Origin of the sequence: Streptomyces regalis, from assembly GCF_001509475.1 — a bacterium.
Classification (GTDB): domain Bacteria; phylum Actinomycetota; class Actinomycetes; order Streptomycetales; family Streptomycetaceae; genus Streptomyces; species Streptomyces regalis.
On sequence record NZ_LLZG01000397.1, the window covers coordinates 1 to 43,507 of the forward strand.

Annotated in this window: 44 protein-coding genes and 1 pseudogene; 26 read left to right on the forward strand and 19 right to left on the reverse strand. The window is 70.0% G+C overall.

Going from position 1 to position 43,507, the window contains the following annotated elements:
• From ADL12_RS42170 to ADL12_RS42195, 7 genes are all read left to right on the forward strand, one after another.
• A partial coding sequence (locus ADL12_RS42170; protein WP_167364472.1) for an MFS transporter occupies positions 1-404 on the forward strand: 404 nt, incomplete at its 5' end.
• Complete coding sequence (locus ADL12_RS42175; RefSeq protein WP_062713413.1) at positions 355-1,527, forward strand: acetoin utilization protein AcuC; 1,173 nt, start codon at positions 355-357, stop codon at positions 1,525-1,527. The genes ADL12_RS42170 and ADL12_RS42175, both read left to right, overlap by 50 nt.
• Positions 1,528-1,826: 299 nt before the next feature.
• Complete coding sequence (locus ADL12_RS42180) at positions 1,827-2,642, forward strand: phosphatase (RefSeq protein WP_062713416.1); 816 nt, start codon at positions 1,827-1,829, stop codon at positions 2,640-2,642.
• Between the two features lie 129 nt (positions 2,643-2,771).
• Positions 2,772-2,984 (forward strand): helix-turn-helix domain-containing protein, encoded by a 213-nt coding sequence (locus ADL12_RS42185; RefSeq protein ID WP_004984898.1) that lies wholly within the window; start codon positions 2,772-2,774, stop codon positions 2,982-2,984.
• A 157-nt stretch (positions 2,985-3,141) separates the two neighbouring features.
• The gene (locus ADL12_RS51920) at positions 3,142-3,240 is read left to right on the forward strand and encodes a 30S ribosomal protein bS22 (RefSeq protein ID WP_003948845.1); all 99 of its coding nucleotides are present in this window, start codon (positions 3,142-3,144) and stop codon (positions 3,238-3,240) included.
• A 259-nt stretch (positions 3,241-3,499) separates the two neighbouring features.
• The gene (locus tag ADL12_RS42190; protein WP_062713418.1) at positions 3,500-4,561 is read left to right on the forward strand and encodes an NAD-dependent epimerase/dehydratase family protein; all 1,062 of its coding nucleotides are present in this window, start codon (positions 3,500-3,502) and stop codon (positions 4,559-4,561) included.
• 14 nt (positions 4,562-4,575) lie between these two features.
• Positions 4,576-5,628: a lysophospholipid acyltransferase family protein gene (locus tag ADL12_RS42195; protein WP_062713419.1), complete on the forward strand. Its 1,053-nt coding sequence runs from the start codon at positions 4,576-4,578 to the stop codon at positions 5,626-5,628.
• Between the two features lie 230 nt (positions 5,629-5,858).
• Here ADL12_RS42195 and ADL12_RS42200 read toward each other — a convergent pair whose 3' ends face one another.
• From ADL12_RS42200 to ADL12_RS42210, 3 genes are all read right to left on the reverse strand, one after another.
• Complete coding sequence (locus ADL12_RS42200) at positions 5,859-7,106, reverse strand: DUF5667 domain-containing protein (RefSeq protein WP_062713421.1); 1,248 nt, start codon at positions 7,104-7,106, stop codon at positions 5,859-5,861.
• A gap of 251 nt (positions 7,107-7,357) precedes the next feature.
• Entirely contained in the window at positions 7,358-8,131 is a 774-nt protein-coding gene (locus ADL12_RS42205; protein ID WP_079052576.1) for an ECF subfamily RNA polymerase sigma factor, BldN family, read from the reverse strand.
• Between the two features lie 816 nt (positions 8,132-8,947).
• Complete coding sequence (locus ADL12_RS42210; protein WP_079052578.1) at positions 8,948-9,868, reverse strand: HAD family hydrolase; 921 nt, start codon at positions 9,866-9,868, stop codon at positions 8,948-8,950.
• Between ADL12_RS42210 and ADL12_RS54620 the strand changes: the two genes are divergently transcribed.
• From ADL12_RS54620 to ADL12_RS42235, 6 genes are all read left to right on the forward strand, one after another.
• A complete protein-coding gene (locus ADL12_RS54620) occupies positions 9,867-10,007 on the forward strand; it encodes a hypothetical protein (protein ID WP_159053469.1) in 141 nt (46 codons plus the stop codon). The two genes, ADL12_RS42210 and ADL12_RS54620, sit on opposite strands and share 2 nt — an antisense overlap.
• Positions 10,000-10,287 (forward strand): glutaredoxin family protein, encoded by a 288-nt coding sequence (locus tag ADL12_RS42215; protein ID WP_062713425.1) that lies wholly within the window; start codon positions 10,000-10,002, stop codon positions 10,285-10,287. Before ADL12_RS54620 ends, ADL12_RS42215 begins: the two co-directional genes overlap by 8 nt.
• A gap of 281 nt (positions 10,288-10,568) precedes the next feature.
• Positions 10,569-11,339 (forward strand): redox-sensing transcriptional repressor Rex, encoded by a 771-nt coding sequence (locus ADL12_RS42220; RefSeq protein ID WP_062713427.1) that lies wholly within the window; start codon positions 10,569-10,571, stop codon positions 11,337-11,339.
• A complete protein-coding gene (locus ADL12_RS42225) occupies positions 11,336-13,081 on the forward strand; it encodes a glutamyl-tRNA reductase (RefSeq protein WP_062713429.1) in 1,746 nt (581 codons plus the stop codon). Before ADL12_RS42220 ends, ADL12_RS42225 begins: the two co-directional genes overlap by 4 nt.
• Positions 13,078-14,037: a hydroxymethylbilane synthase gene (gene hemC / locus ADL12_RS42230; protein WP_062713431.1), complete on the forward strand. Its 960-nt coding sequence runs from the start codon at positions 13,078-13,080 to the stop codon at positions 14,035-14,037. Before ADL12_RS42225 ends, hemC begins: the two co-directional genes overlap by 4 nt.
• Positions 14,034-15,740 carry a bifunctional uroporphyrinogen-III C-methyltransferase/uroporphyrinogen-III synthase gene (locus tag ADL12_RS42235; protein WP_062713433.1) on the forward strand — a complete coding sequence of 569 codons (1,707 nt, stop codon included), beginning with the start codon at positions 14,034-14,036 and terminating at the stop codon, positions 15,738-15,740. The genes hemC and ADL12_RS42235 overlap by 4 nt, the downstream gene beginning before the upstream one ends.
• Positions 15,741-15,894: 154 nt before the next feature.
• Here the strand turns inward: ADL12_RS42235 and ADL12_RS42240 are convergent, their stop codons facing one another.
• Positions 15,895-17,298, reverse strand: a complete 1,404-nt coding sequence (locus ADL12_RS42240) for an FAD-binding oxidoreductase (RefSeq protein ID WP_062713435.1) — start codon at positions 17,296-17,298, stop codon at positions 15,895-15,897.
• 298 nt (positions 17,299-17,596) lie between these two features.
• Between ADL12_RS42240 and hemB the strand changes: the two genes are divergently transcribed.
• Entirely contained in the window at positions 17,597-18,595 is a 999-nt protein-coding gene (gene hemB / locus ADL12_RS42245; RefSeq protein ID WP_062713437.1) for a porphobilinogen synthase, read from the forward strand.
• A gap of 106 nt (positions 18,596-18,701) precedes the next feature.
• On the opposite strand, the gene ADL12_RS42250 is transcribed toward hemB, so the two are convergent.
• Positions 18,702-18,896 (reverse strand): hypothetical protein, encoded by a 195-nt coding sequence (locus tag ADL12_RS42250; protein WP_062713439.1) that lies wholly within the window; start codon positions 18,894-18,896, stop codon positions 18,702-18,704.
• A gap of 367 nt (positions 18,897-19,263) precedes the next feature.
• Between ADL12_RS42250 and ADL12_RS42255 the strand changes: the two genes are divergently transcribed.
• Positions 19,264-20,472 carry an aminotransferase-like domain-containing protein gene (locus tag ADL12_RS42255; protein ID WP_062713441.1) on the forward strand — a complete coding sequence of 403 codons (1,209 nt, stop codon included), beginning with the start codon at positions 19,264-19,266 and terminating at the stop codon, positions 20,470-20,472.
• Positions 20,473-20,862: 390 nt separating this feature from the next.
• Here the strand turns inward: ADL12_RS42255 and ADL12_RS42260 are convergent, their stop codons facing one another.
• The 3 genes from ADL12_RS42260 to ADL12_RS42270 are packed head-to-tail and all read right to left on the reverse strand — an operon-like array spanning position 20,863 to position 23,463.
• Entirely contained in the window at positions 20,863-21,660 is a 798-nt protein-coding gene (locus ADL12_RS42260) for a DUF4253 domain-containing protein (protein WP_062713443.1), read from the reverse strand.
• A gap of 43 nt (positions 21,661-21,703) precedes the next feature.
• A complete protein-coding gene (locus ADL12_RS42265; RefSeq protein ID WP_062713445.1) occupies positions 21,704-22,636 on the reverse strand; it encodes a helix-turn-helix domain-containing protein in 933 nt (310 codons plus the stop codon).
• Entirely contained in the window at positions 22,633-23,463 is an 831-nt protein-coding gene (locus ADL12_RS42270) for a peptidoglycan-binding protein (RefSeq protein WP_062713481.1), read from the reverse strand. Before ADL12_RS42270 ends, ADL12_RS42265 begins: the two co-directional genes overlap by 4 nt.
• A gap of 319 nt (positions 23,464-23,782) precedes the next feature.
• Between ADL12_RS42270 and ADL12_RS42275 the strand changes: the two genes are divergently transcribed.
• Positions 23,783-24,250, forward strand: a complete 468-nt coding sequence (locus tag ADL12_RS42275) for a peptidoglycan-binding domain-containing protein (RefSeq protein WP_062713446.1) — start codon at positions 23,783-23,785, stop codon at positions 24,248-24,250.
• A gap of 89 nt (positions 24,251-24,339) precedes the next feature.
• Here ADL12_RS42275 and argS read toward each other — a convergent pair whose 3' ends face one another.
• Positions 24,340-26,097 carry an arginine--tRNA ligase gene (gene argS / locus ADL12_RS42280; protein ID WP_062713448.1) on the reverse strand — a complete coding sequence of 586 codons (1,758 nt, stop codon included), beginning with the start codon at positions 26,095-26,097 and terminating at the stop codon, positions 24,340-24,342.
• Positions 26,098-26,302: 205 nt separating this feature from the next.
• Between argS and lysS the strand changes: the two genes are divergently transcribed.
• Positions 26,303-28,045 carry a lysine--tRNA ligase gene (lysS, locus tag ADL12_RS42285; protein WP_062713450.1) on the forward strand — a complete coding sequence of 581 codons (1,743 nt, stop codon included), beginning with the start codon at positions 26,303-26,305 and terminating at the stop codon, positions 28,043-28,045.
• Between the two features lie 102 nt (positions 28,046-28,147).
• On the opposite strand, the gene ADL12_RS42290 is transcribed toward lysS, so the two are convergent.
• From ADL12_RS42290 to ADL12_RS42300, 3 genes are all read right to left on the reverse strand, one after another.
• Entirely contained in the window at positions 28,148-29,467 is a 1,320-nt protein-coding gene (locus tag ADL12_RS42290) for a DUF2637 domain-containing protein (protein WP_062713452.1), read from the reverse strand.
• A 194-nt stretch (positions 29,468-29,661) separates the two neighbouring features.
• The gene (locus tag ADL12_RS42295) at positions 29,662-30,576 is read right to left on the reverse strand and encodes a DUF3558 family protein (RefSeq protein WP_062713454.1); all 915 of its coding nucleotides are present in this window, start codon (positions 30,574-30,576) and stop codon (positions 29,662-29,664) included.
• A gap of 122 nt (positions 30,577-30,698) precedes the next feature.
• The gene (locus ADL12_RS42300; RefSeq protein WP_062713456.1) at positions 30,699-31,586 is read right to left on the reverse strand and encodes a hypothetical protein; all 888 of its coding nucleotides are present in this window, start codon (positions 31,584-31,586) and stop codon (positions 30,699-30,701) included.
• A 215-nt stretch (positions 31,587-31,801) separates the two neighbouring features.
• Here ADL12_RS42300 and ADL12_RS42305 point away from each other — a divergent pair, with 215 nt between their 5' ends.
• Positions 31,802-32,995, forward strand: a complete 1,194-nt coding sequence (locus tag ADL12_RS42305) for an RtcB family protein (RefSeq protein WP_062713458.1) — start codon at positions 31,802-31,804, stop codon at positions 32,993-32,995.
• 42 nt (positions 32,996-33,037) lie between these two features.
• Here the strand turns inward: ADL12_RS42305 and ADL12_RS42310 are convergent, their stop codons facing one another.
• The 4 genes from ADL12_RS42310 to ADL12_RS42320 form a co-directional block, all read right to left on the reverse strand.
• Entirely contained in the window at positions 33,038-33,871 is an 834-nt protein-coding gene (locus ADL12_RS42310; RefSeq protein WP_062713460.1) for an LAGLIDADG family homing endonuclease, read from the reverse strand.
• Positions 33,872-34,014: 143 nt separating this feature from the next.
• A complete protein-coding gene (locus ADL12_RS42315) occupies positions 34,015-34,770 on the reverse strand; it encodes a tyrosine-protein phosphatase (RefSeq protein WP_062713462.1) in 756 nt (251 codons plus the stop codon).
• Positions 34,771-34,813: 43 nt separating this feature from the next.
• Positions 34,814-34,975 (reverse strand): hypothetical protein, encoded by a 162-nt coding sequence (locus ADL12_RS55280; protein WP_167364473.1) that lies wholly within the window; start codon positions 34,973-34,975, stop codon positions 34,814-34,816.
• Positions 34,975-35,751, reverse strand: coding sequence for an SDR family NAD(P)-dependent oxidoreductase (locus tag ADL12_RS42320; protein ID WP_062713465.1), 777 nt, complete (start codon positions 35,749-35,751; stop codon positions 34,975-34,977). The genes ADL12_RS55280 and ADL12_RS42320 overlap by 1 nt, the downstream gene beginning before the upstream one ends.
• 129 nt (positions 35,752-35,880) lie before the next feature.
• Here ADL12_RS42320 and ADL12_RS42325 point away from each other — a divergent pair, with 129 nt between their 5' ends.
• Positions 35,881-36,216, forward strand: coding sequence for a nuclear transport factor 2 family protein (locus tag ADL12_RS42325; protein ID WP_062713467.1), 336 nt, complete (start codon positions 35,881-35,883; stop codon positions 36,214-36,216).
• A gap of 24 nt (positions 36,217-36,240) precedes the next feature.
• Here the strand turns inward: ADL12_RS42325 and ADL12_RS42330 are convergent, their stop codons facing one another.
• Positions 36,241-36,576 (reverse strand): YnfA family protein, encoded by a 336-nt coding sequence (locus ADL12_RS42330; RefSeq protein ID WP_062713473.1) that lies wholly within the window; start codon positions 36,574-36,576, stop codon positions 36,241-36,243.
• 116 nt (positions 36,577-36,692) lie between these two features.
• On the opposite strand from ADL12_RS42330, the gene ADL12_RS42335 reads away from it, so the two are divergent.
• Positions 36,693-37,166: a hypothetical protein gene (locus ADL12_RS42335; RefSeq protein WP_062713474.1), complete on the forward strand. Its 474-nt coding sequence runs from the start codon at positions 36,693-36,695 to the stop codon at positions 37,164-37,166.
• A 44-nt stretch (positions 37,167-37,210) separates the two neighbouring features.
• Here the strand turns inward: ADL12_RS42335 and ADL12_RS53515 are convergent.
• A pseudogene (locus ADL12_RS53515) lies at positions 37,211-37,330 on the reverse strand (winged helix-turn-helix transcriptional regulator); the annotation flags it as partial.
• A gap of 88 nt (positions 37,331-37,418) precedes the next feature.
• Complete coding sequence (locus ADL12_RS42340) at positions 37,419-38,249, reverse strand: helix-turn-helix domain-containing protein (RefSeq protein ID WP_062713483.1); 831 nt, start codon at positions 38,247-38,249, stop codon at positions 37,419-37,421.
• 79 nt (positions 38,250-38,328) lie between these two features.
• On the opposite strand from ADL12_RS42340, the gene ADL12_RS42345 reads away from it, so the two are divergent.
• The 6 genes from ADL12_RS42345 to ADL12_RS42370 form a co-directional block, all read left to right on the forward strand.
• Positions 38,329-38,919, forward strand: coding sequence for a TIGR03086 family metal-binding protein (locus tag ADL12_RS42345; RefSeq protein ID WP_062713475.1), 591 nt, complete (start codon positions 38,329-38,331; stop codon positions 38,917-38,919).
• A gap of 64 nt (positions 38,920-38,983) precedes the next feature.
• On the forward strand, positions 38,984-40,069 hold the full coding sequence (locus ADL12_RS42350; protein ID WP_062713476.1) for an LLM class flavin-dependent oxidoreductase: 1,086 nt from the start codon (positions 38,984-38,986) through the stop codon (positions 40,067-40,069).
• Entirely contained in the window at positions 40,066-40,677 is a 612-nt protein-coding gene (locus tag ADL12_RS42355; RefSeq protein WP_062713477.1) for an FMN reductase, read from the forward strand. The genes ADL12_RS42350 and ADL12_RS42355 overlap by 4 nt, the downstream gene beginning before the upstream one ends.
• A gap of 73 nt (positions 40,678-40,750) precedes the next feature.
• Positions 40,751-41,479 carry a response regulator transcription factor gene (locus ADL12_RS42360; protein WP_208614729.1) on the forward strand — a complete coding sequence of 243 codons (729 nt, stop codon included), beginning with the start codon at positions 40,751-40,753 and terminating at the stop codon, positions 41,477-41,479.
• A gap of 75 nt (positions 41,480-41,554) precedes the next feature.
• Positions 41,555-42,901, forward strand: coding sequence for a HAMP domain-containing sensor histidine kinase (locus tag ADL12_RS42365; RefSeq protein ID WP_062713487.1), 1,347 nt, complete (start codon positions 41,555-41,557; stop codon positions 42,899-42,901).
• Positions 42,902-43,012: 111 nt separating this feature from the next.
• On the forward strand, positions 43,013-43,507 hold a 495-nt coding region (locus tag ADL12_RS42370), incomplete at its 3' end, for a M20/M25/M40 family metallo-hydrolase (RefSeq protein WP_159053470.1).

The window sequence follows — 43,507 nt, forward strand, 5'->3', positions numbered from 1 at the left end:
GGGTTCGCGTAGCGCCTTGGGTTGCGTTGTGGGTCGGGGGGGCGCCGGGGGCGTGGGTCGGGATGGTGGGGTTCACGCTGCTCGGGCTGGGGTTGTGTGTGCTGGTGCCGCAGACGTTCGGGGCGGCCGGGCGGCTTGCTTCTGAGAAGTACGGGCCGGGGGCCTCGGATGCGGCCATTGCGCGGCTCAATGTGTTCAATTACGTGGGGTTTTTGATCGGTTCGCCCTTGGTGGGTGCGCTGGGTGATGCCTGGAACTATCGCGGGGCCATGCTTGTGCCGATGGTGTTGGTGCTGGTGACGCTTGTGTACGCCCGGTCGTTCGCCGCTCAACCGGACCGATACGGTGACGGGCATGAGCGGCCGCGCACAGCTGATGTGGGACGAGGCAGTAACGGGCTATGACTTCGGCCGGGACCATCCGATGGACCCGGTCCGGCTCGCCCTGACCAGGAGACTCGTCGATGCCTTCGGGCTGGACAAGGACGTGGACGTCGTTGCGGCGCAGCCGGCCGGGGAGTCGACGTTGCGCCTGGTCCACAGGCAGGACTACATCGAGGCCGTGAAGGCGGCCTCGGTGGATCCGGGGGCGGCTGATCAGTCGTATGGGATTGGGACGCTGGATGATCCTGCGTTCCTGGGGATGCACGAGGTCTCTGCGCTCATCGCGGGGCAGTCGGTGGGGGCTGCGGAGGCCGTGTGGCGGGGGGAGGCGCTGCATGCGGTGAACTTCGCGGGTGGGCTGCACCATGCGATGCCGGGGGGCGCGTCGGGGTTCTGTATCTACAACGACGCCTCACTGGCCATTGCGCGGCTGCTGGAGCTGGGGGCCGAGCGGGTCGCGTACATCGATGTCGATGTGCATCACGGGGACGGGGTGCAGGCGGCGTTCTGGGAAGACCCGCGGGTGCTGACGGTTTCGCTGCACGAGCATCCGCGTACGTTGTTCCCGCAGACCGGGTGGCCGGAGGAGACCGGGGCCGGGTCCGCGGAGGGGACGGCTGTGAATGTGGCGTTGCCGGCCGGGACCGGGGACGCGGGGTGGTTGCGGGCGTTCCATGCCGTGGTGCCGGAGGTGATTGCTGACTTCCGGCCGCAGGTGTTGGTGACGCAGCATGGGGCCGATACGCACTTCGAGGATCCGCTGGCGCATCTTGCCGTTTCGCTGGATGCGCAGCGGGCTGTGCAGGTGGCTTGTCATGATCTGGCGCATGAGTACGCCGATGGGAAGTGGGTCGCCCTGGGTGGGGGCGGGTACGCCGTGGTGGAGGTTGTGCCGCGGTCGTGGACGCATTTGGTGGGGATTGCTGCGGGGCGGGCGATTGAGCCCGAGGCGGTGATTCCTGAGGGGTGGCGGCAGGAAGTTTTTGCGCGGACTCGGCAGTTGGGGCCGGCGCGGATGACTGATGGGCGGTGGCCTGTGTCGTGGGCCGGTTGGGAGGCGGGGTACGACCCTGCGGATCGGCTGGATCAGGCGGTGCTGGCTACTCGTAAGGCGGTGTTTCCGTTGCGGGGGATGTTGGCGTAGGCGGGGTGCGGGCCGGGAGTTTTCTCGCCCCCGCCGCCCCTACCCGTCCCATCCTGAAGGGGCTCTGCCCCTTCGACCCCGGCTCCTGGGGGCCTGCGGCCCCCAGACCCCCGCTTCGGCCCTGAACGGGCCTCGTCCTCAAACGCCGGACGGGCTGAGAGCACGGACCGGCGTTGCGACGCTCGTCCTTGGACCCGTGCTGCTCAGACGAAGCCCGGGCTCCGGTCTCATTAGCCCAACTGTGCGGTGTTTTCCCGTTCCCACGCCTCCGTGGCCTCCCGTCCGTCACCATCGCTCTCGTGTTGAGTAGCAGAGCCCTTCGCGCCCATCTTCTGGCCGCTCGGCTTGCCGGGAGTGTGGCCACCTCTCGGGAGGAGAGCCTGAGGAGTTATCGGCTTTTTGCTGCTCGTGATCCTCGTGTGCTCATCGGGCTCGATCCGGAAGGGACTTGGCGGCAGCGGGATTTGATCGAGTTGATGGCGGAGAAGTGTGGGGTTTCGGCCGATCCAGGGTGTGTCTCCGGCCGGGATGTGATCGATCCAGAGCTGACTTTGACCGCTCTGGATGCCTTCGCCAACCGGGTCGCTGCTGCCGCCCAGCGCAGCGAGCCTGTGCTGCTCGGTACCGGGCATCCGCATCGGCTGCTCGGTTTCTACGCCGCCTTGGCGGACGCGTTGTCGGCGGCGGGGTGTGCCGTCCTCACCCCCGCGCATGGTCGCTGTGTCGACATAACGACCCGGTTCGGCCTACGCACGTACAACCTTGACTACGTACGAGGAGTCGCGTTGGTGCGGGAAGCCGGCGTTCCGAGCACCGGGCGTGAGACCGGCGCACACACGCATTCGCCGCTCCCGGTTCGTACCGTGCTGGCTGCCGCGGCGGAGGCCGGCGGGCCGTTGCCGGAGCTGGTGATCGGGGACCACGGTTGGGTCTGCGGGGCAGGTCAGCTGGGGTTTGAGGCCATTGGTCTTGCCGATACGAATGACCCCGCGCTCTTTGTGGGGGAGGCGGAGGGGGTTGTGTCCGTCGTCGTTCCGGTTGATGACGGTGTGCGGTCTGATTGCTACCGGCCGCTTACCCGCTACGTACTCAATCGAGCGTGTCTGTCACAGTAGGCCGTTGATGGGTGCACCTCTTCCCCACTCGCATCACCCGCCCCTACATTGGGGAGTGAGCACGCAGCGACGAAGAGTCACCGGAAGGGGAAGCCGGTGGCCGTCGAGTGCGGAAGGTTCAGGTGTGTCATGGCTGCAGCTGGCGAGAGGCCTCTGAACGAGGTTCAGTTCCTTACCGTGGCGGAAGTCGCCTCGGTGATGCGAGTGTCGAAGATGACCGTGTACCGCCTGGTGCACAGTGGTCATCTGCCCGCGATCCGGGTCGGGCGGTCGTTCCGTGTCCCGGAGCAAGCGGTTCACGAATACCTCCGCGAGAGTTATGTGGGGGTGGAAACCGCCTGACGGCAGTGGGCGAGGGGGGATCCTCAGGGCTGTTCAGGATTCCCCCGAGTCCCCTCGATTACGACCTCAGCGCTCGGGCGGGTAGGCTAGCCCCTCGTAGGTCGTGTGGGCCCATGGCGCCCAAACACCGAGTGATGAGAAGTGAGCGAGGGTAGTCGTGGGCTCTGTTATCAAGAAGCGGCGCAAGCGGATGGCCAAGAAGAAGCACCGCAAGCTGCTCAAGCGCACGCGCGTTCAGCGTCGCAACAAGAAGTAAGCGCTGCACGCCGCGAAAGTGGCGTGCTTTGTGGCCCCCCACCACATCCGGTGGGGGGCCACACGCGTATCGGGGTCGTTGCGCGAAGGGTCGAACACTGTGCGTATGACTGGACAGAGGCCTGGGCCGTCCGGTCGTACGCATGGAATTCTCGTCACTTCATGCATTGGGCGGTCATCACAGCGCAACATCGACCCGCTAAGTTGGCCGCACACGGGGAACTCGGCAGGGTACGAGTGCTGGAAGGAAGGCGCTGATCTTGGGCAAGGTCGTGCTCGTCACCGGAGTGGCCCGTCAACTGGGGGGTCGGTTCGTACGACGGATCCAGCGTGACCCACAGGTGGACCGGGTGGTCGCCGTGGACGCGGTTCCGCCCGAGCATCATCTGGGCGGTGCCGACTTCATCCAGGCCGACATCCGGCAGCCCACCATCGCGCGGGTGCTGGCCGAGAGCGGCGCCGACACCGTCGTACACATGGACGTGACCGGAACCGCGCTCGGCAGCGGCAGCCGGACCACGGTCAAGGAGACCAACGTCATCGGGACGATGCAGCTGCTCGGCGCCTGCCAGAAGTCCCCCAACGTCAAGCGGCTCGTGGTCAAGTCCAGTACGAATGTCTACGGCTCCGCGCCGCGCGATCCGGCCGTGTTCACCGAGACCACCCCGCCCAAGTCCCTGCCCAGCGGCGGCTTCGCCAAGGACGCGGTGGAGGTCGAGGGCTATGTGCGGGGCTTCGCGCGGCGGCGGCCGGATGTCGCCGTGTGTGTGCTGCGGTTCGCCAACATCCTCGGGCCGAGCGCCGACACCCCCCTCGCCTCGTACTTCTCGCTGCCTGTGCTGCCGACCGTCTTCGGGTACGACCCGCGGCTGCAGTTCGTGCACGAGGACGACGTGATCGAGGTGCTGCGCATCGGCTCGCACGAGCCGGAGCGGGGCACGCTCAACAGCGGTACCTTCAACATCGCCGGCGACGGCGTTCTGCTCCTCTCGCAGTGCTCCCGGCGCCTGGGCCGCCCCACCGTGCCGCTCCTGCTCCCCGCGGTCACCTGGGCGGGCTCCCTGGTGCGTACGCTGGGCATGTCGGACTTCTCGCCCGAGCAGATCCGGCTGCTCACCCACGGCCGGGTGGTGTCGACGGACCAGATGCGAGAGACGCTGGGATTCAAGCCGAAGTACACGACGGCGGAGACGTTCGCGGACTTCGCGAAGAGCCGCGGTCCCGGACTCCTGCCGCCGGAGGCCCTTGCGGGGGCCGTCGACCGGATCGCCGCGCTGCCCGTACTGGGCGGCGGCCACCCCCCGACTCAGAGCGCCAACTGAGGAGCGCATCAACGATGGCGGACGCCAAGGTCATTCCGTTCGACGACGACCGGTCCCGTGGGAGCGCCGTGCAGCGGCCGCAGCGGCGCCGGGCCACGGGGAGCCGGCGCAAGAGTGGTGAATCCGCGCTGGTACGCGAGGTCCAGCCCCTCCCCGGACGGTCCTTCGCGCAGGATGATGTTCCTGTGACACGTGAGGAACAGCCGCCCCAGAAGCCCCAGCACGACGGTGGCCTGGAGCGGCGCATCGCGAGCGGCCTGGCCTTCCTGCGCCGCCGCCTCACCGGGGACTACGACGTCGACGACTTCGGGTACGACGAGGAGCTCACCGACCAGGTCCTGATGTCCCTGCTGCGCCCGGTGTACGAGAACTACTTCCGGGTCGAGGTGAAGGGGGTCGAGAACATCCCCTCCGAGGGTGGCGCGCTGATCGTCGCGAACCACTCCGGGACGCTGCCGCTGGACGGCCTGATGATGCAGGTCGCCGTGCACGACCACCACCCGGCGGGCCGGCACCTCCGCCTTCTCGCGGCCGACCTGGTCTTCATGCTGCCCGTGGTCAACGAACTCGCCCGCAAGCTCGGCCACACCCTGGCCTGTGCCGAGGACGCCGAGCGGCTGCTGGGCCAGGGCGAGCTGGTCGGTGTGATGCCGGAGGGTTTCAAGGGCATCGGCAAGCCCTTCAGCGAGCGCTACAAGCTCCAGCGCTTCGGCCGCGGCGGCTTCGTCTCCACGGCGCTGCGCAAGGGCACCCCGATCATCCCGTGTTCGATCGTCGGCGCGGAGGAGATCTACCCGATGATCGGCAACGCCAAGACCCTGGCGCGCCTCCTCGGCTTCCCGTACTTCCCGCTGACGCCGACCTTCCCGTGGCTGGGCCCGCTGGGCGCGATCCCTCTCCCGACCAAGTGGACGATCCAGTTCGGCGAGCCGATCCCGACGGACGGCTATCCGCCGGAGGCCGCCGAGGATCCGATGCTGATGTTCAACCTGACCGACCAGGTGAGGGAGCAGATCCAGCACACGCTGTACAAGTTGTTGGTGCAGCGACGGTCGGTGTTCTTCTGACGCCGACTTCAGCGACATCCTGTCGCCGGACGCTTGGAGCCGCCGGACGGAGTCCGGCGCAGCTGTCCGAAGCCTGCGGAGCAGTGCCAGGGCAGCAGACAGGAGGGGTCAAGTTGCTGGTGCAGCGGCGGTCTGTCTTCTTCTGACGGGGGAAGCGTCGGTACGACGACGGGGGCGCCCCTTGTGTGAGGGGCGCCCCCGTGGCCGTACGACTCGCTGTGCTGTGGGCGCTAGTTCGCGTCCTCGCCCTCGATGCCCAGGCCTGGGAGCAGGCCGGGGAGGAGTGGGGGCAGGGTGACGGCGGGCTCGGTGCTCGGGGTTGATGTGGATGGTGAGGTGCCGGTGCTGCCGGTGTCCTTCGGGGGGTCGAGCAGACCGCCGGTGTTTCCGCCGAGCAGGCCCTCGCTCTCGCTGCCGGAGCTCTCGGCCGAATTGCTGGGGTGGCTGGACCGGTTGCCGTCGGAGGAGCCGCTGCCCCCGGCGCCGGGGTGGGCCGATCGGTCGGAGCCGGATGTACCGGTGGACGCCGATCCGGAATCGCCCCGCCGCTTGCCGTCGCCGTCCTGCGCCGGAGTCGGCGGGAGGAGGGACTCCAGCGGGGCGACCTCTTCGTCTATGGCGTCGAACACCGACGACACCTGGTCACTGACGTCCCCGAGCTGGAGGGGAAGCCGCTCGCGGAGGTGGCCCCAGACTTCGCGGTGGGAGCGCGAGAAGGCGGAGAGGGCCTGGATGGGTCCCAGGGAGCCCGGGTCGCGCTCGTAGGCCTCACGGAGCAGGCGGTGCCCCTCCGAGGCGTCGTGGCGCATGCCGGACAGGGCGCGGCGGATCTCGCCGAGCGACTCGTGGTCGAGCCGGCCGCCGCGATCGCGCTCCATCAGGCGACGGGCCTCGCTCAGCCGGGTGGAGGCCTGGTCGAGATACGTTCGCCCGCGCTCGTCCTCGCCGTCGGCCATGACATTGAGCTTGAAGTCCTCGATGCCGCGCTTGAGGGGATAGAGGGAGTCACCGGGCAGGGCGTCGGAACTCGCCGCCGCCACTCCACCGAAGGCTCCCGCGGCGACACCGACGCTGAGCCCGCCCGCGGCCAGGCCTTTGGTCAGCCGCGAACGCGGCCGCAACTTCCCCAGCGGAGACGCCCGGTGGGCGCCCGGTGCCCGATTCGAGCGCTGCCCGGGTACGGCGGGTTCCGCCTCGCCCCCCGCCGTGCCCTCCTGCAGCATGGCCTCCATCGCGGCGACGAGCTGGGCCCGCTGAACGACCTTGACCTCGGGGTCGAGTACGGGCTTGGGCAGCTCGTCGAGGCTCGTGGTGACGGCCAACAGGCGCCCTTGCTCGGTCTGTTCCGCAGCAGCCGATGCCGGTGCCGATCCATCGGGCTGCTCGGCCTGCTCGGCCGCCGAGCCCCGGTCGGTCAGCTCCTCCAGGGCCTGGGCGAAGGCGTTCGCCCGCCGGTGCGCCGATACGTTCGCGATCACTGGCGGCACCTCCTCTCGTGATGACGGTCGACTCCCCAGGGGGTCCTGAGGGTTGCACGCACTGACCAAAACCACACGATCGAGTGATCGAAGTCGGCCAGGGAGTGACCACAGGGAGCCTGCATCCCGCACAACGAGCGGCGCGGCACTTGGGTTACGGACGGCGGATGAACGGACCGCGAAGTCAACAGACTGTCACCGATGGTGAGTTGAGAGTTGCGGAGAGTGCTGCTCCGGTAGGGGTGACGCGTTCAGCGGACGTCGTCCGGGAGCAGCCGGGCGAGGGTGCGGACGGCCCGGTACTGGAGGGTCTTGATCGCGCCCTCGTTCTTGCCCATGACACGGGCGGTCTCGGCGACGGAGAGGCCCTGGAGGAAACGGAGAGTGACGCACTCCTGCTGCTGCGGGTTGAGGCGTCGTACGGCGTCGAGCAGGGCGGCGTTGGAGAGCGACTCGAGGACGGAGTCCTCGGGGGAGCGCTCGACCTCGTTGGCGTCGAGCATCTCACCGGTGGTCACCTCCAGCCGGAACCGGCTGGACTTGAAGTGGTCGGCGACGAGGTTGCGGGCGATGGTGACGAGCCAGGCGCCGAAGTCCCGGCCCTGCCAGGTGAAGGTGCCGATCCGTCGGAGGGCCCGCAGGAAGGTCTCGCTGGTGAGGTCCTCGGCGGTGGCCTTCCCTCCGACTCGGTAGTAGATGTAGCGGTAAACGGTGTCGCTGTACTGGTCGTAGAGCCGGCCGAACGCGTCGGCCTCGCCGGCCTGTGCGCGTTCGACGAGATCCATCATGCGGGCGCTGTCGCTGTCCGCGGCAGGTCGCCGAGCAGTTGCCGCGCCGGCCGAGCGCCCCCGTCTGCTCACGGCGGCGCTGCCGTCGGCGAGCGCGTAGCACGGGCCTACGGGCGCGGTGGTTACGGCGAGGGCGGGGACGGCGTACGCGGTGGGGACGAAGCCGCGCAACAGGTCTTTGACCGTTGCGCGCAGCGTAGCCAGGCCCGAGGCGTCAACCCCGACGTGTGGGTACACGGGACTCCCAGAGGCAGAGCTTCCATCACGTGCAGTGCGGGACCGTTCACCCGTCGTAGCGACGGAGGGGTACCGGTTTGCGTCTGAGGAGAATAACGCTTCGTGCAGGCACTGCTACGCCCAGTTGCTCAAATCACCGATTGCGTCTCTTCTGTAACCGATTGGCGCCCGGTCAAGTGCCTCAGGGTGACCGATTGTTGATCGAAGTCGTCCGTGTTCCGGCTTACTCCGGGGCGTGTTGTGGCCGTGTGCAGCCAAGGGGACTGGACAGGGGGGTGTGGGGGTATGGGGTGCGGATTGGCTGTTCGGCCGGGCGTGGCCCGCGAGCGGTTCTCGCCCCCGCCGCCCCTACCCGTCCCATCCCTGGGGGCTGCGCCCCCAGACCCCCGCTTCGGCCCTGAACGGGCCTCGTCCTCAAACGCCGGACGGGCTGAGATGCACGGACCGGCATCGAGAGTGGCCGTTCGCCGAATGGGCTGCCCGCAGGGCCCCGTCCTGCTCAATTGCCCGACGGGCCTGATGGCGTGGACCAGTGTCGGTGGCGGCGTAGCCCCGCGGCGCCGCAGCCGCCCGCAGCGGCCGGCGTCAACGCACAGCTGGCCGACCCCGACCGCCGGACCGAGGACGGGCACCCCCCGGCGCGGCACCCGCAGAGGCCCGCCGCACGCAGTACTCCCCACCCAGCCACGACAGGCTGCCGTAAGCGTCCCCGCCAACGGCGACAGGCCCGCCGCACGTACTTACCGCCCAGCCGCGACAGGCCGCCGCAAGCATCCCCGTCAACGGCGCGCTCAACCGCCGGAGGCAACCCGTTCGCTACCGTCGGCGCCTGTGCAGCGCGATCGCCGCAGCTGTTCCGCCGGCCACCGCCCCGACGCCCGCGGCCGCCGGGATGCCGACCTTCGCTGCCTTTCGGCCGGTGCGGTAGTCGCGTAGGCGCCAGTCCAGGCGGCGGGCGTGTTTGCGGAGCTTGGTGTCGGGGTTGATGGCGTAGGGGTGGCCGACGAGGGAGAGCATCGGGATGTCGTTGTGGGAGTCGCTGTATGCCGCGCAGCGGGAGAGATCCAGGCCCTCCGCCGCGGCCAGCGCGCGGACTGCCTCCGCCTTTGCCGGGCCGTGGAGGGGTTCGCCCACCAGCTTGCCCGTGTAGACGCCGTCGACCGACTCCGCCACCGTGCCCAGGGCGCCCGTCAGGCCGAGGCGGCGGGCGATCACCTGGGCGATCTCCACGGGGGCCGCCGTCACCAGCCATACCTTCTGGCCTGCGTCCAGGTGGGCCTGAGCAAGGGCGCGTGTGCCCGGCCAGATGCGCTCGGCCATGTACTCGTCGTAGATCTCCTCGCCGATCGACTGGAGCTCGGCGACGCGGTGGCCCTTCACGATCGACAGTGCCGAGTCGCGGGCCTCCTGCATGTGTTCCGGGTCCTCGACCCCCGCCAGCCGGAACCACGCCTGCTGCCAGGCGAACTTGGCCAGGTCGCGTGTCTCGAAGAACTTCCGCTTGTACAGGCCCCGCCCGAAGTGGAAGAGGGCGGCGCCTTGCATCACGGTGTTGTCCAGGTCGAAGAAGGCCGCGGCCTTCTCGTCGCCGAGTACCGGGAACTCCGGTTCGAGGTCGGAGACCTCCGTCGCTTCCTGCGACGACTTGCGCGCTGCCTCTGCCGAGGCTTCGCCAGCCAACACGCTCCGCGCCGTGGCGGAGCGCCTACGGGGAGTGAGCCATCCAAGAGCGGCCATGACCGTGAGCATAGCCAGTTTGTTCGGTGCTTCCGGAGTCGAGAGGTTTGAAGGTTGTGAACTCTCCGCGACCGCGCAGTTAAAGGGCGTGGTGGCGCTCGCGTTCAGCTTCGGAGCGTCGGCGCGCGAGAATGGCTGACATGAGTCCCCTCTTTCGGCGCAGTGCGGCCAAGTCCCCCCAGGATCGGCTCGTCACCCTCATCGGAAAGCCCGACTGTCATCTGTGTGATGACGCACAGATCGTCGTCGGGAAGGTGTGTGCCGAGGTGGGGGTTCCGTGGGAGCTGAAGGACATCACCCAGGACCCCCAACTCCATGACCAGTACTGGGAACAGATCCCTGTCGTCCTCATCGACGGCGCCCAGCACACCTTCTGGCGCGTGGACGAAAATCGCCTCCGCAAAGCACTGACCGAGTAGTCCAACTGGTCCGGGAAGTCGCTTAGGATCGACGGCGACTTGGTCTCGGGGGCGGGGATCGTTGAGGAGAGTGTGCGGTTTTGCCCCCAGGAGCAGAGGAACGGTGGTGTGAATGCGCCGGTTCCAGACCAGTGCGCCGGGCGTGCGTGAGCCCGGTCACGTTGGGCGGGCAAATCGGACACCATCTTTGTGCACGCGTTCACAAAGACATAGCCTGCTGTCGACGGGGCGGTCTGGGTACGTGTGACCGCCTACAGCCCCGCTCTACCCGCAGGAGCACCGTGGCAACTGGCCGAACTCACCGACCGGCGACCCGCAGCCGAGGGATTCCCGAGGCCACCGTCGCCCGGCTTCCGCTGTACCTCCGAGCCCTGACGGCGCTGTCCGAGCGCTCGGTACCCACGGTCTCGTCCGAGGAGCTCGCGGCCGCTGCGGGAGTCAACTCCGCGAAGCTGCGCAAGGACTTCTCGTACCTCGGGTCGTACGGCACGAGGGGCGTCGGCTACGACGTCGAGTATCTCGTCTACCAGATCTCCCGTGAGCTGGGGCTCACCCAGGACTGGCCGGTTGTGATCGTCGGTATCGGTAACCTCGGCGCCGCGCTCGCCAACTACGGCGGGTTCGCCTCCCGGGGATTCAGGGTCGCGGCCCTCATCGACGCCGATCCCGCCATGGCCGGAAAGCCCGTCGCCGGCATCCCCGTGCAGCACACCGATGACCTGGAAAAGATCATCGACGACAACGGGGTCTCGATCGGTGTGATCGCCACCCCCGCCGGTGCCGCCCAGCAGGTCTGCGACCGGCTCGTGGCCGCCGGGGTCACCTCCATCCTGAACTTCGCGCCGACCGTGCTGTCCGTCCCGGACGGCGTCGACGTACGCAAGGTGGATCTCTCGATCGAGCTGCAGATCCTCGCCTTCCACGAGCAGCGCAAGGCCGGCGAGGAGGCCCAGGCCGACGGCGCCGGACCGGCCGCCGTCACCCGCGAGGAGTCCGACGCATCCGCCGACCAGGGGCCCGACGGGGACGTACCCGCCGTGATGCCGGCATGAGTCTCCTCGTAGTCGGGCTGAGCCACCGCAGCGCCCCGGTCAGCGTCCTGGAGCGCGCGGCGCTGAGTGCGGACGCCCAGATCAAGCTGCTGCAGGACACGGTCGCCGCCGAGCCGGCCACCGAGGCCGCGGTGCTCGCCACCTGCAACCGCATCGAGCTGTACGCCGACGTGGACAAGTTCCACGCCGGTGTGGCCGAGCTGTCCACGCTGCTCGCCCAGCACAGCGGGGTGGGCCTGGACGAGCTCACGCCCTACCTGTACGTGCACTACGAGGACCGGGCCGTACATCATCTGTTCTCGGTGGCCTGTGGGCTCGACTCCATGGTCGTCGGGGAAGGGCAGATCCTCGGGCAGATCAAGGACTCCCTCGCCAAGGCGCAGGAGCTGCACAGCGCCGGGCGGCTGCTGAACGACCTGTTCCAGCAGGCCCTGCGCGTCGGCAAGCGCGCCCACTCCGAGACCGGGATCGACCGCGCCGGACAGTCCCTGGTCACCTTCGGCCTGGAGCAGCTGTCCTCCGGCAGGCCCGTCGAGGACTGGGCCCGCGGCAAGAAGGCCCTGGTCATCGGCGCCGGCTCGATGTCCTCCCTGGCCGCCGCCACGCTCGCGCGCGCCGGGGTCGCCGAGATCGTCGTCGCCAACCGGACCCTCGACCGGGCCGAGCGGCTCGCTGAGATCCTGAGTTCGGCCGACGGCACGGACGTGCCGGCCCGCGCGGTACCGATGGAGTCGGTGCCGGTCGAGCTGACACGTGCCGACGTCGCCGTCTCCTGCACCGGCGCCACCGGGCTCGTCCTCACGGCCGAGGAGGTCGCGGCGGGGGTCGAGGGCCGTACCGGGCGGCCGGTCGCCTTCGAGGGGGCCGAGGGCAGCGGCCGTACGACGGCCAAGGCGCCCGCCGCCAGGACCAGCGCCGACAGCGGCGACGCACGGCAGACTCCGCTGCCGCCCACCAGTGTCGGCACCGACGACGGCTGTCCGCTGGACCTGTCCGCCGTGCAGGGAGGCTTCTCCGTGATGGGGGAGGCCGCCGTCGCCGGAATGGACGCGGCCACGCTGGAGCAGCACGCGGCCTGGGCGGCGGGCGGCGCCGTCGACCGGCGTGAGGCCGCCCGGCGCAGCCCCGAGGCCGACGCCGAGCTGATCACCGCGCTCGCCGCGACCGTGGCCACCGTCGGCCGGATCCCCGAGCGCCGCAAGCCCGAGCCCGTCGCCGAGGCGCCCCGCCCCGCGCCGGTCCTCGCCCTCCTCGACCTCGCCATGCCGCGCGACATCGACGCCGCCGTGCACCGGCTGGCCGGGGTGCGGCTGGTCGACATCGAGTCGCTGGCGGAAGCTTCCGCCGACGCTCCGATGGCGGCCGACGTCGACCAGGTCCGCCGTATCGTTTCCGACGAGGTCGCGGCCTTCGGGGCGGCGCAGCGGGCCGCGCACATCACGCCCACCGTCGTCGCGCTGCGCACCATGGCCGCCGATGTCGTGGCGAACGAGATCGCCCGCCTGGAGGGCCGCCTCCCGGGCCTCGACGACAAGCACCGCAGCGAGATCACGCAGACCGTGCGGCGCGTGGTCGACAAGCTGCTGCACGCCCCGACCGTACGGGTCAAGCAGCTCGCGGCCGAGCCCGGCGGCGCCGGGTACGCGGACGCGCTGCGGACCCTGTTCGACCTCGACCAGGAGACGGTGGCCTCCGTCTCGCGCGCCGAGGACAGCACCGAGAAGAACCGAGGCCCACGATGACTCAGCAGCCACTACGGCTCGGCACCAGGCGCAGCAAGCTCGCCATGGCCCAGTCCGGGCAGGTCGCGGACGCCGTGAGCCGGGTGACCGGGCGGCCCGTCGAACTCGTCGAGATCACCACGTACGGCGATGTCTCCCGCGAGGCCCTCGCGCAGATCGGCGGCACGGGCGTGTTCGTCACCGCCCTGCGGGACGCGCTGCTCAAGGGCGAGGTCGACTTCGCGGTGCACTCCCTGAAGGACCTGCCGACCGCGCAGCCCGAGGAACTGGTCCTGGCGGCCGTTCCCGAGCGGGAGGATCCGCGCGATGTGATCGTCGCGCGGGACGCGCTGAAGTTCACCGACCTGCCGCGCGGGGCGCGCATCGGTACGGGTTCGCCGCGCCGGATGGCGCAGCTGAACGCGTACGCGCGCAGCCATGGGCTGGATATCGAGACGGTTGCGATTCGCGGGAACGTGGATACACGGATCCGGTTCGTGCGCGATGGTGAGCTGGATGCGGTGGTGCTCGCTGCGGCTGGGCTGCAGCGCATCGGCCGGATTGATGAAGTGACTGATTTTCTGTCGGTCGACACTGTTTTGCCCGCCCCCGGCCAGGGGGCCCTGGCGATCGAGTGCACCGCGGACAACGCGGACCTGATCGCCGCGCTCGGCGAGCTCGACGACCCGTTCACGCGGGTCGCCGTGACCGCGGAGCGATCACTGCTCGCCGCCCTGGAGGCCGGCTGCTCCGCCCCTGTGGGCGCGCTGGCCGACCTGTTGGCCGACGGGCAGATTGTCAAGGAAATGCGCCTGCGCGGCGTCGTCGGCACGACCGACGGCACGCGGATGGTGCAGCTGTCCACCACCGGTCCCGTGCCCGAGACGCACGACCAAGCGCTGGCGCTCGGTCGCGAACTCGCTACCGAGATGCTTGCCCAGGGCGCGGCCGGTCTGATGGGGGAGCGAGCACAGTGAGCCCCACCACCCTTCCCGCCGGCCTTGAACACGGGCACGTCACCTTCCTCGGTGCCGGACCCGGGGATCCGGGACTACTGACTCTGCGCGCCGTCGAGGCGCTGGCGAACGCGGACGTACTCGTCGCCGAGCACGAGGTGCTCGACGTCGTACGCCAGCACGCCAGAGCGGGCGTCGCCGAAGTGCACACGGATACGGGTCCTGAATCGGACGCCGTTTCGGGCACAGGCACGCCTCAACTAGCGGTTGTTGACGGCGCGTCAACGACCGCTGCGCTACCCGCGGTGCGGGATGCCGCACATCTTGTCATGGAGGCCGCGCGCAGCGGCAGGCGGGTGGTGCGTGCGGTGTCCGGGGATCCCGGGCTCGACGCGTACGCCGCCGAGGAGATGCTGGCGTGTGCCGCGGCGGGTGTGCCGTTCGAGGTCGTGCCGGGTGTGGCCGCGGCCGTGGGTGTGCCGGCGTATGCCGGGGTGCCGTTGCGGGACGCGCAGGGCGCGGACGTGCGGTTCGTGGACGCGCGGACGGCTTCGGACCGGTGCTGGACCGAGGTGGGCGCCTCGGACGGGACGGTTGTGGTTTCCACGACGCTCGATGCCGTGGGTGCTGCCGCCGGTGAGCTGGTGTCCGCGGGGCGCAAGCCCGATACGCCGATGACGGTGACGGTCGCTGGTACGACCACGCGGCAGCGGACGTGGACCGCGACGCTCGGGACCATCGCTCAGACGCTGAAGCAAGCCAAGGTGCTGCCCTCGCCTGAAGGCGGGCGGCCGGTGATAGCCGTGGTCGGTGAGCGTTCTGCTGCTGCTCAGCGTGAGCAGTTGTCCTGGTTCGAGTCCAAGCCGCTCTTCGGGTGGCGGGTGCTCGTGCCGCGGACGAAGGAGCAGGCGGCTTCGCTCTCCGACCAGCTGCGGTCGTATGGCGCTGTGCCGCATGAGGTGCCGACCATTGCCGTCGAGCCGCCGCGGACGCCTCAGCAGATGGAGCGGGCGGTCAAGGGGCTGGTGACCGGGCGGTACGAGTGGATTGCGTTTACGTCTGTCAACGCGGTCAAGGCCGTGCGGGAGAAGTTCGAGGAGTACGGGCTTGATGCTCGGGCGTTTGCCGGGATCAAGGTCGCCGCGGTGGGGGAGCAGACCGCGAAGGCGCTGGTCGCCTTTGGTGTGAAGCCGGATCTGGTGCCCAGTGGGGAGCAGTCGGCTGCGGGGCTGCTGGAGGACTGGCCGCCGTACGACCCTGTTTTTGATCCGATCGACCGGGTGTTCCTGCCGCGGGCGGACATTGCGACCGAGACCTTGGTGGCTGGGCTCATCGAGCTGGGCTGGGAGGTCGATGACGTCACTGCCTATCGGACCGTGCGGGCTTCGCCGCCGCCGGCCGAGACGCGGGAGGCGATCAAGGGGGGTGGCTTTGATGCCGTTCTCTTCACGTCGTCGTCCACTGTGCGGAATCTGGTGGGCATTGCCGGTAAGCCGCACAACGTGACTGTGATCGCCTGTATTGGGCCTGCTACCGCGAAGACTGCTGAGGAGCATGGGCTTCGGGTGGATGTGATGGCTCCGGAGCCGTCTGTGCACAAGTTGGCTGAGGCGTTGGCCGACTTCGGGATGCGGCGGCGGGCTGCTGCGGTGGAGGCTGGGGATCCGGTTACTCGGCCGAGTGAGCGGCGGCCGGGGGCTCGGCGGCGGCGGTCCACTACGTAGGTTTGCGTGACGGTGTGGGGTGGTGGGGTGCGGGTCGGTTTTCTCGCCCCCGCCGCCCCTACCCGTCCCATCCTCCAGGGGCTCTGCCCCTTCGACCCCGGTCCCTGGGGGCTGCCGCCCAGACCCCCGCTTCGGCCCTGAACGGGCCTCGTCCTCAAGCGCCGGACGGGCTGAACGCAGTCACCGTGTGGCCGAAGCGGAGCAGGTTGGCGGGGTCGTAGGTCGACTTGTCCTGGCGTAGGCGGTTGTAGACCTCTGGGGTCCAGGCTCGGGCGCGGTCGGCGGCGTCTCCCGGGGTGCCGTGGATGTTGACCATGGTGTAGCCCGTGCCGTAGGGGGACATCGCTGTGTGCAGGGCTTTTGTGGCCTGTTCTATGGCCTCGGCTGCCGGTGGGGCGGTCAGGACGCCCACCGTTTCCAGGAGGTAGTCGGCGTCTCGGGCGCAGAAGGCGTCCTCCAGGCGGGCGGGGCGGGAGAGGGCGCCGCCCATGTGGCGGATCTCCACCAGGAACAGGGGGCAGTCGGCGGCCTCTGGGCCCACCTGGGAGAGGAACGTGCGGATCGCCTCCGGGGTGAGGTCGCGGAGCAGGGCGCAGGACTCCCTTGCGGGGAGTGGGTCCTGTGGCTCCAGGTGGATGCGGTCCACCTCGGCGTACGGCATCTCCTCCACCGTGTCGACCGTCACCGGGGCGGCCGCGCGGATCGGGGCCAGCAGGCGCTCGCCCTCGGTGGGGTCGGCTGTGTAGGCGACCGCCACTCGGGCCCAGAAGCCGTCGCGCAGGGGCTCGGGGATCTGCGGGATCGGGGGCAGGCGGAGGAGGCTGAAGGCGCTGCACATTTCGTCGGGGACCTGGTGTGTCCAGTCGGCCCACGTGGTCAGCAGTGCTTCCGCGTGCTCGCCGGGGCAGTAGATGCCGCCGCCGAGGACGACGGGGAGGTCGAGCAGTTCGAAGGTCAAGGACGTGACCACGCCTACGTTGCCCTTGCCGCCGCGCAATGCCCAGAACAGTTCGGGCTCTTGGTCCGGGTCGCACTGGCGGAGTGTGCCGTCGGGCGTGGCGACCTGGAAGGAGCGCACCAGGTCGGCCGCGTAGCCGTAGGCCCGGCCGAGTACCGGCAGGCCGCCGCCCAGGGTGTAGCCGACCACGCCGGCGTCCGACGCGGAGCCGTTGAGGGCGGCGAGGCCGTGCGGTGCGGCCGCGTCCAGGACGTGGCGCCACTTCGCGCCCGCCGCGGCGGTGGCCACGCGCTGGTCCGGGTCGATGTGTACGTCCGTCATGCGGGTCGTGTTGATCAGCAGGCCGTGGTCGATCGGGAAGTTCGCGCCGTGGCCCGTCGCCTGGACCGCGACCGGGGTGCCGGTGGCCGACGCCCAGCGCAGGGCCGTCACGATGTCGTCGGCGCCCGTCGCGCCCACGACCACGTCGGGCGTGTGCAACGCGGCCAGGTTGAAGCCGGTGACCTCGTCGCCGTAGCCGTCGTCGCCGGGGCGCAGCACCGGGCCGTGGAGCTCGGAGAGGGCGAAGAGGTCGGGGGTGTTGCGGTGGGTGGCTGTCATCGCGTCCTCCGTGGGGTGCGTACGTGCGGTGTGCGTCCGTACGGAGGGACGGCGGCGGCGAGGCGGGGAGGGGCGGGGCCGTCGGGGTCCTTGTGTTCAGGGTCCTTGTGTTCGGCTCGGCGTTGGTTGGGCGCTTGGCGGGGCTTGGCGGGGCTTGGTGGGGTTTTTCGGGGTTTTTGGGGCTTTTTTTCAGGATGAACCCGGGGGGTGGGGGTGCGCATGCGGGCCGCCGGGGTGTGGTTCCGTGCCGACGTCACGTCGGCAAAGGTGCTGCCGGGGCGGGCGTAGCGTAGGTGGCATGACGACGTACGGATCCTTCCCCGGCACGCGGCCGCGGCGTCTGCGGACCAGCCCTGTCATGCGGCGCATGGTCGCCGAGACCAGGCTGCACCCCGCCGACTTCATCCTCCCGGCTTTCGTGCGCGAGGGCATCAGTGAGCCGGTGCCGATCGCTGCCATGCCGGGCGTGGTCCAGCACACGCGGGACAGCCTGAAGAAGGCGGCGGCTGAGGCGGTGGCGGCCGGCATCTCCGGGATCATGCTCTTCGGGGTGCCTGAGGAGGAGAAGAAGGACGCTCTGGGTACGCCCGGTACCGATCCGGACGGGATTTTGCAGGTCGCCATCCGGGACGTGCGGGCCGAGGTGGGGGACGAGCTGCTCGTCATGTCCGACGTGTGCCTCGACGAGACCATCGACCACGGGCATTGCGGAGTGCTGGACGCTCAAGGGCGCGTCGACAACGACGCCACCCTTGAGCGGTACGCCGAGATGGCGCAGGTCCAGGCCGACGCGGGTGCGCATGTCGTCGGGCCCAGCGGGATGATGGACGGGCAGATCGGCGTCATTCGCGATGCGCTCGATCAGATCGGGCGGGAGGACGTCGCCATCCTCGCCTACACCGCCAAGTACGCCTCCGCCTTCTACGGGCCCTTCCGGGAGGCCGTCGCCTCGTCGCTGAAGGGCGACCGGAAGACGTATCAGCAGGATCCGGCGAATGTGCGGGAGTCCCTGCGCGAGCTCGCCCTCGACCTGGAGGAGGGCGCCGACATGGTGATGGTCAAGCCGGCCGGGCCCTACCTCGACATCCTGGCTCGGGTCGCCGACGCCGTGGACGTGCCGGTCGCCGCTTATCAGATCTCCGGTGAGTACTCGATGGTCGAGGCTGCCGCGGAGAAGGGCTGGATCGAGCGGGACCGGGCGATCTTCGAGACGCTGACCGGCATCAAGCGGGCGGGTGCGCGCAACATCCTCACCTACTGGGCGACGGAGGCCGCGCAGAAGCTGGGCCGCCAGTAGCGGGCCTACGAGCGAGGGCGGGGGGCGCGGTCCGAGGCTTGAAGGCCGGGGCTTGGAGTCTGGGGCTTGAAGGCCGGGGCTCGCAGTCCGAGGGCCGAAGTATCGGTCACGGTTGGTCGGACGGTGCCTTCGACGGTGTGGTGGGAGCCGTGGCCGTGGGGCTCGTCGGGGTGGACGGGCCCTCGTCGCGCAGGCCCTGGCCGTCCTCGCACGCGGTGAGCGTGAGCGCGGTGAGCGCCACCAGGGTGGCGGCGAGCAGCCGGGCGCGGGGACGACGGGCGGGGGGTGCGGACGCGGACATGGGGTGGGCCCTCTCCGTGGGTGGGGTTGGGGTCGGGGCTCAGCCTGCGTGATCATCCCTCCCGGCCGCCACCTTCGGCCGGGAATTCGGGACGCCTGAGTGGTGGGACTGGGGCTGACCTGCGGGGATGGTACGTCCCGACGGGGCGGCGTGGGACGCCGGGAGCTGTGAGATCCGGCCGCGGGCACCATCAGGCCGAGCAGGAGGCTCGACACCACCGAGGCACATCCGGCCCGCCTACAGGGCAGTGGAGTCCGTATTCTGAAAAGCTAGTTGTAGGCGACACCTAAGTCTCTAGGCTGCCCGGCACGAGCCGTCACGGATCACCACGCATCACCCTTGTCCTCGCAGCCGAAGGAGCCGTGTCATGACCGTCATTCAGCCCGCACTCCAGCACGCCCGAGCCGTCGTGCCGCCGCTTGCGGCACGGGCCCGGTCGGTGGGCGGTTCGCCGCTGCGGGACATCCTGGCCGTCACGGCCCGCCCCGAGGTCATCAACTTCGCGGGCGGGCTGCCGGCGCCGGAGCTGTTCGACCGGGAGGGCATCGCGGCGGCCTTCCGTGACGTACTCGCCGAGACGCCGGCGCAGGCGCTGCAGTACGCCACGACGGAGGGCGAGCCCATCCTGCGCACCGGGCTCGCCGCACGCATCTCGGCACGCGGCCTGGCGACCGACGCCGACGACCTGCTCATCACCACCGGCTCCCAGCAGGGCCTGTCCCTCCTCGCCACCGCGCTGCTGGACCCCGGTGACGCGGTCCTCGTCGAAGACCCCTGTTATCTGGCGGCACTTCAGGCCTTCGGCTTCGCGGGAGCGCGGGTCGTCGCCGTGCCGGGGGACGCGCACGGAGTGGACGTGCGGGCGCTGGAGGAGCTCGTCGCGCGGGAGCGGCCGAAGTTCTTCTACACCGTGCCCACCTTCCAGAACCCGACCGGCAGAACCCTGCCCGCCGAGCGCAGGGCGGCCGTCGCGGAGGTCGCCGCGCGGTGCGGGCTGTGGATCGTCGAGGACGACCCGTACGGCGAACTCCGCTACGAGGGCGAGCGCGTGCCCTGGATCGCCTCGTACCCGGGCGCGGAGGACCGCACGGCGCTGCTCGGCTCCTTCTCCAAGGTGATGGCGCCGGGCGTACGGCTGGGCTGGCTGCGCGCGCCCGCTGCCCTGCGGCGCGCGTGCGTGGTCGCCAAACAGGCCGCCGACCTGCACACCCCGACCGTCAACCAGCTCGCCGCCGCCCGCTACCTCACCGGCCTCGACGCACACGTGGCCCGCGTCAGGGACGTCTACCGCGAACGCCGCGACGCCATGCTGGCGGGCCTGCCCGGGGCCCTCCCGGAGGGCTCCACCTGGGGCCGTCCCGAGGGCGGCATGTTCCTCTGGGCTCGCCTGCCGCAGTCGTACGACACGACGGCCCTGCTGCCGAAGGTGGTGCAGCAGGATGTGGCGTACGTCCCCGGGGCGCCCTTCTACGCCGGTGAGCCCGACCCGTCGACGCTGCGGCTGTGCTTTGTGACGCAGACGCCGGAGGAGATCGGGGAGGGGCTGAAGCGGCTGCGGAAGGGGTTGCGGTCCTAGAGCCAAGGATTCAGGACCGGTCCGGCTCCGACGCGTATTTCCGGCGGATCGGTTGGGAGGGGGCGGTGGGCCGACGCGGGCCACATGTGCGTCGAGGCCCTCGGCGACCCGCAGCCGTATCTCGCGGACGTCGGCTTGGGCGCGACCGGCGCCCTGCCGGAGCCGGTGCCGCTGACGGCCGGCGTCGAGTTCCGGGACGCGGCGCGCCGGCACCGGCTCGGCCACGTGCCGCACGGCGGGCCGCTGCAGCGCCGGCACATCGGGACCAACCCGCGCTCGCCCTTCACCCAGCGTGTCTACGTCCAGAGCGGCAGCGCCGAACGCGACCGCCTCGTCAACGGCCAGGGGACGACGCTGCCGGACTGGGGGCCACGCGGCCCGTCAGCCCCGTCAGTCCCACCAGAAGTGCCAGGCCGGCTGGTTGAGGAGCTGGTGTTCGGCGTACGCGGTGAGCGTCGGGTCGCTGCCCTGCCAGATGTTGTCCGGGCAGAACGCGAAGTGCTCGGCGGCCAGAGCCTGCGCCTCGGCGAGGGTGGTGGGCGGTGCGGCGACGGACACCAGCAGGGTGTCGAAGCCGAGGGCCACGGTCCGTATGCCGAAGCGGTCCTCCCAGGAGCGGAGCACCGCGGACAGACGGCCGGTGTCGTTCTCGTGGTTCGCCGGGCCCATCCAGCCGATCGCCGTGGGGATGTCGGCGCTGCGGCGGGCCGGGACGAGGGCGAGGCGGGGGTCCTTGAAGGGGCCATGGCCGTCGAGGAGGGAGTCCACGACGTCGGAGGCGACCGATTCGGGGTCCGTGGCTGCGTCTTCGGGGTCCGTGGCGGCTTCGGCGCGCTCGGTGTCGGCCAGGCCGGGCCAGTCCGCGTCCTCCTGCGCGTACTCGTCCCAGAACTCCTCCAGTACCTCCTCGGCGTCGTGATCCCCCGGGTACGACATCTCTCCGGGCATCAACTCCCACAGCTCCGGCCCGCCGTGACCGGCGCCGACGTCCAGGACGACCGGGAGCAGACCGACGGCCGGTGCCGTCCGCCGGAGCGCGGCCCAGTCGCCGGGAGCCGCCGGGCCGTGCGCCAGCCACAGCAGCGGCTCGTGCCACGGCCCGTCGTCCGTCGCGTCGACCAGCCCGCCGGGCGGGAGTTGCAGACCGAGGGACGCGAGCCTCGGCAGGGGGTTCGGAAGAGTCGCCATGTCGGTGAACTGTAGGCGGCGGCACTGACAATGAGCAGCGCCCTCACTTGGCCACACGGGCGTCGAAGCAGTCCACCTCGCCGCCCGCCACCGGTCGGAAGCAGGCCCGGACGACAGTTCCGGGGTGAGCCGCGGTCATGGGGGTGTAGACGTAGGAGTCCGCGTCGACGTCGTTCTGGACCTCGGCGCTGCGGACGCCACCGGCACCGACGGCACCGCCACCACCGACGCTGTCGCCGGTACGACCCGACGCCGACATCTCGAGCCTGTCACCGACGCGCGTCCCCCACATCCGGGCCCAACTCGTCCCGCACTCCTCGCTGTAGCGCAGTTCCATCCAGGCGCCGGTGGCGGTCCGGTACGAGGCGAGAGTCTCCGGCGCGCCGGCGCACATCATCTGCATCGGGCTCTGGCCCTCGCAGACCGCTCCCCGGCAGCGCGGCCCGGTCGCGGACGGGGGCGGCGACAGCGACGCACGCGGCTCGCCGTCCTGGTGCGGCAACAGGAGGACCACCGCGGCGACGCCCCCGACGACCACGGCACACACCGACGCGAGCACCGCCACGACCGTCGCACTGCGCTGGACGGAGCCGTCGTCGGCGGTGCCACCGGCAGGCGTGGCCTCTTCCGGCAGCGGAGGCGGAGAAGGCGGAGGAGACGACGGCGGTGGAGGCGGTGGCAGAGGCGGGCGGGAGGCCGCAGGTGGGGAAGCCGGGCCTTCCGTCGCTCGGCCGCTCCCCTCCGACTCGGCGATCTCCCACAGGGCCAGACAGCGCCCCTCCGGCTCGCCGGCGAGGCGGCACAGCTCCTGCACCGCGTCGCGCGGCGGCAGCGTCCTGCCGTTGAGATAGCGGTCCCAGGACGACTTGCTGAACGCGGTCTTCGCCGCGAGGCCGGCCAGGCTCAGGCCGGTGCGTGCCTTCAACTCCCGCAGCGTGGCGGACAGTCGGGTCCGCTCCGGCGACGGCCCCGTCATCCCCGTAGGGCCTTCCAGGTGTGCGGCCCGACGATGCCGTCCACGACCAGCCCCGCCCGCTTCTGCACCTGCTTGACCGCGCGTTCCGTCACCGGTCCGAAGATCCCGTCGATGCCGCCCGGCGAGATGCCCGCCCTGCGCAGCAGACACTGCGCCTCGGCCACCTCCGGCCCGGCATGGCCGTTCGCCAGGATGGCGTCCTGAGTGCGGCTGTTGCCCGCGTACCAGCGGCCGTCGATCCGCTCGAGGCGGCAGGTGTACGCGGGCGCCGACCGCGAGGCCGACACGGATGCCGACGCGGCGGTCGCGGCGAGGGGAGCCGTCGGTCGTTCCTCCTCGCCGCCGGCCAGCCGTACGACGAGGAAGACGGCCGTGGAGACGGCCAGCACCAGCGCCACGGCCCCCGACACCAGTGCGACGCGCAGCGACCGGCCGGGCGACCGTGTCTCGGTGGCCGCCGTGGCCGCCGTGGCCTCGGTGGCCTGGGTGGAGAGGATCTCTGGTCCTGTCGTCGCCGCGTGCGGTGCGGGTGCCTCCGCCGTGACCGCGTCGGCGCGCCTGTTCCCCCACGCCTCCGTGGCGACCTCGTGCAACGCCAGTAAGCGCGTCGGATCCTCACCCACCACCCGGGCCAGCGCCTCGACGGCCTCCCGGGGCGGCAGCGACCTGCCGCCCAGATACCGTTCCCAGGACTTCGGGCTGTACCCGGTCCTCGCCGCCAGCTGCCGCAGGCTCAGCCCGCTGTGATCCTTCAGGCGGCGCAGCCGCACCACCAACTGCCGCACGCGCGGATCCAGTTCCGCAGGCAGCGCTGCCCAACGCGACATGTTCCCCCCACTCGCGTTCACGGTCCGGGCCCGCAGTCCGTGGTCGGCGTCCCCCGAGCCCCGTCGCATTCTGCATCAGCATCCACGGCCCGCACCGGAAGCCGGTTCCCGCACCGGTACGGAATCGGCCACCGGCCGCCGCAGGCGTCCCGCCGCAACGTCCCGGCGGACGGTGTTCATGCAGGTCAGCGGATGAGACGTCCCGCGATGACGTCACTTCCGAGGCAATGGTGGCGGGTGCCGCCGCCCGCACCGCACTCTCGTTGCCGAGCCGGTCGCCACGGTCGGTTCAACCATCGCACGCATCGGAGGGGAAAGAATGCGAGCTCTGACGAGGACCGTCGTCAGCGTCACCGCGGCCGTCGGAATCGCCGCCGGAAGCCTGGCGGGTGCGGGCACCGCCTTCGCGGACACCGCACAGACCACGAAGCCGGCGGTGAGCGCCCAGGACATCTCCGTCCTCGCGGTGAACAACCTCGGCCTGAGCAGCCAGCAGGCCAAGAACACCCAGTGCTTCCTCAGGACGGCTCCCGCGCGCTACACCGGCGCCATCGACGGACTGCTGGGCACCGAGAGCTGGAAGGCGATGCAGCGCTGGCTCAAGGAGTACTGGCGCTACCGCGACAGCATCGACGGAATCGTCGGCCGCAACACCATCATGGCGCTCCAGCGCATGCTGGCACACGGCTGGGACTACAACGGCGCCATCGACGGGATCGCCGGATCGGGCACCAAGGCCGCCTTCAAGCGGTTCGCCAACGAGATGAGCGTCTTCTACCCCTGCTGAGCCGGACCGTCGCCCGGTGAACCGAAGACCGCGGCCCGTCCTTCCAGCGGGGGGAAGGACGGGCCGCACTCGTTCGTGCCGAAAGCGCCTCAGAGCCGCTCGGGCGTCCGGATGCCCAGCAGGGCCATGCCCTGGTGCAGGGTCCGGGCCGTCACGTCGCACAGGAGCAGACGGTTCGCCACCTGCTCGGGCGACTCGGCCTTCAACACCGGGCACTTGTCGTAGAACGACGTGTACAGCGACGCCAGCTGGTACAGGTACGCCGCCAGCTTGTGCGGGGCGTACTCCGCGGCCGCCTCGAAGACCGTGTCGCCGAACGCGTCCAGGTGCAGACCGAGCGCCCGCTCCGCCGGGGCGAGTTCGAGCTCGGGGTGCGCGGCCGGCTTCGTCTCGCCCGCCTTGCGCAGGATCGACTGGATCCGGGCGTACGCGTACTGCAGGTACACGGACGTGTCGCCGTTCAGCGAGACCATCTGGTCCAGGTCGAACTTGTAGTCCCGGTTCGGCGACGTCGACAGGTCCGCATACTTCACGGCACCGATGCCGACCTGCGCGGCCCGCTCCTGGATCTCGTCCTCGGTGAGGTCCTGCGCCTTCTCCCGTACGACCTCGGCGGCCCGCTGCACCGCCTCGTCCAGCAGGTCCTCAAGGCGTACGGTCTCGCCCTCACGCGTCTTGAACGGCTTGCCGTCCGCGCCGAGCACTGTGCCGTAGCCCATGTTGTGCGCGGTGACGTGCTCGGTCAGCCAGCCGGCCCGGCGGGCCGTCTCGAAGACCATCTTGAAGTGGAGCGACTGGCGTACGTCCACGACGTACAGCAGCGTCGTCGCGTGCAGGTCGAAGACGCGATTGCGGATCGCGGTCAGGTCGGAGGCCGCGTAGCCGAAGCCGCCGTCCGCCTTCTGCACGATCAGCGGGACCGGCTGGTCGTCCTTGCCGCGGATCTCGTCGAAGAAGACGACGAGCGCGCCCTCGGAGCGCACCGCGACGCCCGTCTCCTCCAGGATGCGGGCGGTCTCGGGCATGCCCTCGTTGTACGCGGACTCGCCGACGATCTCCTCGTCGCGGATCTCCATGTCCAGCTTCTCGAAGACCGAGTAGAAGTAGACCTTCGACTCGTCCACGAACTGCTGCCACAGCTCGAGCGTCTCCTTGTCACCGGACTGCAGGGCGACGACCCGCTTGCGGGCCCGCTCCTTGAACTCCTCGTCCGAGTCGAAGACCGCACGCGACGCCTTGTACACCCGGTTGAGGTTCGACATGGCCTGCTCGCCGTCGACGTCCTCCGCCGGGGCCAGCTCGCCGGGGTTCTCGAACAGGTGCTGGATGAGCATGCCGAACTGGGTGCCCCAGTCGCCGATGTGGTGCCGGCCGATCGTCTTCTCGCCGGTGAAGTCGAGCATGCCGCGCAGGGCGTCGCCGATGACCGCCGACCGCAGGTGACCGACGTGCATCTCCTTCGCCACGTTCGGCTGGGCGTAGTCGACGACCGTGATGCCCGGCTCCTGCTTCAGCGGCACGCCGAGGCGCTCGCCGTCCGCGTGCCGCGCGGCGAGGTTCTCGGTGATCGCCCTGTCGGCGATCGTGAGGTTGAGGAAGCCGGGGCCGGAGACCTCGACGTCCTTGATCACGTCACCGGTGACGATGTTGCCGACGACCTGCGTCGCCAGCTCCCGCGGGTTCGACTTGGCCTTCTTGGCGAGGGCCAGGATCCCGTTGGCCTGGAAGTCGGCCCGGTCGCTACGTCGCAGCAACGGGTCGACTCCGTCGGCTTCCGGGCGGGCGGAAGCGAGGGCGTCGGCGAGGTGCTGGTTGACGCGAGCGGTGAGGGATGTGACCGGGGCCATAGGGATGGGTGCCGTTCTCCTCGTGGGGATGGATAGACACGGTCAGTATCCCATGGGGGGTAAAGGGGTTTTTGCGGCTACGAGCTCAGGATCTGCCGGCCCTTGCCGGGGGCGGTCGTGATAAGTGGTTTTCGCGGAATCGAGGTCGCCTGGGAGAATGTAGGCGCCAGCCGTGGACCGTACGGCTGCCTGGAGAAAGAAGGACGTGCCGATCGTGGCTCAGAGCACCGAGACCACCGACTGGGTCTCCCGTTTCGCGGATGAGGTCATCGAGGAGTCGGAGCGTCGGGCCCCGGGCAAACCGGTCGTCGTCGCGTCCGGACTCTCCCCTTCCGGGCCCATCCACCTCGGCAACCTGCGCGAGGTCATGACCCCGCACCTGGTCGCCGACGAGATCCGGCGGCGCGGACACCAGGTCCGGCACCTGATCTCGTGGGACGACTACGACCGGTACCGCAAGGTGCCGGCCGGGATCGCCGGGGTCGACGAGTCGTGGGCCGAGCACATCGGCAAGCCGCTCACCTCCGTCCCGGCCCCGAAGGGCTCGGCGTTCCCGAACTGGGCCGAGCACTTCAAGGCGGCGATGGTCGAGGCGCTCGCCGAGCTGGGCGTGGAGTTCGACGGGATCAGCCAGACCGCGCAGTACACCTCCGGCGTGTACCGGGAGCAGATCCTGCACGCCATGAAGCACCGCGGCGACATCGACGCCGTTCTCGCCCAGTACCGCACCAAGCCCAAGGGCGGCGCCAAGAAGTCGCAGAAGCCCGTCGACGAGGCCGAACTGGAGGCCGCCGAAGGGTCGGGGGCGGCGAGCGAGGACGACGGCAGCTCCGGGTCCGCCGGATACTTCCCGTACAAGCCGTACTGCGGCAACTGCGAGAAGGACCTCACCACCGTCACCTCGTACATCGACGACACCACCGAGCTGTCGTACACCTGCAACGAGTGCGGCTTCGCCGAGACCGTCCGGCTGAACGAGTTCAACCGCGGCAAGCTGGTCTGGAAGGTCGACTGGCCCATGCGGTGGGCGTACGAAGGCGTCGTCTTCGAGCCCAGCGGCGTCGACCACTCCTCGCCGGGGTCGAGCTTCCAGGTCGGCGGCCAGATCGTCGGGATCTTCGGCGGCAAGCAGCCCATCGGGCCGATGTACGCCTTCGTCGGCATCAGCGGCATGGCGAAGATGTCGTCCTCGCGCGGTGGCGTGCCCACGCCCGCCGACGCGCTGAAGATCATGGAGCCGCAGCTGCTGCGCTGGCTCTACGCCCGCCGCAGGCCCAACCAGTCCTTCAAGATCGCCTTCGACCAGGAGATCCAGCGGCTCTACGACGAGTGGGACAAGCTGGACACCAAGGTCGCCGACGGGTCGGCTCTGCCGGCTGACATCGCCGCCCACTCGCGTGCGGTGCGCACAGCAGGCGATGAGCTGCCGCGCACCGCGCGTCCGCTGCCGTACCGGACCCTCGCGTCCGTCGCCGACATCACCGCCGGACACCAGGACCAGGCGCTGCGGATCCTCTCCGAGCTGGACCCGGAGAACCCGCTGGGCTCGCTGGACGAGGCCCGTCCCCGGTACGACAAGGCCGAGGCGTGGATCAACACGCAGGTGCCCGCCGACCAGCGGACCATCGTGCGCGACGAGCCCGACGTCGAGCTGCTGAAGTCCCTCGACGAAGCGTCCCAGCAGTCGCTGCGGCTGCTCCTCGACGGGCTGGAATCGCACTGGTCGCTGGACGGGCTGACCCACCTCGTCTACGGCGTGCCCAAGGTCCAGGCCGGGTTCTCCCCGGACGCCACGCCCAAGGAGCTGCCGGCCGAGATCAAGACCGCCCAGCGGTCGTTCTTCGCACTGCTCTACCACCTGCTGGTCGGGCGGGACACGGGTCCGCGACTGCCCACGCTGCTGCTCGCGGTGGGGCATGAGCGGGTACGGCGCCTGCTCGGCGAGTGAGCGAGTGAGCCAGTAAGCGAGTAAGCGAGTAAGCGGTACGAGAAAGGGGCCCTCCGGCGAGGGCCCCTTTCTGCTGCACGTCCGCTGCACGTCTGCCGCACGTCAGGCGATGTGGTTCTCTTCCAGCTCCGCGTTGTAGAGATTCGTGAACCGGGTCACCATGCGCTTGGCCTCGTCCGGCAGGAGCGCGGTGCCGAACTCCGCCTCGACGTTCTCGCCGAACTCGCGCGGGGTCGGGTAGCCGGTGCCGCCTATCGACTTCTTGAAGACCTGGTAGTAGTCCTCCTCGGTCGGATCCGCCGGCTCCGGCGGGCCGCCACCCTCACCGAGCTGGCGCGTACGGCCCCGGCTCACGGGGATCGGGAAGGTGCCGGTGTCCTCGGGGGACGGCTCCTGGACAGGGGGTTCCTGCTGGTACAGGTCCTGGTACTGCTCGGCCTGCAGCTGCTCCTGGTACCACTGCTCGTACTGCTCCTGCGGGTTGTACGCGGGGTCGTAGCTGCCCTGGTACTCCACGTTGCGGGGCGTGTTGAACCAGTCCTGCACGTACTCAGGCTGCCCGGGCTGCTCAGGGCCGGGGGTGGCGACCAACTCGGGGCGCTCCTCGCCGGAAGGCGCCGCCTGCGGAGCTGCCGCCCGCTGCGCGACGGACGCCGGCACAGCGGCACGGCCACCCGCCGCCGGGGCCGCTTCCCGCGCCACGTCCGCCACCGGCGCCGCGTCCAGGGCCTGCTTCGGCGCCGGCGGAAGCAGAGCGGGCTCGATGCCCGCCGCCGCCAGCCCCGCCGGAGCCGTCTCCGCCAGCGGAACCCCGTACCGGGCCAGACGCAGCGGCATCAGCGACTCCACCGGCGCCTTCCGCCGCCACGCCCGGCCGAAGCGGGAACGCAGACGGGCCTGATACACCAACCGCTCCTGCTCCAGCTTGATGACCTGCTCGTACGAGCGCAGCTCCCACAGCTTCATGCGGCGCCACAGCAGGAACGTCGGGAGCGGAGACAGGAGCCAACGGGTGAGGCGTACGCCCTCCATGTGCTTGTCGGCCGTAATGTCCGCTATACGGCCGATCGCGTGCCGGGCCGCCTCCACCGCCACCACGAACAGCACCGGGATCACCGCGTGCATACCCACACCCAGCGGGTCCGGCCAGGCCGCCGCGCCGTTGAAGGCGATCGTCGCCGCCGTCAGCAGCCAGGCCGTCTGGCGCAGGAGCGGGAACGGGATACGGATCCACGTCAGGAGAAGGTCGAGGGCGAGCAGGACACAGATACCCGCATCGATGCCGATCGGGAAGACGTAACTGAAGTTCCCGAAGCCCTTCTTGATGGCCAGCTCACGGACGGCCGCATAGGAACCGGCGAAGCCGATGGCGGCGATGATCACGGCGCCGAACACGACCACACCGATGAGAATGCGGTGCATCCGAGTCAGCTGCACTGGCGCGGCCACTCGTACTCCCCTCCCCTTGCGTGTTGTTGCGCGCAACAGAGTGGCACATCCATGCGGCGAACGGATTGCCGGTACAGCACGAGCCCGGTCCCCGACAGGGAACGGGCTCGTACAAAGGGCGGGGCTGAGCTGCGCGTAGTGGCGCAACGGTGGGCCAGGTGTGACGGTCAGCTCTTCTTCGACGCTGACGGAGACGGGGAGCCGGACGCCGCCTTCGAGGCGTCGGCCGAGGGAGACTTCGACGGAGTCTTCGACGCCGACTTCGACGGGGTGCTGCTCGGCGTGCCCGCGCTGCCGCCACCGCTGCCGTTCGCCTTCGTCACCGCGGCCACCGCCTCCTTGGCCGCCTTCTGCGCAAGCTTGTTCAAGGTGTCCGCGCTCGGGGTCTTCTCACCGGCCAGACCGGCGCCGTTGTAGTCGAGCATGACGACGACGTTCTCGACGCGGGCCACAACCGTCTCCTGCTTGAAGGAACCCTCCTTCTTCTTCAGGTCGTAGCGCACCGCCGTCGCCTCGTCACCCACCCCGGCCACCGGCTCCGACTTCACGTTCTTCGCGCCGGACACCGAACGGGCGTCCTGCACCTGCGTCTCATAGTGCTCCCGCGCCAGCTTGTCACCCGACCCGCGCGTGACGTCCGAGTCGAAGCGCAGCAGGGAGACGTTGAGCCAGCGGAACTGCGAGCCCTTCACACCGTTGTTGTCGAGGCTGCTCCAGGAGCAGGAGCCGCGCGTCGACGCGTCGTCAGACGAACCCTCCTTGCCGGACTTGGCCTTCGGAACCAGGTCCTCCAGCGTCTCCTTCGACAACACCTTGCACGGCTGCGGAAGCGACTTGTACACGGCCGCCTGCACCGTCGGCGACGGACTCGCGGACGCCGACACCGACGCCGAGGTCTGCGCGCCGTCGCCGGCCCCGTCGTCCGAACCGGAATCCGAGGAACAGCCCGTGGCGATCAGCATCACGGGCACGACTGCCGCGCAGACAAGAAATCGGTGAAGGCCCTTCACCCGCTGCTCACGCTGATCACGCCGGACAGGCTGCTCTCGCTCTGCTGCTCGTTGCATGGTTCCTTCACTCATGACTGACACTCGTGGTTCCTGCGGTCGGATCGGCTCCGAGGGGCCACGGTACGCGGTGAAGAAGGTGTGTGGTCTCATTTCGGTTACGTCGCCCGCGGGCGTACGGGGCTGACCCAGGGGCGTCACTCCGCCAGCGCGTCCGCCAGCTGCGCCGCCAGATTCTGGGCCCTGTCCTGCATTTCCTCGCTGTCCGGGACCGTGCCGACCGTCGCCGGCTGCTCCTCGTACTCGATCCTCACGATCACATTGGACGTGCGGAACACCACAGTCACCGTGCGCCGCTGAGCCGTCGAACCGGAGCTGCTGAGCTCGTCGTCGAGGAAAGCCTCGTCGCCGAGGTCTTCGAGAACGCGGGGCTGAAGCTCCGCGGGGGTCGTCCCATCGGTGGAGCCGGAGCCGGAGCCGGAGCCGGAGCCGGACGGGGAGGCGGAGGACGACGACGAGGCGGACGCGGACCCGGACGCCGGGGTCGAGGGCGAAGAGGAGGGGGAGGGAGAGGGCGAACCACTCGGGTCTGTGGCGGACGTGCCCCCGTCGCCGCCGCTCTCCGAACTCGTCGGCTCGGGAAGGTCGGCCGCCTCCCGCTGCGTCGCGAAGAGCCCCTGCGCCTCACTTTCGTCGCTGACCGCGCCGTCGTACGACACCACACGCTCGAAGTCGACGAAGAGATGATCGGTGGCCTCGGCCGACTCGACCTTCCAACGACAGCCCACCTTGCGGTCGGTGTCGAACGTGAGCGTCGGCGTGCCCTCGTACGCCTTCTCGCGCCGCTCCTCGTCCGTGAGCTCGTCGATGCCGGGCAGCAGCGAGTCCAGGGTCTCCTCACCGACCACGTCGCAGGGGTCGGGCAGCGTGCGGTACCGGCCGGGCTCGGCCACCGCGGTCGCCGTACCCGAGTCGCCCGGGTTGGAGTCGTCGGCCGCGCCGCCGCTGTCGGAGCTGCCGGTGCAGCCGGCCAGCAACGCCGCGAGGAGCGCGGCGACGCCGGATACATACGCCTTCCGCTGCACGGTCAGGCTCCTCTCGACAGTGCTGTCATGTCGGTCCGTTGCCGGTCTTTCAGCGTCCCCGCTGGTTATTCGCTTGCCGCGCGGGGGCGCTCCCTGGAGACAATGTGTATCGCACGCACTGCCGTGGACGCCGGTCCGCTGTCCCTTTTCAGCGACCTTGGCGCCGGTTTTGCGATTTCAGGCTTGTATTTTCTTTCCGGGGGATAGAGGACGATATGTCGTACGTGGAGATGCCGGGCGCGAAGGTTCCCATCCGCATGTGGACCGACCCGGCGACCGTCGAGGACGTGGCCCTGCAGCAGCTGCGGAACGTCGCGACGCTGCCGTGGATCAAGGGGCTGGCGGTGATGCCGGACGTCCACTACGGGAAGGGCGCGACGGTCGGGTCTGTCATCGCGATGCAGGGGGCTGTGTGTCCTGCGGCGGTGGGGGTGGACATCGGGTGCGGGATGTCTGCCGTGAAGACGTCGCTCACGGCGAATGATCTGCCGGGGGATCTGTCGCGGTTGCGGTCGAAGATCGAGCAGGCGATTCCGGTGGGGCGGGGGATGCATGACAGTCCTGTTGAGCCGGGGCGGTTCCATGGGTTGGCCACTGCGGGGTGGGATGACTTTTGGGGGCGGTTCGACGGGATCGCGGATGCGGTGAAGTTCCGTCAGGAACGCGCCGGGAAGCAGATGGGCACACTTGGGTCCGGAAATCACTTCTGTGAAGTTTGTGTAGACATGTCCGGTTCGGTGTGGCTCATGCTTCACTCCGGCTCCCGCAACATCGGCAAGGAACTGGCCGAGCACCACATCGGCGTGGCCCAGAAGCTCCCGCACAACCAGGGCCTGGTCGACCGTGACCTCGCCGTCTTCGTCGCGGACACCCCGCAGATGGCGGCGTACCGGAACGACCTTTTCTGGGCGCAGGAGTACGCGAAGTACAACCGCACGATCATGATGGCGCTCCTCAAGGACGTCATCCGCAAGGAGTTCAAGAAGGCGAAGCCGACCTTCGAGCCGGAGATCTCCTGTCACCACAACTACGTGGCGGAGGAGCGGTACGAGGGCATGGACCTGCTCGTGACCCGTAAGGGCGCGATCCGCGCGGGCTCCGGCGATTACGGGATCATCCCGGGCTCGATGGGGACGGGTTCGTACATCGTGAAGGGTCTCGGGAACCCGATGTCCTTCAACTCGGCCTCGCACGGCGCGGGTCGGCGCATGAGCCGGAACGCGGCGAAGCGGCGCTTCTCGACGAAGGACCTGGAGGAGCAGACCCGGGGCGTGGAGTGCCGTAAGGACTCCGGCGTCGTGGACGAGATTCCGGGTGCTTACAAGCCGATCGAGCAGGTCATCGATCAGCAGCGGGACCTCGTGGAGGTTGTCGCGAAGCTGAAGCAGGTCATCTGTGTGAAGGGGTGATGCATGAGGCCCCCGGTGAAACCGGGGGCCTTGTTCATCGGATCACTGGCCGTTGGGCATCAGCATTCGGCTGTTGCGGAGGCGCCATAGGCGCAATCGGCAACTCTGCTCGGTGCGTCCGAGTTCTTCGGCTACCGCCACGACGTCGTTGGCCAGAAGCAGCACTTGGTCCTCCTGGGCAGTCCAGAGGCGCCTTGAGTGCACAACCCGCATGTCAAGTGGGCGGGTCCAGGTGGCGACTGCGTCCGCCTTGACCTGTTTGCGCCCAAGGGACAAGCAGCCTGGGTAGTACAGGTCGGCTGCGAGTGTTTGAGCGGCTTCCTTCTGGTAGGTGATGTTGTAGACCTCGTCGCGCGCGTTTCGGTTGATCATGCGCTCGACACCCGTGACCTCCTTTGCGTAGAAGCACAGAAAGTCGGCGATGGCTGCGCTCGACGTGGTCAGGGAGATGAAGGGGAACTGCTGCCCCGCATAGCCAACAGACCCGTCGGCGTCGATGAGGCCCCGCAGGTAGTCGCGGCGGGAGAACTCAACGTGGGGTGGGGCGATCTTCCGTGACTTGCGGCCGTAAGGAAGGCCTAGTTCGTTGAGCTTTGTCCTAGCCTCAAGGGAGCACAGTGTCCAGATTGCCGAGTGATGGTTTTCGGCGAAGTTGGTGGTTCGCGTGCGCTCCGCAACCCTGCTGTTGTGCGGCGTCAGGTACTTGAACCTGTAGAGCAGATCAATGTCCCGGATGTTGAGCTCGACGGTCAGACGGCCTTTCTGCCCTGTGCCCTGGTACAGATGCCCGTCCGCCTGCAAGAAGCCGAACATGTACGCGTACGCAGGCACCGTGAGGTCCATGAACTGGTGGGCGATAGGCTCGCGGTCAGCCATGAGGAAGCCTTTCCTTCCTTGCTGGTCAGGCCCTCGGTCGGGACCGGCATCCCGCCGGGGGCCGTCGATTTGATGTTGTGGCGCGAGCCTAGGTCGCCAGTTCAGCCTCCGTTCGGGTGATCGATGACGTTCACTCCTGTGAGTTACTCGGGCCGCCGCTCAAGGAGCGCGTCGCGCAGGGTCGTTGAGAGCGGTCCCGGGTTCAGGGACAGGGCTTCGGAGACGTAGCCCTCTATTCCGCCGTACTCCGTCGTCAGGGATGCCAGGAACAGGCGCATCACCTCCGGCGGGGTCTTGTTGAAGCCCGGCCAGGTCGGGGTGGGGCCGTTGTTGAGGGCTTTCCATTCGGCCAGGAAGGCGGGGGCGGCCAGTTCTGTGAGGGTGTAGTCCTCGATGATCGTGGCCTCCGGCACTCCGAGCAGGCCGAGGATCAGTGCCGCCAGCAGGCCCGTGCGGTCCTTGCCCTTCGCGCAGTGGAAGACCAGGGGTGTGTCCGACTCCGCTGCTTTCGCCACCAGCTCCAGCGCGCTGCGGATTTCCTTCGTGCCGTCCTGCGCCACCTCCATGTAGCGCTCGGCCAGGTAGGGGCCGGGGGCCACCTCAGGGGGCAGGGTCGCCTGGTTGTACGGGCGGTGCTCGATGCTGAGGTTGTGGTACGTGAAGGACGGGTGGTCCGGGATACGGCCCCTGTTCTCGATCTCCCACGGGTAGCGCAGGTCGATCACGGTGCGGATGCCCAGGGAGAGGAAACGGGACCAGTCCGGGGTGTCTTCCGTCAGCTTGCCCAGGGAGTCCGTGCGGTAGAGGCGGGCGGGGCGGATGCGGTGGCTGTCCGTCGTCGTGTAGCCGCCCAGGTCGCGGAAGTTGTGCAGTGCGTCGAAGCGTATGTGTCTGTCCACGGGCTGTGACCATAGGTGGTCACAGCCCGCCGTGCCTGGCCTTTTACTTCGGCGCGTGTGTCACCGCGTAGATCATGACGAACGCCACGATGTGGATGCCGAAGAGGAAGTAGGCGAGCCACCACCACATCTGGCGTTCGTTGTGCGGGCCCGTGTCCTTCTTCTCGGCCTTCTCGGCTTTCTCGCCCTTGCTGTTGTCCGGCATCACAGCTCCCTGTGGACCTTCGTGTTGGACGCCTGGGCGCGGGGACGGACGACGAGGAGGTCGATGTTGACGTGGCTGGGGCGGGTGACCGCCCAGGTGATGGTGTCGGCGACGTCGTCCGCCGTCAGGGGCTCGGCCACGCCCTGGTAGACCTTCGCCGCCTTTTCCTCGTCGCCGGAGAAGCGGGTCAGGGCGAACTCGTCCGTCTTGACCATGCCGGGCGCGATCTCGATGACGCGGACGGGCCGGCCGACGATCTCCAGGCGGAGGGTCTCGGCGAGGACGTGGGCGCCGTGCTTGGCGGCGACGTAGCCCGCGCCGCCCTCGTAGGTCGCGTGTCCGGCCGTGGAGGAGACGACGACGATGGTGCCGTCGCCGCTCGCGTCCAGCTTGGGGAGCAGGGCCTGGGTGAGGTTCAGGGTGCCGATGACGTTCGTCTCGTACATCGTGCGCCACTCGGCGGGGTCGCCGGTGGCGACCGGGTCGGCGCCGAGTGCGCCGCCCGCGTTGTTGACGAGGACGCCGATCGTCTTGAAGGCCGTCGCGAACTCGTCGACCGCGGCGCGGTCCGTCACGTCCAGCTGGTAGGCCGTCGCCTGGTGGCCGGCCGCGGTGATCTCCTCCGCCAGCGCCTCGATGCGGTCCTTGCGGCGGGCGGTGAGGACGACCCGGTAGCCGGCCGCGGCGAGCTGTCGTGCCGTGGCGGCGCCGATTCCGCTGCTCGCACCGGTGACGACGGCGATGCGGGAGGCGGCGGACGGTGCGGCGGTGGGCATGGCTGCTCCTCTTGCGTGGTCGTGTGGCGTGGTCGTGTTGCGTGGGCGGGGCGGGGACCTTCCGGCCAGGATAGGCGGGAGCGCGGTGGGACAATGGGATGGGTGATCCTCCACTGCGGGAGGTGGACCATGGGACAGGCCCGTGAGGTCATGGACCGGCTGACCGAAGCGATCACCACGGCGGACTCCAAGGCCATCGCCGAGCTCTACGCGCAGGACGCGGTCGCCGTCACCCCCGACGGCGGTGAGCTCCACGGGCGCGACGACATCGCCGCGTACTGGCGTCAGATGACGGAGATGGTTCCCGACGGCACGTACGAGCCGGTGCACGGGTACGAGATCGGCAACACGGCCATCGACGAGGGGTGGACCTCGCCACCGTCGAGCGGACACATCGTCGACTACCGGCTCTACTTCGACGAGATGGAGTTCCTGGGACAGCTCGGGCTGCTGCCGCCGACCTGAGACGCCGACCTGAGACGCCGGGCTTCAGTTGCCCCGCGGCGCGTACATGATCACCGCCATGCCCGCGAGGCAGATCAGCGCGCCCGTGACGTCCCAGCGGTCCGGGCGGTAGCCGTCCGCGACCATCCCCCAGGCCAGGGAGCCGGCGACGAAGACACCGCCGTACGCGGCGAGGATGCGGCCGAAGTTGGCGTCGGGCTGGAGCGTGGCGACGAAGCCGTACGCGCCGAGGGCCATGACGCCCGCGCCGATCCACAGCCAGCCGCGGTGTTCACGCACGCCCTGCCAGACCAGCCAGGCGCCGCCGATCTCGAAGAGCGCGGCGGCGACGAAGAGGGCGGCGGAGCGGAGGACGAGCATGGTGGTCAGCTTCGCATGTGCTCGCCCGAGCCTTCGTGTCACCTGTTGGACGGCGCCTGCCGGCCGCACCGCGTGGGATACATCCGTACGACCACGTGGAGTGAGGAGTGGGCGGTATGCGGCGGATGCGGGTGGCTGCGGTGTGCGGCGCGGCCGTGCTGGCGACGGTCGGCGGGGTGGCTCCGGGCGCCGCGGCGGCGGGTCCCCCCGAGGCGGGCCTCGCCTATCACGGCTCGGCCGACATGTCCGCCGGCCGGGTCGACGTACGGTTCACGCCGCACAACCACGGCCCGAGCGCGGTGCCGGAGTCGACGGTACGGCTGCGCTGGTCGGAGCCGCTGGCGGACCGGCAGGTGCTGCCCGAAGGGTGTGCGTCGGCGGAGGAGCGGGTGGTGACGTGCCGCGTCGGGGCGCTGGACGCGGGCGGCGTGGGGGAGCGGATCGCTCTGCGGGTACGGCTGCGGGGTGCGCCGGAGGAGGTGTCGTTGGAGTTCGACACCGTGCCGAGCGGCGGGGCCGCGGACGGCGCCCGGGGGACCGGTCAGCAGCGGGTGCTCGTGCTGGACACGGGGGACACGTACTACTTCTGACCGGCCTGCTTCTGACCGGCCTGCGGTGAGGTGCGGGGGCGGGGCTAGTCGTCCAGGATCTCGGTGTCGTAGCGCTCGCGGGCCTCGTGGACCTCGTCGAAGTGGGTCTCCGCCCAGTCCTTCACCGCGGTCAGCAGCAGGGCCAGGTTGTGGCCCAGGGGCGACGATGCCGCCAAGGCGCATGCCCGGCTCGCGGAGGGCGGGGTGCGGGGGCGGCTGGTGCTCGTGCCGTAGCGAGTGTGTGCTCGCGTCCTAACCCCCGGCCCCGGCCCCAACCTCCGCCGCGTACGCCGTCGGCGGCACCCCCACCGTCGCCGTGAAGTCCCGTACCAGGTGGGCCTGGTCGGCGTAGCCGAGCTCGGTGGCGAGGGTGGCCCAGTCGACGTCGGTCCGGGTGCCGGCGTGTTCCAGGGCCTCGTGGATGCGGTAGCGGAGGATGACCGCCTTCGGGCCGACGCCGACGTACGTCGAGAAGAGCCGTTGCAGTGCCCGCACCGACAGGCCCTCCGTCTCGGCGAAGTCGCCGACGCGGCGGACCGTGCGGTCGGCGCGGATGCGCTGGACGAGGCTCATGGCGAGGTCGGCCTGAGGGTCCGGGGTGCAGGGGAGGGAGTGCAGGAAGGCGTCGAGGGCGGCAACCCGGGCGTGGTCGTCGCTCGGGGTGACGATCGCGTGGGCGGCGTCGCCCGTCGCCGGCGGGAACACCTCCTGGGCGGGCAGTGCGCGGCCCGTCCACGTGGACACCGGCGTCTCGGGGGCGTACGGCCGGAAACCGCCGGGCCGGAACTTCACCCCGCAGACCCGGCCCCGTCCGGTCAGCTTCCGGGTGTACAGGCCGAGCGCCACGCCGGTGACCTCGGCATACGGGCCGCCTTCGGCCTCGTCCCACTGGAAGGTGAGGTTGACGGCCGGGTGCGGAACGATGTGGGAGGCGTAGGGCGCGGGCAGGTCCCAGTCGATCAGCCAGTACCACTCGACGTACCGGCGCAACGGCTCGGCGGGCTCGTGGCGGCGGAACCGGACGCGGTTCAGCAGTGCGGCCGGGTCGACGATCCCGCGGGTGTCGTGGCGGGGGGCCTCCATGGGCGGATCGTACGTCGCGTTTCGGCGGGCGTCGCGTTTCTTCAAGAAGGGCGAGGGGTGGCTTTCCTACGGTCGAGGCATGGACACGAACGAGGTGAAGACGTACGGCATCGGTGAGCTGTTGGCCATGGCGCGCGAGCGGGCGGTTCCGGTGGTGCGGGGCATTCCCGACGCGGCGCTCGCCGCTCCCACGCCCTGCGCCGAGTACGACGTGAAGGCCCTGGTCAATCACCTCTTCCAGGTGATCGTGCAGTTCCAGCGGCTGGCCGTGAAGGAGGCGTCGGACTTCGGTGAGACCCCCGACCGGGTCGCCGAAAGCCCCGAGTGGCGTGAGCGGCTCGTGGACGAGGCGGACCGGCTGGTGGCGGCCTGGTCGGCGCCCGGCGCCGAGGAGGGCAGGACCGGCGGGATGAACATGCCGGCGAGGCTGGTCGGCTCGATGGCGCTGCTCGATCTGACCGTGCATGTGTGGGACCTGGCGCGGGCGACGGGCCAGGACTGGTCGGGCGCCGACGAGGCGGTCGTGGCGGAGCTGGCCGGCGCGGTGGACGAGTTGGCGCCGACGGCCCGGAAGATGGGGGTGTTCGGGGAGCCGGTGCCGGCGGCCGAGGGCGCGTCGGCGTTCGAGCGACTGCTTGCGCAGACCGGGCGGGATCCGCACTGGGAATAGCCCCGGACCGGTCTCCGTTCTCCAGATATAGTTGAATGGTCAACAATCTGGAGGGTGAGCGACCATGCAGTTCGGGATCTTCAGCGTCGGCGACGTCACGCCGGACCCCACCACGGGCCGTACGCCGACCGAGCGCGACCGCATCAAGGCCATGGTCGCCATCGCGCTGAAGGCCGAGGAGGTCGGCCTGGACGTCTTCGCGACCGGCGAGCACCACAACCCACCCTTCGTGCCGTCGTCGCCGACGACGATGCTCGGCTACATCGCGGCGCGCGCCGAGCGGCTGATCCTCTCCACCGCCACCACCCTGATCACCACCAACGACCCGGTGAAGATCGCCGAGGACTTCGCGATGCTCCAGCACCTGGCCGACGGCCGGGTCGACCTGATGATGGGCCGCGGCAACACCGGCCCGGTCTACCCCTGGTTCGGCCAGGACATCCGGCAGGGCATCAACCTCGCCATCGAGAACTACGCCCTGCTGCACCGGCTGTGGCGCGAGGACGTAGTGAACTGGGAGGGCAAGTTCCGCACGCCGCTGCAGAGCTTCACGTCCACGCCGCGGCCGCTGGACGGCGTACCGCCGTTCGTCTGGCACGGCTCCATCCGCTCGCCGGAGATCGCCGAGCAGGCCGCGTACTACGGCGACGGCTTCTTCCACAACAACATCTTCTGGCCGGCCGACCACACCAAGCGGATGGTCGAGCTGTACCGGACGCGCTACGCCCACTACGGGCACGGCACGCCCGAGCAGGCGATCGTCGGACTGGGCGGGCACATCTTCATGCGCCGCAACTCTCAGGACGCGGTCCGCGAGTTCCGGCCGTACTTCGACGTCGCGCCGGTGTACGGGCACGGGCCGTCGCTGGAGGACTTCACCGACCAGACGCCGCTGACCGTCGGCACGCCGGAACAGGTCATCGAGAAGACCCTGGCCTTCCGCGAGTACGCGGGCGACTACCAGCGCCAGCTGTTCCTCGTCGACCACGCCGGGCTGCCGCTCAAGACCGTCCTGGAGCAGATCGACATGCTCGGCGAGGAGGTCGTACCGGTGCTGCGCAGGGAGTTCGCGGCGGGGCGCTCCGCGGACGTGCCGGAGGCGCCGACCCACGCTTCTCTCAAGGCCGCTCAGGAGGTGACCACCGTATGAAGCTCGTCGTCGTGTCGGCGGGACTGAGCGTCCCGTCCTCCACGCGGCTGCTGGGTGACCGGCTGGCCGCGGCGGTCGGCGGGCAGTCCGACGTGGACGTGGAGGTCGTCGAGCTGCGCGACCTCGCCGTGGAGATCGCGCACCACTTCACCAACGGCTTCCCGGGCCGGAAGCTGGCCGCCGCCATCGACGCGGTGACCTCGGCGGACGGCCTCGTCGTCGTCACGCCCGGGTCGTGCCGGAGGCGCGCCAATGGATGCAGCTCGGCGTCGTACAGCGGGCTGTTCAAGTCGTTCTTCGACGTGATCGAGCCGGAGGCGCTGGCCGGCATGCCGGTGCTGATCGCGGCCACCGGCGGGACGGCCCGGCACTCGCTGGTCCTGGAGCACGCGCTGCGTCCGCTCTTCGCGTATCTGCGGGCCGTGGTCGTCCCGACCGGTGTGTACGCCGCCTCGGAGGACTGGGGTGCCGAGGGGCTGGACGGGCGGATCGAGCGGGCTGCGGGGGAGTTGGCGGGGCTGATGGCCGGACGACCTGCGAAGAAGGGCGCCGAGCCTGAGGTGGTGCCGTTCGAGGAGCAGCTGGCGGCACTGCGACCGGCCGGGTGAGAGGCCAGTAAGAAGGGGCTCGGTGAGCCGCTCATCACGTCGTAGGACCGCGACGGCTTGAGAGGATGAACCCGTGCCCCAGACTGTGCTCCTCGCCGAAGACGACCGCGCCATCCGCAACGCGCTGGAGCGCGCGCTGACCCTGGAGGGCTACCAGGTCACCGCGGTCGCCGACGGGGTCGAGGCGCTCGCGCAGGCCCATCGCACGCCGCCGGACGTGCTCGTGCTGGACGTGATGATGCCCGGCATCGACGGGCTCCAGGTCTGCCGGGTGCTGCGCGCCGAGGGCGACCGCACCCCGATCCTGATGCTGACGGCGCTCGTGGAGACCCAGGACCGGATCGCCGGCCTGGACGCGGGCGCCGACGACTACGTCGTGAAGCCCTTCGACGTCGAGGAGGTCTTCGCCCGGCTGCGCGCCCTGCTGCGCCGCACCAGCGAGGCGAACGGCGCCCCCGTCGACGTACCGAAGCAGGCTCCCGAGACCCTCGCGACGTCCGACCGGCTGATCGAGGCGGCGGGCCTGCGGATGGACCCGCAGGCGCGGCGGGCCTGGCGGGGCGCGCGGGAGCTGGAGCTGACGCGGACGGAGTTCGAGCTGCTGGAGTTGCTGGTGCGCAACGCCGGCATCGTCCTCGACCACTCCACCATCTACGACCGCATCTGGGGCTACGACTTCGGGCCCGGCTCCAAGAACCTCGCCGTCTACGTCGGCTACCTGCGCCGCAAGCTCGACGAGCCGGGCGCCCCGCAGCTGATCCACACGGTGCGCGGGGTGGGTTACGTGCTGCGGGAGGACTGAGTGGGCGCGGCCCGCCGTCGGCTCGGGCGGCTGCTGACGGGACGGCGCAGAAGCGGGCTCGGCACCACCTTTGCCATGTCGTTCGCGGCGGTGACCGCCGTCGTCACCGTGCTGGTCGGTCTGCTGTCGTACACCGCCGCCGCCCGGCTGGTGCGGGTGGACCAGGAGTCCGTGTTCGACGAGGTCGTGCAGGATCTGCGGGGCGAGGTGCGGGAGCGGCCGATGACACCGGAGGACTTCTCGTCATCCGCGCCCGGGCACGATCTGGTACGGCCCGCCCGGACGGATGTGCAGGTGCTGGGCTCGGACGGTGCGGTCGTCGACCCGGGGCGGCCGGGGCTGCCGGTGACGGCCGCCGACCGGCGGATCGCCGCCGACGGGACGGCCGGGCGGATGGTCCAGTACAAGGACGTCGGCGTGGGCAGCGACGTCTACCGTGTAGCGACCGTCGCGCTCGGTGGCGGGCGGGGCGCGGTGCAGGTGGCCCAGGAGTTCAGCGACACGGAGGACCTGCTGCGGGCGCTGCAGCAGCGGACCCTGCTGCTGATGGCGGCGGTGGTCACGCTCGCGGGACTCTTCGGCTGGTGGCTGGCCCGGCGCATCACGCGCCGCCTGGTCGTCCTCACCGCCGCCGCCGAGGACGTCGCCCGCACCCGGCGGCTCGGCATCCAGGTGCCGGTCACCGGATACGACGAGGTGGGCCGCCTGGGCCGCGCCTTCGACCGCATGCTGGGCCGGCTCGCCCAGTCGGAGGAGGACCAGCGGCGGCTGGTGCAGGACGCCGGCCACGAACTCCGCACCCCGCTCACCTCACTGCGTACGAATATTTCGTTGTTGCGCCGCATTGATGAACTACCTCCCGCGACTCGCGACGAGCTGGTGGCCGACCTGGGCCAGGAGGCGCGCGAACTCACCGACCTGGTCAATGAGTTGGTCGATCTGGCGGCTGGGCAGTCCGACACCGAGCCGGTAGGGCGGGTGGATCTCGCCGACATCGCCGAGGAAGTCGCGGGGCTCGCCCGGCGGCGTACGGGACGGCGGATCGTCCTGCGCGCGAGCGGCGACACGACGACGGACGGACGGCCGGGGATGCTCCAGCGCGCGGTGACCAACCTCGTTGAGAACGCCGCCAAGTTCGACCGAGACGGCACGGCACCGATCGAGATCAACGTCGCCGGGCCCGCCCGTCCCGGGACGGTGCGCGTCGAGGTCCTCGACCGGGGGCCGGGTATCGCCGAGGACGATCTGATCCGGGTCTTCGACCGCTTCTACCGCGCCGCCGACGCGCGGTCGCTGCCGGGGTCGGGGCTTGGGTTGTCGATCGTGCGGGAGGTGGCGCTGTCGCATGGGGGAGCGCCGTTCGCCTTTCGGCGGGACGGGGGTGGGACGGTGATCGGGTTCACGGTGGGCGGGTCCACGTAGGGCGGGTCCACGTAGGCCCTGTCGGCTTCTCCTTCGGTTCTCTCTGGGTATGGGTGACTATCGGTCCGGGGTGCCGCGCGCGGCGGCGTGGGCGAGGGGAGGGACGTCATCGTGCTGAGTGACGTGGAGAGCGCGGTCCTGGCGGAGATCGACGAGGCCGGGATCGGTCGTACGTTGCTGGAGTTGATCTCGGTGCCGAGCGTGAGCGGGAGCGCGGCCGAGTCGGAGCTTCAGCATCTGCTGGCGGGGCGGCTGGAGCGGCTCGGGCTGGACGTCGACCTGTGGTCCATGGACCTGGACGCGCTGCGCGCGCATCCCGATTTCCCGGGGACGGAGGCGGAGCGGGAGGAGGCGTGGGGGCTGGTCGGGGTGACGCCGGACGGCGGAGACGGGCCTACGTTCGTCCTGCAGGGGCACGTGGATGTCGTACCGCCCGGGGATCGCGACGCGTGGGTGGGCGACCCGTTCGTGCCGAGGGTGACCGGGGATGTCGTACACGGGCGGGGTGCCTGTGACATGAAGGCCGGCCTGGTGGCCCACCTTGCCGCGCTCGCGGCGATACGGGCCGCCGGGGTGCGGTTGCGGGGGCGGGTGGGTGTGCACTTT

Bases quoted from the DNA above. Each gene is read 5' to 3' on its own strand.
- ADL12_RS42175 (WP_062713413.1), top strand. From the start codon at position 355: ATGAGCGGCCGCGCACAGCTGATGTGGGACGAGGCAGTAACGGGCTAT.
- ADL12_RS42185 (WP_004984898.1), top strand. From the start codon at position 2,772: ATGGCTGCAGCTGGCGAGAGGCCTCTGAACGAGGTTCAGTTCCTTACC.
- ADL12_RS42195 (WP_062713419.1), top strand. From the start codon at position 4,576: ATGGCGGACGCCAAGGTCATTCCGTTCGACGACGACCGGTCCCGTGGG.
- ADL12_RS54620 (WP_159053469.1), top strand. From the start codon at position 9,867: ATGACCGTGAGCATAGCCAGTTTGTTCGGTGCTTCCGGAGTCGAGAGG.
- ADL12_RS42210 (WP_079052578.1), bottom strand. From the start codon at position 9,868: ATGGCCGCTCTTGGATGGCTCACTCCCCGTAGGCGCTCCGCCACGGCG.
- ADL12_RS42215 (WP_062713425.1), top strand. From the start codon at position 10,000: ATGGCTGACATGAGTCCCCTCTTTCGGCGCAGTGCGGCCAAGTCCCCC.
- ADL12_RS42225 (WP_062713429.1), top strand. From the start codon at position 11,336: ATGAGTCTCCTCGTAGTCGGGCTGAGCCACCGCAGCGCCCCGGTCAGC.
- hemC (WP_062713431.1), top strand. From the start codon at position 13,078: ATGACTCAGCAGCCACTACGGCTCGGCACCAGGCGCAGCAAGCTCGCC.
- ADL12_RS42240 (WP_062713435.1), bottom strand. From the start codon at position 17,298: ATGACAGCCACCCACCGCAACACCCCCGACCTCTTCGCCCTCTCCGAG.
- hemB (WP_062713437.1), top strand. From the start codon at position 17,597: ATGACGACGTACGGATCCTTCCCCGGCACGCGGCCGCGGCGTCTGCGG.
- ADL12_RS42250 (WP_062713439.1), bottom strand. From the start codon at position 18,896: ATGTCCGCGTCCGCACCCCCCGCCCGTCGTCCCCGCGCCCGGCTGCTC.
- ADL12_RS42255 (WP_062713441.1), top strand. From the start codon at position 19,264: ATGACCGTCATTCAGCCCGCACTCCAGCACGCCCGAGCCGTCGTGCCG.
- ADL12_RS42260 (WP_062713443.1), bottom strand. From the start codon at position 21,660: ATGGCGACTCTTCCGAACCCCCTGCCGAGGCTCGCGTCCCTCGGTCTG.
- ADL12_RS42265 (WP_062713445.1), bottom strand. From the start codon at position 22,636: ATGACGGGGCCGTCGCCGGAGCGGACCCGACTGTCCGCCACGCTGCGG.
- ADL12_RS42270 (WP_062713481.1), bottom strand. From the start codon at position 23,463: ATGTCGCGTTGGGCAGCGCTGCCTGCGGAACTGGATCCGCGCGTGCGG.
- ADL12_RS42275 (WP_062713446.1), top strand. From the start codon at position 23,783: ATGCGAGCTCTGACGAGGACCGTCGTCAGCGTCACCGCGGCCGTCGGA.
- argS (WP_062713448.1), bottom strand. From the start codon at position 26,097: ATGGCCCCGGTCACATCCCTCACCGCTCGCGTCAACCAGCACCTCGCC.
- ADL12_RS42290 (WP_062713452.1), bottom strand. From the start codon at position 29,467: ATGCACCGCATTCTCATCGGTGTGGTCGTGTTCGGCGCCGTGATCATC.
- ADL12_RS42295 (WP_062713454.1), bottom strand. From the start codon at position 30,576: ATGAGTGAAGGAACCATGCAACGAGCAGCAGAGCGAGAGCAGCCTGTC.
- ADL12_RS42305 (WP_062713458.1), top strand. From the start codon at position 31,802: ATGTCGTACGTGGAGATGCCGGGCGCGAAGGTTCCCATCCGCATGTGG.
- ADL12_RS42310 (WP_062713460.1), bottom strand. From the start codon at position 33,871: ATGGCTGACCGCGAGCCTATCGCCCACCAGTTCATGGACCTCACGGTG.
- ADL12_RS55280 (WP_167364473.1), bottom strand. From the start codon at position 34,975: ATGCCGGACAACAGCAAGGGCGAGAAAGCCGAGAAGGCCGAGAAGAAG.
- ADL12_RS42320 (WP_062713465.1), bottom strand. From the start codon at position 35,751: ATGCCCACCGCCGCACCGTCCGCCGCCTCCCGCATCGCCGTCGTCACC.
- ADL12_RS42325 (WP_062713467.1), top strand. From the start codon at position 35,881: ATGGGACAGGCCCGTGAGGTCATGGACCGGCTGACCGAAGCGATCACC.
- ADL12_RS42330 (WP_062713473.1), bottom strand. From the start codon at position 36,576: ATGCTCGTCCTCCGCTCCGCCGCCCTCTTCGTCGCCGCCGCGCTCTTC.
- ADL12_RS42335 (WP_062713474.1), top strand. From the start codon at position 36,693: ATGCGGCGGATGCGGGTGGCTGCGGTGTGCGGCGCGGCCGTGCTGGCG.
- ADL12_RS42340 (WP_062713483.1), bottom strand. From the start codon at position 38,249: ATGGAGGCCCCCCGCCACGACACCCGCGGGATCGTCGACCCGGCCGCA.
- ADL12_RS42345 (WP_062713475.1), top strand. From the start codon at position 38,329: ATGGACACGAACGAGGTGAAGACGTACGGCATCGGTGAGCTGTTGGCC.
- ADL12_RS42350 (WP_062713476.1), top strand. From the start codon at position 38,984: ATGCAGTTCGGGATCTTCAGCGTCGGCGACGTCACGCCGGACCCCACC.
- ADL12_RS42355 (WP_062713477.1), top strand. From the start codon at position 40,066: ATGAAGCTCGTCGTCGTGTCGGCGGGACTGAGCGTCCCGTCCTCCACG.
- ADL12_RS42365 (WP_062713487.1), top strand. From the start codon at position 41,555: ATGTCGTTCGCGGCGGTGACCGCCGTCGTCACCGTGCTGGTCGGTCTG.